The 54,184-nt window shown below is 70.3% G+C and carries 57 protein-coding genes (1 of these 57 only partly in view); 35 read left to right on the forward strand and 22 right to left on the reverse strand.

All coding sequences use genetic code 11. From position 1 onward, the window contains the following. Nucleotides 1-164: 164 nt before the first annotated feature. A complete protein-coding gene (locus QTI33_RS31240; RefSeq protein WP_286510454.1) occupies nt 165-596 on the forward strand; it encodes a serine/threonine protein kinase in 432 nt (143 codons plus the stop codon). 61 nt (nt 597-657) lie between these two features. On the opposite strand, the gene QTI33_RS31245 is transcribed toward QTI33_RS31240, so the two are convergent. From QTI33_RS31245 to QTI33_RS31295, 11 genes are all read right to left on the reverse strand, one after another. Further along, nucleotides 658-1,233, reverse strand: a complete 576-nt coding sequence (locus QTI33_RS31245; protein WP_286510455.1) for a Spy/CpxP family protein refolding chaperone — start codon at nt 1,231-1,233, stop codon at nt 658-660. A gap of 135 nt (nt 1,234-1,368) precedes the next feature. Next, a complete protein-coding gene (locus QTI33_RS31250; protein WP_286510456.1) occupies nt 1,369-2,274 on the reverse strand; it encodes a pirin family protein in 906 nt (301 codons plus the stop codon). Nucleotides 2,275-2,322: 48 nt separating this feature from the next. Then, complete coding sequence (locus tag QTI33_RS31255) at nt 2,323-3,057, reverse strand: aspartate/glutamate racemase family protein (RefSeq protein WP_286510457.1); 735 nt, start codon at nt 3,055-3,057, stop codon at nt 2,323-2,325. Between the two features lie 15 nt (nt 3,058-3,072). Beyond that, nucleotides 3,073-3,963, reverse strand: coding sequence for an ABC transporter permease (locus QTI33_RS31260; RefSeq protein WP_286510458.1), 891 nt, complete (start codon nt 3,961-3,963; stop codon nt 3,073-3,075). Between the two features lies 1 nt (nt 3,964). Next, on the reverse strand, nt 3,965-4,882 hold the full coding sequence (locus tag QTI33_RS31265) for an ABC transporter permease (protein ID WP_286510459.1): 918 nt from the start codon (nt 4,880-4,882) through the stop codon (nt 3,965-3,967). Nucleotides 4,883-4,926: 44 nt separating this feature from the next. Continuing rightward, nucleotides 4,927-6,198 carry an ABC transporter substrate-binding protein gene (locus QTI33_RS31270; protein ID WP_286510460.1) on the reverse strand — a complete coding sequence of 424 codons (1,272 nt, stop codon included), beginning with the start codon at nt 6,196-6,198 and terminating at the stop codon, nt 4,927-4,929. A gap of 53 nt (nt 6,199-6,251) precedes the next feature. Beyond that, nucleotides 6,252-7,364, reverse strand: a complete 1,113-nt coding sequence (locus tag QTI33_RS31275) for an ABC transporter ATP-binding protein (protein WP_286510461.1) — start codon at nt 7,362-7,364, stop codon at nt 6,252-6,254. 85 nt (nt 7,365-7,449) lie between these two features. Next, the gene (locus tag QTI33_RS31280; protein ID WP_286510462.1) at nt 7,450-8,730 is read right to left on the reverse strand and encodes a biosynthetic peptidoglycan transglycosylase; all 1,281 of its coding nucleotides are present in this window, start codon (nt 8,728-8,730) and stop codon (nt 7,450-7,452) included. 7 nt (nt 8,731-8,737) lie between these two features. Further along, nucleotides 8,738-9,310, reverse strand: a complete 573-nt coding sequence (gene xrtQb, locus QTI33_RS31285; RefSeq protein WP_286510463.1) for an exosortase Q subunit 2 — start codon at nt 9,308-9,310, stop codon at nt 8,738-8,740. Then, nucleotides 9,291-10,169: an exosortase Q gene (gene xrtQa / locus QTI33_RS31290; RefSeq protein ID WP_286510464.1), complete on the reverse strand. Its 879-nt coding sequence runs from the start codon at nt 10,167-10,169 to the stop codon at nt 9,291-9,293. The genes xrtQb and xrtQa overlap by 20 nt, the downstream gene beginning before the upstream one ends. 5 nt (nt 10,170-10,174) lie before the next feature. Then, nucleotides 10,175-12,244, reverse strand: coding sequence for a VIT and vWA domain-containing protein (locus tag QTI33_RS31295; protein WP_286510465.1), 2,070 nt, complete (start codon nt 12,242-12,244; stop codon nt 10,175-10,177). A gap of 205 nt (nt 12,245-12,449) precedes the next feature. Here QTI33_RS31295 and QTI33_RS31300 point away from each other — a divergent pair, with 205 nt between their 5' ends. Both QTI33_RS31300 and QTI33_RS31305 read left to right on the forward strand, forming a co-directional pair. Next, complete coding sequence (locus QTI33_RS31300; protein ID WP_286510466.1) at nt 12,450-14,819, forward strand: penicillin-binding protein 1A; 2,370 nt, start codon at nt 12,450-12,452, stop codon at nt 14,817-14,819. 24 nt (nt 14,820-14,843) lie between these two features. Further along, a complete protein-coding gene (locus QTI33_RS31305; RefSeq protein ID WP_286510467.1) occupies nt 14,844-15,449 on the forward strand; it encodes a hypothetical protein in 606 nt (201 codons plus the stop codon). On the opposite strand, the gene creC is transcribed toward QTI33_RS31305, so the two are convergent. Both creC and creB read right to left on the reverse strand, forming a co-directional pair. After that, nucleotides 15,443-16,882 carry a two-component system sensor histidine kinase CreC gene (creC, locus tag QTI33_RS31310; protein WP_286510468.1) on the reverse strand — a complete coding sequence of 480 codons (1,440 nt, stop codon included), beginning with the start codon at nt 16,880-16,882 and terminating at the stop codon, nt 15,443-15,445. The genes QTI33_RS31305 and creC overlap by 7 nt on opposite strands. After that, nucleotides 16,879-17,625, reverse strand: a complete 747-nt coding sequence (gene creB, locus QTI33_RS31315; protein WP_286510469.1) for a two-component system response regulator CreB — start codon at nt 17,623-17,625, stop codon at nt 16,879-16,881. The genes creC and creB overlap by 4 nt, the downstream gene beginning before the upstream one ends. Before the next feature lie 153 nt (nt 17,626-17,778). Between creB and QTI33_RS31320 the strand changes: the two genes are divergently transcribed. Continuing rightward, entirely contained in the window at nt 17,779-18,789 is a 1,011-nt protein-coding gene (locus QTI33_RS31320) for a cupin-like domain-containing protein (RefSeq protein ID WP_286510470.1), read from the forward strand. 43 nt (nt 18,790-18,832) lie between these two features. Here the strand turns inward: QTI33_RS31320 and QTI33_RS31325 are convergent, their stop codons facing one another. Continuing rightward, nucleotides 18,833-19,027, reverse strand: coding sequence for a heavy-metal-associated domain-containing protein (locus QTI33_RS31325; RefSeq protein ID WP_286510471.1), 195 nt, complete (start codon nt 19,025-19,027; stop codon nt 18,833-18,835). Nucleotides 19,028-19,147: 120 nt separating this feature from the next. On the opposite strand from QTI33_RS31325, the gene QTI33_RS31330 reads away from it, so the two are divergent. Together QTI33_RS31330 and QTI33_RS31335 are read left to right on the forward strand one after the other, a co-directional pair. Beyond that, entirely contained in the window at nt 19,148-19,837 is a 690-nt protein-coding gene (locus QTI33_RS31330) for a response regulator transcription factor (protein WP_286510472.1), read from the forward strand. Beyond that, complete coding sequence (locus QTI33_RS31335) at nt 19,834-21,225, forward strand: sensor histidine kinase (RefSeq protein ID WP_286510473.1); 1,392 nt, start codon at nt 19,834-19,836, stop codon at nt 21,223-21,225. Before QTI33_RS31330 ends, QTI33_RS31335 begins: the two co-directional genes overlap by 4 nt. Here the strand turns inward: QTI33_RS31335 and QTI33_RS31340 are convergent. Further along, nucleotides 21,207-22,310 carry an alkene reductase gene (locus QTI33_RS31340; RefSeq protein ID WP_286510474.1) on the reverse strand — a complete coding sequence of 368 codons (1,104 nt, stop codon included), beginning with the start codon at nt 22,308-22,310 and terminating at the stop codon, nt 21,207-21,209. The genes QTI33_RS31335 and QTI33_RS31340 overlap by 19 nt on opposite strands. Before the next feature lie 126 nt (nt 22,311-22,436). Between QTI33_RS31340 and QTI33_RS31345 the strand changes: the two genes are divergently transcribed. Next, the gene (locus QTI33_RS31345) at nt 22,437-23,648 is read left to right on the forward strand and encodes a YbfB/YjiJ family MFS transporter (protein ID WP_286510475.1); all 1,212 of its coding nucleotides are present in this window, start codon (nt 22,437-22,439) and stop codon (nt 23,646-23,648) included. A 12-nt stretch (nt 23,649-23,660) separates the two neighbouring features. Here QTI33_RS31345 and gstA read toward each other — a convergent pair whose 3' ends face one another. Next, nucleotides 23,661-24,269: a glutathione transferase GstA gene (gstA, locus tag QTI33_RS31350; protein WP_286510476.1), complete on the reverse strand. Its 609-nt coding sequence runs from the start codon at nt 24,267-24,269 to the stop codon at nt 23,661-23,663. 192 nt (nt 24,270-24,461) lie between these two features. On the opposite strand from gstA, the gene QTI33_RS31355 reads away from it, so the two are divergent. The 9 genes from QTI33_RS31355 to QTI33_RS31395 all read left to right on the forward strand — a co-directional run bounded on the left by QTI33_RS31355 (nt 24,462) and on the right by QTI33_RS31395 (nt 32,347). Further along, on the forward strand, nt 24,462-24,647 hold the full coding sequence (locus QTI33_RS31355) for a DUF1328 family protein (RefSeq protein WP_286510477.1): 186 nt from the start codon (nt 24,462-24,464) through the stop codon (nt 24,645-24,647). A 13-nt stretch (nt 24,648-24,660) separates the two neighbouring features. After that, nucleotides 24,661-25,569 (forward strand): transglutaminase-like domain-containing protein, encoded by a 909-nt coding sequence (locus QTI33_RS31360; RefSeq protein WP_286510478.1) that lies wholly within the window; start codon nt 24,661-24,663, stop codon nt 25,567-25,569. A 161-nt stretch (nt 25,570-25,730) separates the two neighbouring features. Then, nucleotides 25,731-27,680, forward strand: a complete 1,950-nt coding sequence (gene mnmG, locus QTI33_RS31365; RefSeq protein WP_286510479.1) for a tRNA uridine-5-carboxymethylaminomethyl(34) synthesis enzyme MnmG — start codon at nt 25,731-25,733, stop codon at nt 27,678-27,680. Next, nucleotides 27,677-28,315, forward strand: coding sequence for a 16S rRNA (guanine(527)-N(7))-methyltransferase RsmG (gene rsmG / locus QTI33_RS31370; protein WP_286510480.1), 639 nt, complete (start codon nt 27,677-27,679; stop codon nt 28,313-28,315). The genes mnmG and rsmG overlap by 4 nt, the downstream gene beginning before the upstream one ends. Before the next feature lie 60 nt (nt 28,316-28,375). After that, nucleotides 28,376-28,990, forward strand: coding sequence for a LysE family transporter (locus QTI33_RS31375; RefSeq protein WP_286510481.1), 615 nt, complete (start codon nt 28,376-28,378; stop codon nt 28,988-28,990). 1 nt (nt 28,991) lies between these two features. Further along, nucleotides 28,992-29,849, forward strand: a complete 858-nt coding sequence (locus QTI33_RS31380; RefSeq protein ID WP_286510482.1) for a ParA family protein — start codon at nt 28,992-28,994, stop codon at nt 29,847-29,849. After that, nucleotides 29,846-30,388 carry an RBBP9/YdeN family alpha/beta hydrolase gene (locus QTI33_RS31385; protein WP_286510483.1) on the forward strand — a complete coding sequence of 181 codons (543 nt, stop codon included), beginning with the start codon at nt 29,846-29,848 and terminating at the stop codon, nt 30,386-30,388. Before QTI33_RS31380 ends, QTI33_RS31385 begins: the two co-directional genes overlap by 4 nt. A gap of 5 nt (nt 30,389-30,393) precedes the next feature. Next, a complete protein-coding gene (locus QTI33_RS31390) occupies nt 30,394-31,335 on the forward strand; it encodes a ParB/RepB/Spo0J family partition protein (RefSeq protein ID WP_286510484.1) in 942 nt (313 codons plus the stop codon). Nucleotides 31,336-31,441: 106 nt separating this feature from the next. After that, a complete protein-coding gene (locus tag QTI33_RS31395) occupies nt 31,442-32,347 on the forward strand; it encodes a CsgG/HfaB family protein (RefSeq protein WP_286510485.1) in 906 nt (301 codons plus the stop codon). A 125-nt stretch (nt 32,348-32,472) separates the two neighbouring features. Here the strand turns inward: QTI33_RS31395 and QTI33_RS31400 are convergent, their stop codons facing one another. Further along, the gene (locus QTI33_RS31400; RefSeq protein WP_286510486.1) at nt 32,473-33,897 is read right to left on the reverse strand and encodes an FAD-binding oxidoreductase; all 1,425 of its coding nucleotides are present in this window, start codon (nt 33,895-33,897) and stop codon (nt 32,473-32,475) included. Between the two features lie 69 nt (nt 33,898-33,966). Here QTI33_RS31400 and QTI33_RS31405 point away from each other — a divergent pair, with 69 nt between their 5' ends. From QTI33_RS31405 to QTI33_RS31415, 3 genes are all read left to right on the forward strand, one after another. Then, on the forward strand, nt 33,967-34,542 hold the full coding sequence (locus QTI33_RS31405) for a cob(I)yrinic acid a,c-diamide adenosyltransferase (protein WP_286510487.1): 576 nt from the start codon (nt 33,967-33,969) through the stop codon (nt 34,540-34,542). A 28-nt stretch (nt 34,543-34,570) separates the two neighbouring features. Beyond that, on the forward strand, nt 34,571-34,885 hold the full coding sequence (locus tag QTI33_RS31410) for a hypothetical protein (RefSeq protein WP_286510488.1): 315 nt from the start codon (nt 34,571-34,573) through the stop codon (nt 34,883-34,885). Between the two features lie 134 nt (nt 34,886-35,019). Next, nucleotides 35,020-35,448: an RcnB family protein gene (locus tag QTI33_RS31415; protein ID WP_286510489.1), complete on the forward strand. Its 429-nt coding sequence runs from the start codon at nt 35,020-35,022 to the stop codon at nt 35,446-35,448. Between the two features lie 93 nt (nt 35,449-35,541). Here QTI33_RS31415 and QTI33_RS31420 read toward each other — a convergent pair whose 3' ends face one another. From QTI33_RS31420 to azu, 3 genes are all read right to left on the reverse strand, one after another. Further along, the gene (locus QTI33_RS31420) at nt 35,542-35,784 is read right to left on the reverse strand and encodes a hypothetical protein (RefSeq protein ID WP_286510490.1); all 243 of its coding nucleotides are present in this window, start codon (nt 35,782-35,784) and stop codon (nt 35,542-35,544) included. Between the two features lie 116 nt (nt 35,785-35,900). Continuing rightward, nucleotides 35,901-36,392 (reverse strand): phasin family protein, encoded by a 492-nt coding sequence (locus QTI33_RS31425; RefSeq protein WP_286510491.1) that lies wholly within the window; start codon nt 36,390-36,392, stop codon nt 35,901-35,903. Nucleotides 36,393-36,466: 74 nt separating this feature from the next. Continuing rightward, nucleotides 36,467-36,919 carry an azurin gene (azu, locus tag QTI33_RS31430; protein WP_286510492.1) on the reverse strand — a complete coding sequence of 151 codons (453 nt, stop codon included), beginning with the start codon at nt 36,917-36,919 and terminating at the stop codon, nt 36,467-36,469. A gap of 176 nt (nt 36,920-37,095) precedes the next feature. Here azu and QTI33_RS31435 point away from each other — a divergent pair, with 176 nt between their 5' ends. The 10 genes from QTI33_RS31435 to QTI33_RS31480 all read left to right on the forward strand — a co-directional run bounded on the left by QTI33_RS31435 (nt 37,096) and on the right by QTI33_RS31480 (nt 45,506). Beyond that, nucleotides 37,096-37,749 (forward strand): OmpW/AlkL family protein, encoded by a 654-nt coding sequence (locus QTI33_RS31435; RefSeq protein WP_444814917.1) that lies wholly within the window; start codon nt 37,096-37,098, stop codon nt 37,747-37,749. Nucleotides 37,750-37,817: 68 nt separating this feature from the next. Continuing rightward, the gene (locus QTI33_RS31440) at nt 37,818-40,127 is read left to right on the forward strand and encodes a heavy metal translocating P-type ATPase (protein WP_286510493.1); all 2,310 of its coding nucleotides are present in this window, start codon (nt 37,818-37,820) and stop codon (nt 40,125-40,127) included. Beyond that, entirely contained in the window at nt 40,127-40,264 is a 138-nt protein-coding gene (gene ccoS / locus QTI33_RS31445; protein ID WP_286372281.1) for a cbb3-type cytochrome oxidase assembly protein CcoS, read from the forward strand. Before QTI33_RS31440 ends, ccoS begins: the two co-directional genes overlap by 1 nt. A 66-nt stretch (nt 40,265-40,330) precedes the next feature. Then, nucleotides 40,331-41,770, forward strand: a complete 1,440-nt coding sequence (gene ccoN, locus QTI33_RS31450) for a cytochrome-c oxidase, cbb3-type subunit I (RefSeq protein ID WP_286510494.1) — start codon at nt 40,331-40,333, stop codon at nt 41,768-41,770. A 10-nt stretch (nt 41,771-41,780) separates the two neighbouring features. Next, nucleotides 41,781-42,404 carry a cytochrome-c oxidase, cbb3-type subunit II gene (gene ccoO, locus QTI33_RS31455; RefSeq protein ID WP_286510495.1) on the forward strand — a complete coding sequence of 208 codons (624 nt, stop codon included), beginning with the start codon at nt 41,781-41,783 and terminating at the stop codon, nt 42,402-42,404. 11 nt (nt 42,405-42,415) lie between these two features. Then, nucleotides 42,416-42,562, forward strand: coding sequence for a cbb3-type cytochrome oxidase subunit 3 (locus QTI33_RS31460; RefSeq protein ID WP_286510496.1), 147 nt, complete (start codon nt 42,416-42,418; stop codon nt 42,560-42,562). Further along, nucleotides 42,559-43,479: a cytochrome-c oxidase, cbb3-type subunit III gene (ccoP, locus tag QTI33_RS31465; RefSeq protein WP_286510497.1), complete on the forward strand. Its 921-nt coding sequence runs from the start codon at nt 42,559-42,561 to the stop codon at nt 43,477-43,479. The genes QTI33_RS31460 and ccoP overlap by 4 nt, the downstream gene beginning before the upstream one ends. A gap of 22 nt (nt 43,480-43,501) precedes the next feature. Then, nucleotides 43,502-44,947, forward strand: coding sequence for a cytochrome c oxidase accessory protein CcoG (ccoG, locus tag QTI33_RS31470; protein WP_444814918.1), 1,446 nt, complete (start codon nt 43,502-43,504; stop codon nt 44,945-44,947). Between the two features lie 25 nt (nt 44,948-44,972). Then, nucleotides 44,973-45,257, forward strand: a complete 285-nt coding sequence (locus tag QTI33_RS31475) for a FixH family protein (RefSeq protein WP_286510498.1) — start codon at nt 44,973-44,975, stop codon at nt 45,255-45,257. Between the two features lie 21 nt (nt 45,258-45,278). After that, the gene (locus tag QTI33_RS31480) at nt 45,279-45,506 is read left to right on the forward strand and encodes a hypothetical protein (RefSeq protein WP_353506366.1); all 228 of its coding nucleotides are present in this window, start codon (nt 45,279-45,281) and stop codon (nt 45,504-45,506) included. Here QTI33_RS31480 and fnr read toward each other — a convergent pair. Beyond that, nucleotides 45,487-46,203, reverse strand: coding sequence for a fumarate/nitrate reduction transcriptional regulator Fnr (gene fnr / locus QTI33_RS31485; RefSeq protein WP_286510500.1), 717 nt, complete (start codon nt 46,201-46,203; stop codon nt 45,487-45,489). The genes QTI33_RS31480 and fnr overlap by 20 nt on opposite strands. 124 nt (nt 46,204-46,327) lie before the next feature. On the opposite strand from fnr, the gene hemN reads away from it, so the two are divergent. Then, a complete protein-coding gene (hemN, locus tag QTI33_RS31490; protein WP_286510501.1) occupies nt 46,328-47,743 on the forward strand; it encodes an oxygen-independent coproporphyrinogen III oxidase in 1,416 nt (471 codons plus the stop codon). 34 nt (nt 47,744-47,777) lie between these two features. Further along, nucleotides 47,778-48,488, forward strand: coding sequence for a sulfite exporter TauE/SafE family protein (locus QTI33_RS31495; RefSeq protein WP_286510502.1), 711 nt, complete (start codon nt 47,778-47,780; stop codon nt 48,486-48,488). 16 nt (nt 48,489-48,504) lie between these two features. On the opposite strand, the gene QTI33_RS31500 is transcribed toward QTI33_RS31495, so the two are convergent. Beyond that, nucleotides 48,505-51,174 carry a bifunctional acetate--CoA ligase family protein/GNAT family N-acetyltransferase gene (locus tag QTI33_RS31500; RefSeq protein WP_286510503.1) on the reverse strand — a complete coding sequence of 890 codons (2,670 nt, stop codon included), beginning with the start codon at nt 51,172-51,174 and terminating at the stop codon, nt 48,505-48,507. Nucleotides 51,175-51,390: 216 nt separating this feature from the next. On the opposite strand from QTI33_RS31500, the gene QTI33_RS31505 reads away from it, so the two are divergent. The 4 genes from QTI33_RS31505 to QTI33_RS31520 form a co-directional block, all read left to right on the forward strand. Then, complete coding sequence (locus QTI33_RS31505; protein ID WP_286510504.1) at nt 51,391-52,014, forward strand: hemerythrin domain-containing protein; 624 nt, start codon at nt 51,391-51,393, stop codon at nt 52,012-52,014. A 65-nt stretch (nt 52,015-52,079) separates the two neighbouring features. Continuing rightward, nucleotides 52,080-52,523 (forward strand): universal stress protein, encoded by a 444-nt coding sequence (locus QTI33_RS31510; RefSeq protein ID WP_286510505.1) that lies wholly within the window; start codon nt 52,080-52,082, stop codon nt 52,521-52,523. 6 nt (nt 52,524-52,529) lie between these two features. Then, the gene (locus tag QTI33_RS31515; RefSeq protein ID WP_286510506.1) at nt 52,530-53,768 is read left to right on the forward strand and encodes an NAD(P)H-dependent flavin oxidoreductase; all 1,239 of its coding nucleotides are present in this window, start codon (nt 52,530-52,532) and stop codon (nt 53,766-53,768) included. Beyond that, nucleotides 53,765-54,184, forward strand: the 5' end (the start) of a protein-coding gene (locus QTI33_RS31520) for an adenosylcobalamin-dependent ribonucleoside-diphosphate reductase (RefSeq protein ID WP_286510507.1). It continues 1,983 nt past the right edge of the window; 420 of the gene's 2,403 nt are visible here — the first part of the coding sequence; its start codon is at nt 53,765-53,767; its stop codon lies off the right edge, out of view. Before QTI33_RS31515 ends, QTI33_RS31520 begins: the two co-directional genes overlap by 4 nt.

Here is a 54,184-nt window from a genome sequence, read left to right on the forward strand (position 1 = left end):
GAACGGACCACCTCCTTCGACGGCCTGCGCGCAAGGGGGCATGGCGCCTACAGGCAGCCCGGCCGCAGCCCCACATGCCGCCCGCCCCTGCCCTTCTACGGTGCGTTCAGAGCTTGAGGCAAAGGCTCGACTTGTTCAATGAACCCAGAGAGACAGGAGCCATCATGAAGCAACGCATCATCGCCACCACCGTCCTCGCCGGCCTGCTGGGCCTGGCGGGCCTTGCCCAGGCGCAGACCACGCCGGTGGTGCCGGCCCAGCCCGACCCCGCGGTGGCGGGCCAGGCCAGCACCAAGACCCCGGCGGGGGTCGCCAATCCGACCCAGCGGCCCGACGGCAGCAACCCGGCGTCGCGCGAGGTGGTGAAGTCGGAAGCCCGGATCCACAACCGCAGCAACGCCACCAACAACGTGCCGAAGGGCGAGGCCACGACCACCGTGAATCACCAGCCCAACGCGCTGCCTGCGCCGACCGGCGAGGTGTCGCGCACCGAAGTGAGCCAGACCGGCCGGAAGGTGAAGCCGCGTTTCGGCGAAAAGGGCGAGCGGCCTGAGGTGCCCACCAACCCGACCGACAAGACCGGCACGCCCAAGTAGGGAGCCGGACGAAAAAAGCCCCCGGCACGCGCGTGCCGGGGCTTTGCCGTGGCCGGCCGGATCAGCCCTTGGCCGGCGGCGGGGCCGGGTGGTGGTGGTGTCCGCCAGGGCCACCGGGGCCGCCCGCCCCGCGATGGCCGAAGCGCTGCATCGACTCGGCGTCGAAGGTCTTCTGCTGCTCCGGCGACAAGGCGGCGTAGAAGCTGCGCGTGGCAACGGCGCGCTTGGCGAACATCGCGCTGCGCTCGGCCTGGCGCGCCTGCATGCGGTCGAGGCGCTGCGGCGTGGTCAGCTTGGCGAACTCGGCGCGATCGGCACCCGGCTGGCCGGCCGGGCGGGCCGGGGGCTGCTGGGCGGTGGAGAAGCTGTTCCAGGCGCCTTCCTGGGCCGGCGTCAGCTTGAGCTTTTCCTTCAGCGCCGCCAGCCGCTGCGCCCGATGGGCCTGCATGCGCTCGAAGCGTTCGGCGCGGTTGGCCTCATGGCGCTGCGGCTTGGCCGGCGCCTGGGCCGCCGGCTGGGCGTTGGCGGCGGGCGCAGGGGGAGCCGTCAGCGGCGCCTGTGCGAAGGCACCGGACGACGCGAAGGTGGCCGAGGCCAGCAGACCGGCCCAGAGAAGGCTTTTGCGAGACGGGATCATGAGAGTGCTTCCTTTCGAAGAAGCCCGCCGCCGATGGGCAGCAGGTGAGAGGAAGTTTGGCGCCCCCATGTATCTCGATCGTGAGCCCGGGGTGAGGTCTGGTAAAGAAGCATGACCGGCCGTCGTGGCCGGTCGTCAGCCGAGCTTGCCGTGCTGGAAGTCGTGCACCGCCTGGGTGACCTGCTCGCGCGTGTTCATGACGAAGGGCCCGTACTGGGCGATCGGCTCGTGCAGCGGCTTGCCGGCGATCAACAGGGCGCGCGCCGGGCTGTGGTTGGAGGCCGGCGCCCGCAGCACCACGCCATCGCTGCCGGGCTCGTTGGCCAGGATCGCCATGCGCTTGGTCGGGATCTCGGCGCTGCCGATGTAGAGCGACTCGCGGAACACGTAGACCAGGGCGTTGCGGTCGTCCAGCAGCGGCTGGGCGAACTCGGCCCCCGGCGGCAGCGTGATGTCGAGGTAGAGCGGCTCGGTGTGTTCCCGCTGCACCGCGCCGTGGACGCCGTGGCTGGCGCCGGCGATGACGCGCACGTGGACGCCGGCCGGGGTGACGAACTCCGGAATCTCGGGGCTCTGGATGTCGCGGTACCAGGGCTCGCGCATCTTGTCCTTGGCCGGCAGGTTGAGCCACAGCTGGAAGCCTTCCATGAGGCCTTCCTCCTGCTCCGGCAGCTCGCTGTGCACCAGGCCGCGCCCGGCGGTCATCCATTGCACGCCGCCGTTCGACAGCAGCCCTTCATGGCCGGCGCTGTCGCGGTGGCGCATGCGCCCGGAGATCATGTAGGTCACGGTCTCGAAGCCGCGGTGCGGGTGGCTGGGAAAGCCGCCGATGTAGTCGCCCGGGTTGTCGCTGCCGAAGGCATCGAGCATCAGGTAGGGATCGAGCCGCTGCTGCAGCGGCTGGTGCAGCACGCGCGTGAGCTTGACGCCGTCGCCGTCGCTGGTCGAGACGCCGGCGACGATCTGGTCGATGCCGCGCGGCTGGGAGAGCGACAGGGGCTCGACCGCGGGGGACGGATGGGCGTGGGAGGTGGTGCTCATGCAGGCATGGTGGCACGGTCGCGCCGACCGCGCTGGCGGTGGGGCCTGTCAGCCCAGCGACTCGAGCTCCCAGGACACGTTCTGCCAGGCGACGCCGAAGCCCGGCGGCATGGCCGCCGGCTGGTGGCCGCTGCGGACGGCCTCGAGCGCCCACGCGCCGCCGGCGCTGACGCTGTCGATCAGCGGCACCGGCACCGAGGCGGCGAAATCGGCGGCCATGCCCGCCAGGCCCGCGCCGCCGAGGATCACGGCCTGGGCCTGGAAGCGCGTCGCAGCCTCGCGGCAGGCCTCGGCCAGCAGGCGGCGGGCGCCGACCGGGTCCTGGGCCAGCTGGGCGCCGCTCGGCGCCACCGTGTGGATGCCGGCCAGCGACGCCGCGAAGCCGAGCGAGGACGCCAGCCGGTCGAGCATCGGCCGCCAGCGTTCACCGCCGGTCACGATGGCGAAGCGGCCGTGCCGGGCGGCCGCGGCGAAGGCCGCCTCGGCCAGTCCGCCGACCGGCACGCCGGCGCCGTCGCGCAGGGCGAACAGGCCCGGGTCGCCGAAGCAGCCGATCAGGATCGCGTCGGGCCGCTCGCCATGCGCGTGCGCGCTGGCCCAGGCATCGAGCACCGCATGCTGCGCCACCGCGTAGGTGGCCTCGCTGGCGATGTACGGCGCGCCGAACCGTGCCGTGAGCGTTTGCACTTCGAGGGTCCCGTCCAGCTGCGTGCGCAGGTGCTGCTGGAGCAGGGCGCTCACCGAGGCCGAGGTGTTCGGGTTGATGACCAGCAGCCGCTTCATGGGGGACCGTGGGCGTCAGCGGCGCCGCGTGGAGCGCCGCCCCAGCAGCGCCGCCGACCCCAGCGCGATCGCCATCACCGCGAACGACACGACGGTGGTCACCGTGCCGAGCGCGTAGATCGATGGCGTGGTCACGGTCGAGGTCAGCGCCTGCAGTTCGAGCGGCAGCGTGTTGACGTCGCCGATGGCCTGCGAGGTGCGCGCGATCTCGTCCCAGCTCAGCGTGAAGCCGAACATGCCGATGCCGACCACCGACGGCCCGATCAGCGGCAGCACCACGTGCAGGAAGCTCTGCCAGGGCGTGGCGCCGAGGTCGCGTGCGGCTTCCTCGTAGGCCGGATTGAAGCGGTTGAAGACCGCGAACATGATCAGGAGGCCGAAGGGCAGCGTCCAGGTCAGGTGGGCACCGAGCGCGGAGGTGAGCAGTCCGAGCGCGGTGCCGTAGTTCTCGAGCAGGCCGTCGGCGCCGATCGCGCCGAGCGCGCCCTTGAGGCCGGTGTCGAGCAGGCGGAACTGCAGCCCGATGCCCAGCGAGACGATGATCGACGGCATGATCAGGCTCGCCACCGTGACGAAGAACAAGGCGTTGCCGCCCTTCAGGCGCTTGCGGAAGGCCAGTCCCGCGAGCACCGACAGCACCACGGTGAACCCCATCACGACGGCGCCGAGCATCAGCGAGCGGCCGAAGGCAGCGCCGATGTCGACCGTGCCCAGGCCTTCGGCAAGCTTGCGGAACCAGTGCAGCGAGACGCCGCGCAGCGGAAAGGTGAGGCCGCCCTCGGGGCCCTGGAAGCTCAGCACGAAGATGGTGATCATCGGGCCGTAGAGGAAGACCACGAACAGCGCGAAGACCAGGGCCAGGGGCCAGAAGCCGGCGCTGCGCTGTTCACCGATGCGTTGGCTCAATTCACAGCTCCTTGCGGATGTCGACCAGCCGGGTGAGGCCCCAGATGATCATCAGCACCACCGCCAGCAGGATCATCGCGTTGGCCGCCGCCAGCGGGAACTGCAGGTAGGAGGTCTGGACCTGGATGATCTTGCCGACCGAGGCGATCTGCTGGCCGCCCATCACGCCGATGGTGACGAAGTCGCCCATCACGATCGTGATGACGAAGATCGAGCCGATCAGGATGCCGGTGCGCGACAGCGGCACAATCACGTTCCAGAGCGTCTGCCAGCCCGAGGCGCCGGAGTCGTTGGCCGCTTCGAGCAGCGAGCGGTCGATGCGCATCATCGAGTTGAAGATCGGCACGATCATGAACATCGTGTAGAGGTGCACGAAGGCCAGCACCACCGAGAAATCCGAGAACAGCAGCCATTCGACCGGCGCGTCGACCAGGCCCATGCCCATGAGGCCCTGGTTCACCAGCCCGTTGCGGCCCAGCAGCGGCACCCACGAGATCATGCGGATCACGTTGGAGGTCCAGAACGGCACCGTGCACAGCACGAACAACAGCGTCTGCATGCCCGGCGAACGCACGTGGAAGGCCAGGAAGTAGGCCACCGAGAAGCCGATCAGCAAGGTGATGGCCCAGACCAGCAGGCAGAACTTGAGGGTGCTGAGGTAGGTCGACAAGGTGACGCAGAGGTCGCCGTTGTCGGTGAGGTGCGAACAGCCCTCGAAGATCGCGAAGTAGTTGCGCGGCGAGATCGCCGGAATCAGCTCGTACTCGTTGAAGTTCCACAGGCTGACCATCGCGATCAGCGCCAGCGGGATGAGGAAGAACAACAGGAACACCAGCGCGAACGGCGCCGCCTGCCACCAGGCCTTGAGGGTCCGGGTGGGTGAAGAGGCAGCTGCCGTTGCGCGCGTGACGTTGGACATGTTCTTGTTGTGTGGCCCCTTCGTGCCGAAGAGGCGTCGTGCGCTCAGGCGGCTACGAATTCATTCCACTTGCGGACCATGTACTCGTTCTCGTCCATGACCGCGTTCCAGCAGGCGATGCCGCCCATGCGCTCCTCGTAGCTGCCGCCGTCGCGCACCGCGCCGACCTTGGCGATGACGTCGCCCTGCGGGCTCTTGATGTCCTGCGTGGCGGGCTTGCCTTCCATCCAGTAGGCCCACTCGAAGGGCTCCATCTTGGCCTTGGCGGTTTCCAGCACGGCGCTGTAGTAGCCCTGGCGGTTCAGGTAGGCGCCGGCCCAGCCGTCGAGGAACCAGTTGATGAACTCGTAGGCGCCGTCGAGCTTCCTGCCCGACAGGGTGGCCGGCAGGCCGAAGCCCGAGGCCCAGGCGCGATAGCCTTCCTTGAGCGGCTGGAAGGTGCAGGCGATGCCCTTGCTGCGGACCGCGGTCACGGCCGGCGACCACATCGACTGGATCACCACCTCGCCCGAGGACATCAGGTTGACCGACTCGTTGAAGTCCTTCCACAAGGCCCGGAACTGCCCGGCCTTCTTCGCCTCGATCAAGGTCTTGATCGTCAGGTCGATCTCGGCCTTGGTCATGTTGCCCTTGTCGGCGTACTTGTGGATGCCCTTGGCCTCCACCACCATCGCCGCGTCCATGATGCCGATCGACGGGATGTTGAGGATCGCCGCCTTGCCCTTGAACTCCGGGTTCAGCAGCTCGGCCCAGGAGCCGATCGGACGCTTGATGAGGTCGGGCCGGATGCCCAGCGTGTCGGCGTTGTAGGTGGTCGGGATCAGCGACATGAACTGCGTCGGCGTCTTCGAGAACACCTTGCTCTTCTCGCCTTCGAGAAAGATCACCTTGATCGGCGCCGTGCCCTGGCTGCCGATCTTCTTGCCGGCGACCTCGCCCTTGGTGAACACGCTGGTGATCTTGTCGGCGTTCTTCACGCGCTTGGTGTCGATGCCCTTGAGGTTGCCGGTCGGCACGATCTTCTTCAGCGAGAAGTACTCGGTGTCGATCAGGTCGAAGCTGTTCGGCGCGGTGACGGCGCGCTTGGTGACGTCGTCGGTGGTGACGGCCACGTACTGGATCTCGATGCCGGTGTCGGCCTTGAACTTCTCGGCGATCGCCTTGTCCTGGTTGACGGCTGTGCCGAGGTAGCGCAGCACGATCTTCTCCTGCGCGTGGATGGCCGGGAAGACGCCCGCCGCGAGGATGCCCGCCGTGCCCTGCAGCAGCGTGCGGCGCTGCACGCCGGAGGTCGGGGTTTCGATTTTTTTGGACATGGGAGGTCTCCTGAGAGGCGGTGGTGAAGAAAAAGGGGGAGGGCGGGGCGCTGTCAGGCCGCCATCGCCGCCAGGGCCGCCATCGGCGCATGCCGCGGCGGCGACGTGCCGCCGCTGCGGGCTTCGGGGCGGGTGGCGCCAGGGCCCAGCGTGCGGGCGTCGGATTCGGCCCACGAGACGCGCACGCTTTCGCCGACCGCGTAGCCCCGGCCGGCGAAATCCTTCTCGGACAGCAGCACCGAGATGCCGCTGAACTCCGGCCGCACGCCAGTCAGGCGCAGGCCGAGCAGCACGTAGGTGCCCTGGTATTCGACGTCGGTGACATGCGCGGGGAGCCCCGGCTCGCCCGCCGCGCCGGTGGCCGGCGTGATCCGCGTGTGGTCGTTGCGCACCGCGACCATGCCCTCGTTCAGCGCGAAGACGTTGTGGCCGCCCATGAAGCGCGCCACGAACTCGCTCGCCGGGTGGTTGTAGACCTCGTGCGGTGAGCCGACCTGCTCGATCAGCCCATTGTTCATCACCACCATGGTGTCGGCCAGCGCCATCGCCTCTTCCTGCGAGTGCGTGACATGGATGAAGGTCAGGCCCAGCTCCTTCTGCCAGCGCCGCAGCTCGGCGCGCATCTGGATCCGCAGGAAGGGGTCGAGCGCCGACAGCGGCTCGTCGAGCAGCAGCACGCGCGGCTCGGTGATCAGGGCCCGCGCCAGCGCCACCCGCTGCTGCTGGCCGCCCGACAGCTCGCCCGGCTTGCGTTCGGCCAGGTGGCCCATCGCGACCCGCTCGAGCAAGTTGCCGGCGCGCTTGTGGCGCTCGCTCCTGGAGACGCCCTTCATCTTCAGGCTGAAGGCGACGTTGTCGAGCGCCGACAGGTGCGGAAACAGCGCGAAGCTCTGGAACATCATTGCCGTGCCACGCGCCGCGGCCGGCAGGTTGGTGATGTTGCGGTTGTCCAGCAGGATGTCGCCGCCGGAGGCCGATTCGTGGCCGGCGACCATCCGCAGCGTGGTGCTCTTGCCGCAGCCCGAGGGGCCGAGCAGGCAACAGTAGCTGCCGCTGGCGATCCGCAGGTCGATCTGGTCGACGGCGGGCGGCGTGCCGGCGGCGTAGCGCTTGCTCAGCGCGACGATTTCAACGGCTGCGGGCGGGGGGGCGGTGACAGCATCCATTGGGGATGCCATCGCAAGACATGTGCCAGCGAGGAAGCGGGCTGCGGGCCCCTCGGTGCGCCGACTTGGTGCGGGGCCGGCTGCGTCAAGGTGGTGCGAAGCGGGCCGTGGCGACGCTGCGCAGCAGGGCATCGCGCTGCGGCTTGCTGATGCCGCGCACGCCATCGGCCACCCATTTGGCCCGGTCGAGGTTGATGTTGCCCTCCTGCTGCCACTTGCGCACGGCCAGGGCCGGGTTGTTGAGCATGGCCGCCAGCCAGACCGCCTGCGCCGGCTCGAGGTTGCGCGCCGGGCGCTTGAAATAGGTGCGTGCCGCGGCATCGGCGCCGCAAATCCGCGCGCCCCAGGGGGCGTTGTCGAGGTAGAGCTGGAGGATCCGCGCCTTGCCCAGGGTCTGCTCCATCTCGACCGCATACAGCAGCTCGCGCAGCTTGCGGTCGGCGCTCTGCTCGCCACCGGTCACGAGGATCTTGGCCAGCTGCTGGCTCAGGGTGCTGCCGCCGCGTTCGGCCTTGGAGGCCTTCTGGTTGACCTCCAGCGAGGCCGCCAGCTCGGTCATGTCGTAGCCCGGATGGGTGAAGAAGCGCTGGTCCTCGGCCGCGATCACCGCGCGCGCCAGCCAGCTGTCGTTGCCGAGCCGGCTCGGCGCGCCGCAGCTGGTGCGCGCATTGGCGATCGTCTCGGTGCCCAGCCCGTCGACCGTGAAGTCGGCGATGCGCGGCTGCACCGCGAAGGTGCCGGCGGGCAGGCCGAGCTGGGCGCCCAGCGCCAGCGTGCCGCCGATGCGGGCGCGCTGCAGTTCGGCCAGCTCGGGTGCCAGCACGCTGTACCAGCGTGCGATCGGCGTCTCGGGGACCTGGATGTCGATGTGCAAGGCCTGCTGCGTCAGCCGGCCGGACCAGCGTCCGCGCAGGATGCCGTCGTCGCTGCGGCCGCCGACCGCCAGCGGCCGGGCCGGCGGCGCGACTTCGAGGATGCCGCCCAGCGTGCCGGCGTCGCGGCGCACCGTGGCGCGCAGGCTGTCGAGCCGGATCGGCGCGCTGCCCAGGGCCGGCACCGTGGCGCTGCAGGGCGCGCAGTCGAGTTCCAGGGTTTCGCTCGCGGCGTTCCAGCCGAAGCGCACCGGCCCGTGGGCGGTCTCCAGCGTGCGGCCGGCCAGCCAGGGGGCGAACCAGGAGGAGGTGGCCAGCCGGATCGCGGTCGGGACGCCGACGTCGATCGCCACCGGGCCGGCCTGGAAGCGGGCCGGCCATTCGTCGCGGCCGGGCGCCAGCGCCAGCTTCAGGATCAGGAACACCGCGACCGCCGCCGTCAGAACCAGGGCCAGGGTCGCGAAAAGCAGGTAAACCAGCGCTTTCTTCAGCAAATCACTCTCACTCGATCGGTTTCGCCAGGGTGACGGCTTGCCAGGGACCGTGCGAGCGGCCACTGGCCGCCGCCCAGTACCAGGCTGAAGTGTCGGTGAAAGCGCCGCCCCCGGCGTCGACGATACGCTCGCAGACCCGGATTTTTTGCCCGCCGGCGCGCTCGGCGACGAAACAACGCCACAGTCGTTCGTGCAGGTCGCGCTCCAGCCGCGCCTGGGCGATGCCGTAGCCCAGCGCGCGGTAGCAGTCGGCGGCCGGATGCAGCATGCGCGTCGGCGCGTTCACCTGGCGCAGCACCAGCACCTGCCGGCCGTCGGTCAGGCGCGCCATGCTGCCCGGGAAGCGCTCGGCGAAGCGGTGTTCGACCTCGCTCAGGGCCAGCGGGCGCAGCGGCGCGCCGTCCCATTCGTTCGGCCATTCGTGGAAGGCCGAGGCGGCCGCGGCCGGCGCCGCCCGGTGCAGCGCCGCGCTGCCCGACCAGGCCAGGCAGAGCAGCATGGCGAGGCCGAACAGGGCCTTGTGCAGCATGCGGTGCACGAAGCGGTTGGCGAAGCAGCGCTCAAGCACGGCGATGGCCATGGCGGTCTCCTCGGGAATGGCTCATGACCCGGGCGATGCCGGCGCAGACCGTCGCCAGCAAGGCCAGGCCGAAGGCGTCGTGCAGCCAGGGCGGCGGTGCATGGCCGGCCGCCTCCAGGGCCACCAGCAGGCTGTTGCGCACGATGCTGCCGGCCAGCACCAGCAGGCCGACCGCCGGCAGCCGGGCCAGGAAGGCGCGGTTGTCGCGCAGCACCCAGAGCGCGACCACGCAGGCCGTGAAATAGCCGAACCAGGCCATCTGCACGCCCGAGCAGGGCGCGTCGACGATCACCAGCCGCCCATCGATCCACAGGCTGCTGCCTTCGCGCGCCACTTCGAAGCCCGGCGCCAGCAGCCAGCGACTGGCCTCGGCCGTGACGACGCGCAGCGGGTAGCCCGCATAGAACTGCAGCGAAGACAGCAGCGGCAGCGCCAGCACCGCCAGCCCGGCGACCGGCCCCGCGGGCACCTCGCGCGGCAGGAAGGCCAGCAGCGCGCAGGCCAGCGCGCCCATGGCCAGCAGTGCGGCGGCCAGCGACGGCAGCGGCGGCCACCCGCCGATGCCGGTGCGGCCCAGGGTGGCGGCCAGGGTCGCCAGGGCCGCCAGCGCCAGCCAGCCGAGGCGTGGCGCCGCGCGCAGCCCGTGCCGCAGCGTGAACACCAGCAGCGCCAGCGCCGCGACCGCCAGCAGGCCGAGCGGGTCGTCGGAGCGGTCCAGCATGCGCCGGCCCATCCAGGCCCAGGTGGGTGCCAGCGCGGCCGCCTGCAGCGCGAGCCAGGCCAGGGCCGGCAGGCGGTCGAGCTGGATGCCGGCCTCGAACAGGCGGGGGTGGCGGGTGGCGAGGGCGTCGAGGGTCATGGTTCTCACGAGGTCAACCGCCGGCTGTCATTGCGGCGCGCCCGACGCCGGAGCATCGCCAGCATCGACAGCACCACCGCGATCGCGCCCAGCGTCTCGGGCTCGGGCGTGCTCGGCACCTCGGCGCCCAGGCTCTGGCCGAGCGCGCTCTCGGCTACACCCTGAGGCAAGGGCTGCGGCTGGTCGACGCCGGCGGCGTTCTGCGGCGCCGGGTTGCGCACCACCCGGTCGATCGCGATGAAGCTGGTGTACTGGGTGAGCAGGCTGTAGCGCAGGCCGAGATCGGTGATGCGCTGGCGCAGCGCGTCGCCGCCTTCCAGCGCTTCCTGGTCGGTCAGGCCGGCGATGCGATGCCGCGCCCACAGGCTGCGCAATGCGGCCGCATCGCGGCGCGCCTGCGGGTCGATCTTCAGTTCCTGCCGGTAGGGGCCTTCGGCGCCGCGGCCCTCCACCACGAGCCGGCCGCGGGCCTCGCCGCGCCACTTGCCGAACAGGATCACCGGGCGCTCGCCGAGCACGTCGGGCAGCACCGCCGGCTCGACGTCGTAGACGTCGAGGCCCTCGAAGCGCGCCTTCACCTGCGTCAGCACCGGCGACTCGACCATGCGGCGGAAGCGCGCGGCCTGCTCGGGCGCCTGGACCGGGTCGGTGATCACGAAGGGCTCGCCCATGCCGGCGCGCGCCAGGCCTTCCATCAGGTGGCGGTTGACCGAAGAGCCGATGCCGAAGGCGAACAGGTTGGCGCGGCCCAGGTTCTTGCGCACCAGTTCGAAGGCCTCGCGCTCGACCGTGACATAGCCGTCGGTGACCACCACCAGCGTGCGCGAGACGCCCTCGGCCTTCGGCTCGGCATAGGCGCGCTGCAGCGCCGGGATCAGCTCGGTGCTGCCGCTGCCGCCGTAGTTCTGGATCGTCGCCAGGGCCTGCGCGATGTTGGCGCGGGTGGCCGGCACCGAGTGCGGCGACAGCATGCGGTTGCTGCCCGAGAACAGCAGCACGTTGAAGGTGTCGCTGGGCCGCAGGCCGCCGATCAGGCGCTCCAGCATGGCCTTCGCGGTGTCGAGCGGAAAGCCGTGCATCGAGCCCGAGATGTCGACCACGAAGATGTAGTCGCGCGGCGAGATGGCGTTCGCGGCCACCGACTTCGGCGGCTCGACCATGGCGAGGAAGAAGTTCTCGGCGCCGTCGCCCTGGCCCTGGTAGAGCATCAGCCCGGACTGGACCCGATCGCCGGCGAGCCGGTAGTCGAGCACGAAGTCGCGGTTGTCGGCAGGGCCGCTGCCGGGCGCCAGCGTGACGTCGGCATGGGCGTCGCCATCGCGCCGTGCGAGCGCGATCGCGTGGGTCTGCGAGCGCACCTCCTGCAGCGCCATCGGCATGTCGAGCGCGACCCTGAGCCTGAAGGCGGTGCCCGGCGCGACCGCCGCGCGCAGCGTGGGCTGCGCCACCCAGCGGGCCTGCGCGTTCTCCGACTGCGGGCTGTTGTAGCGCGGCCCGACCACGGTCGGATAGACGAACTGGTAGTTGCCGCCCTGCGGCACCAGCAGCTCGGTGTAGCGCAGCGTCACCCGGACCTCGTCGCCCGGCAGGATGTTGGCGACGTTCATCTGGAACACGTTGGGCAGGTGCTGCTCGAGCAGCGCGGCGGTCTTGCCCTCCTTCTTCGCTGCGTCGTAGTCGATGCGCGCCTGTGCCTTCTCGCGGATCTGCGCCGTGATCAGGCGCTCGCCGATGCGCATCTGGAGCGCACCGACCGCGGCCCGGGTCGAGCCCGGGAACACGTAGCGCGCCTCGATCGCCCGCTGGCCTTCGTTGCGGTAGGTCTGCGTGACCGTGACGTCGGCGATCACGCCGGAGATCTTGACGTCCACCTCGGTCCCCTTGAGCGGCAGGCGGTCGAGCTCGGGGTCGTCGCTCTTGACGAAGAAATAGGGGCTCTCGGTCCTGGCGCGCGGGCCCGGCGCTTCTTCCTGTGCATGCAGCGGCCGCACGCTCAGCGCGAGGAAGCTGGCGACGGCCAGTGTCAGGGTGACGAGCCAGAGCCGTCGGCCGGGGCGGTTGAGGGGGGCGTCCATGGTGTTTTTCCTTCTCCTTCTCGTGCGAACTTGCACGGGAGCCACTGTCCGGAGCGAGCGAGAAGCCAGTTGGAAGGCTTTTCGAAGTCCGGCAGCGTGAAAACAGCCTTGTGTGAAGCCTGTGTGAAGTCCTGCGAACAGGGCCTTCACACGGGCATCGCCCGGATGGGGAACCATCGCGGCCTGTTCCTGCTCCCTCCCTGCCATGACTTCTCCGTCCGAAACCCCCTCCCGCGCACCCGGCTGGCGCCGTCCGGTCGCCTGGATCGCCGCGCTGTCGGCCGGCTCCGTGCTGGTGCTGGCGATCGCCGGCGGCATCGCGGTGGCCACCATCTACCCGCGGCTGCCCGACATCTCCGAGCTGTCGGACTACCAGCCCAAGCAGCCGCTGCGGGTCTATGCGGCCGACGGCGCGCTGATCGGCGAGTTCGGCGAGGAGCGGCGCAACCTGACGCCCTTCGCGCAGATTCCGCAGGTCATGAAGGACGCGGTGCTGGCGGTCGAGGACGCGCGCTTCTATGAACACGGCGGGGTCGACTACAAGGGCTTCGCGCGCGCCGCGCTGGCCAGCCTGCAGGGCGGCCGCAAGCAGGGCGCCTCGACCATCACGATGCAGGTCGCGCGCAACGTCTACCTGAGCTCGGAGCGCACCGTGCAGCGCAAGACCTGGGAGATCCTGCTGGCCATGCGCATGGAGCGCCAGCTCAGCAAGGACCAGATCCTGGAGATCTACCTGAACCAGATCTACCTGGGCAACCGCGCCTACGGCTTCGCGGCCGCCGCCGAGACCTATTTCGGCAAGCCGCTGGCGGACATCACGGTGGCCGAGGCCGCCATGCTCGCCGGCCTGCCGAAGGCGCCGGGCACCAACAACCCGGTGGCGAATCCGCGCCGCGCGCGGGCCCGCCAGCTCTACGTGATCGACCGCATGCAGGAAACCGGCTTCATCGACGCCGCGCAGGCCGATGCGGCGCGGCGCGAACCGCTGCAGCTGCGCGACGCCGCGGACCCGTCGCGGCTGCATGCCGAGTACGTGGCCGAGACCGTGCGCCAGATGATGCATGCGCAGTACGGCGACAGCATCTACACCAGCGGGCTCAAGGTGACGACCTCGCTGGTCGCGGCCGAGCAGCAGGCGGCCTACCGGTCGCTGCGCCGCGGCATCATGGACTACGAGCGGCGCCAGCCCTACCGCGGGCCCGAGGCCTTCGTCGAGCTGCCGGACGACCCGAAGGCGCTCGACGACGCGGTCGACGACGCGCTGGCGGAGCACCCGGACAACGGCGACCTGGTGGCCGCCGTGGTGCTGCAGGCGAGCGCCAGGGAGGTCCGCGCGGTGCGCGCCAACGGCGAGACGCTGCAGATCGGCGGCGAAGGGCTCCGGCCCGCGCAGTCCGGGCTGGCGGAGAAGGCGGCGCGCAACATCCGGATCCGGCCGGGCGCGGTGATCCGCGTGGCCCGCACGCCGAAGAACGCCTGGGAGATCACGCAACTGCCCGAGGTCGAGGGCGCCTTCGTGGCGCTGGACCCGCGCAGCGGCGCGATCCAGGCCCTGGTGGGCGGCTTCGACTACGGCAAGAACAAGTTCAACCACGTGACCCAGGCCTGGCGCCAGCCGGGCTCGAGCTTCAAGCCCTTCATCTATTCGGCCGCGCTCGAGAAGGGCTTCACGCCGGCCACGGTGGTCAACGATGCGCCGCTGCTCTTCGAAGCCGGTGCCGGCGGCAACGCCTGGGAGCCGAAGAACTACGACGGCGGCTACGACGGCCCGATCACGCTGCGGCGCGCGCTGCAGCAGTCGAAGAACCTGGTCACGCTGCGCGTCATGCAGTCGATCGGTGCCGGCTATGCGCAGGACTGGGTCACGCGCTTCGGTTTCGAGCGCGAGAAGCAGCCGGCCAACCTGCCGATGGCGCTGGGCGCCGGCTCGGTGACGCCGATGCAGATGGCGGCCGGCTATGCGGTGTTTGCCAACGGCGGCTTTCGCGTCAACCCCTACCTGGTGACGCGGGTCACCGACGCCCGCGGCAAGGTCCTGATGGAGACCGAGCCGCCGGTGCTCGACGAGGCCCGGCGCGCGATCCCCGAGCGCAATGCGTTCATGATGGATTCGCTGCTGCAGAGCGTGGTGAAGGGCGGCACCGCGTCGCGCGCCTACCAGGCGATCCGGCGCGACGACCTGTACGGCAAGACCGGCACCACCAACGATTCCTTCGACACCTGGTTCGCCGGCTTCCAGCCGACCCGCGTGGGCATCGCCTGGGTCGGCTACGACACCCCGCGCCAGCTCGGCGTGCGCGGCGAGACCGGCGGCAGCCTGAGCCTGCCGATCTGGACCGGCTACATGCAGGCGGCGCTCAAGGGCGTGCCGGTGGCCGCGCTGAAGGCGCCCGACGGCGTGCTGCAGGTCGATGGCGAGTGGTACTTCGACGACTACGCGCCGGGGCACGGGGTGGCCAGCCTGGGCCTCGATCCGGCGCTGGCGCCGTTGCCGGCCGAGGACCTGGCGCCCGCGCAGGTGGCGCCCCCGGCGCCGCCGGCCGAGCGCAACCGCATCCTCGACTTCTTCCGGTAGCGCCGCCCCCTACACTCGGGGCCGATGGAAACTCTCACCCTGGTGACGCTGATCGCCATCGGCGCCTACCTCGTCAATTCGCAGCAGCAGCGCCGGCGCATCGCGCTGCTGGGCAGCCACCTCGGCCACTACCAGATCGAGAAGCTGATGGAGAACCTCACCGAAGGCTACCTGCGCTGCCTCGGCGAGGACGATGCCGAGCGCCGGGCGCAGATCTGGGGCCTGCTCGACAGCACCGAGGCCAAGCTGTCGGCCCAGTTCGACAGCTTCGCGGCCGAATTCGCGCAGGTCGGCGAGAAGGAGGCGCGGGTCAGCAAGCTGCCGCTGTCGCTGCCCTTCGTGCAGCAGCTGTTGCCGGCCGCGACCTTCGACCTGCGCGAGGCCTTCGCGCTCCATGCCCGCGGCATCGCCGGCGTGATGCGCAACGAAGCGCAGCGCTCGCCGAAGGCCAAGGCCTACATGATGTCGGCCGAGCTGTTCCTGATGCAGCACAGCTGCCACTGGTACTGCAAGTCGAAGGCGGTGGCCTCGGCGCGGCTGATGGCGCGCCACAAGACCTCCCACGCGCAGGTGCTCGACGCCGTGAGCCCCGAGACCCGCAAGGCCTACGCGGCGCTCACCGGTCAGTGAACCGACAGCAGCGGCAGCGTGAGCGTCGCCAGCGCGCCGCCGCGCGGCGCGTTCGCGAGCTCGACCCGGCCGCGATGCAGGGCCGCGATCTCCTTCACGAAGGCGAGTCCGAGCCCGGTGCTCTTCTTCTGGCTGTGGGGCCGGGCGAGGGAATAGAACTTCTCGAAGACCTTGTCCTTCGCATAGTCCGGGATGCCCGGACCGCGGTCGCGCACGCTGACGGTGGCCCGGCGCGAACTGGCCTCCAGCGCCAGCAGCACCTCGGCGCCCGCGGGCGAGAAGTCGATCGCGTTGTCGAGCAGGTTGCTGATCGCGCGGCGCAGCAGGAAGGGGTCGCCTTCGACGCGGGCCTCGGCATGAATCGCGACCTGGACCCGCACCTCGCGCCGCGCGGCCGCCGCCTGGGCCCCGGCGGCCACTTCCCGCAGGAGCGGCGCGAGCGCGACCGGCTCGCTGCGGTCCAGCGCGCGCCGGGTCTCGAGCGCGGTGAGCTCCATCATGCGGTCGACGATCTCCTGGATGCGCTGGGTCTCGTGCGCGATGTTGCCCAGGAAGCGCTCGCGCTCGGCCTGCGGCATCGACGGCTCCTGGATCAGCTCGGCGGCGCCCCGGATGGCCGACAGCGGGCTCTTGATCTCGTGCGTGAAGGTCTGCACGTAGTCGGCCACGTAGTTGCGGCCGGTGAAGGCGTCGCGCATCTCGCCCAGGCCGCTGCGCAGCGTGTCGGCGGCCCGCCGCAGCATGCGCCCCAGGCTCAGGCTGCGCTGGGCGCGCAGCCAGCCGACGTAGTCCGAGATCAATCCGAAGGGACGCACCAGCCAGACCGAGATGATGATGGCGCCCACCAGCAGGGCCAGCGCCGAGCCGACGCCGACCCACAGCGTGCGGGCCCGTGCGTCCTCGACGAACTGGCCGAAGCTCTGCACCGGCTTGCCGACGCTCACCACGCCGACGATCTCGTTGCCCCAGCGCACCGGCGCGCCGACGTACATCACCGAGCTCAGCGGATCGCCGGCGATGTCGCGCGTGGTGCGCGCGCCGTAGGTGCCGGCCAGCGAGCGGCTGACGTCGCTCCAGCGCGAGAAGTCGGCGCCCAGGTTGCGGCCCTGCGAATCGAACAGCACGCGGCCGTTGCGGTCGGTCACGTACATCCGCAGCTCCACGTGGCGCTTGTGCAGGTTGTAGATCTGGGCCGAGAACTGGCGCGCATAGACCGAACGGAACAGGGGCTCGAGCCGCGCGGTGTTGATCGCCCCGGCGATCACGTCCTGCTCGACCAGGCTGGCCATCAGCTGCGAGGCCTCGACCAGCGACTCTTCCGCCGACTCGCGGTAGCGCGGGTCGATGTCGATCACCACGCGGTAGAGCAGGAAGGCGATGCCCGCCGTGTAGATCAGCAGGATGCCGATGAAGATTCTCGTGCGGCTTGTCACGCGGACGCAGGCAGGTCTTCGTTCAACGCATAGCCGGTGCCGCGCAGGGTGCGGATCGGGTCGACCTCGGGCGCGATTGCCTTCAGCTTGGCGCGCAGGGTCTTGACGTGCGCATCCACGGTGCGATCGAAGCTGTCGCTGGCCTCGTCCCAGACCAGCCGCAGCAGGTCGTCCCGGGTGTAGACCCGCCCGGGCCGCTGCACCAGCAGCCGCAGCACGCCGTACTCGTAGCGCGAGAGCTCCAGCAGGCGGCCGTAGTAGCGGATCTGCATGCGTTCGAGGTCGAGCGCGAACGGCGTGACGGGTGCCGCTGGGGCGGGGACCGGCGTCGGGGGAGCGGCTGCCGGTGCGCCTTGGGCGCCACGGCCGCTGCGGCGCAGGATGGTCCGCACCCGCGCCACCAGCTCGCGCGGCGAAAAGGGCTTGGCGATGTAGTCGTCGGCGCCGAGCTCGAGGCCGACCACGCGGTCGATCTCGTCGCTGCGGGCGGTCAGGAACAGCATCGGCACCTGCGCCCCGCCGGGCAGGGCCTGCAGCCGCTTGAACAGTTCGAAGCCGTTCATGTCGGGCAGTCCGACGTCGAGGATCGCCAGCGCCGGCGGCTCGGCCGTGAACTGGACGATGGCCTGCGCCGCGGTGGCACACCAGACCGGCACGAAGCCGTCGGTGCGCAGCACGTACTGCAGGGTGTCGGCAATGCCGGACTCGTCTTCGGCGATCAGGATCCGCGGGTTGGAAAGCATGCGGCGATGGTAGCCAGCCGAGGCGCCGGCGCGGCGCGGGCCTCTGAAGTTTGGCCGTATGACCAACGAACACTATGCAACCGCGCTCACTTTTTGTAGTATGTAAGTATGCAAGTACAAAATCTCACAGATTCTGCTGCTGCTGCTCCTCCGGTGGCTGCCGGTCGCGAGCGCACGGCCGCGCCCTGGCTGCCGATCGAACGGGCGGATGGCAATTCGCTGAGTTACGACGACTTTCTCGCCCGCTACATGCACGCGAACCGGCCAGTCGTGATCTCGAATGTCGGCAAGGGCTGGGCGGCCATGCGCACCTGGACGCCGGAATACTTCAAGCAGCGCTTCGGCAGCAAGCCGGTCGCCATCGGCTACGAGCGGAACATGCCCTTCGACCGCTTCATCGACGAGGTGATCGCTTCCAGTGCGGAGAACCCCGGGCCCTACATGTACCGGTCGTTCCTGCACGAGGTGCTGCCGGAACTGCTGCCGGACGTGGTGCCGCAGAACAAGTTCGCCTTCCCGCGCCGCTTCTCGAGCCCGTTGATGCCGGAGAAATGGCGCCGCCCGGACGGCTACCTGAAACTGCTGATCGGCGGTGTCGGCAGCAAGTTCCCGGTGATGCATTTCGACGGCGAGAACGCCCACGCCCAGATCACCCAGATCTATGGCGACAAGGAATTCGTGGTTTTCCCGCCCACCGACACGCCCTATTTGTATCCGCGGGTGGCGTTCCCCAATCATTCGACCGTCGACGACCCGGTGATGCAGAACCGCGAGCGCTTCCCGTTGCTGGCGAAGGCGACGCTCTACCGGACCGTGCTCAAGCCCGGGGACATGATCTTCGTGCCGGCGCGCTGGTGGCACGCCGCGCGGGCGCTGTCGACCTCGATCTCGGTCTGCACCAACATGCTGGACCCGTCGAACTGGCAGGGCTTCCAGGACGAGGTGGCCGCCGAAGAGGCGAAGAAGTCGCCGGAAGCCGGCGCCCGGCTGGGTGACCAGTTGGCGCGCGTCGACCGGATCCTGACCCGGCTCGAGCGCTTCCAGAAGGATTCGCCCGCCCTGGCGCGGGCCCTGGTGCTGCCGGCCAAGCTGGCACCGCTGACGGCCGAGGCCGCGCCGGACCCGTCCCGGCGGCAGCTGCGGATCCGCATTCCGACCTCCTGAGCGGTCCCGGCCCGTGCCAAGGGGCCGGGAGACGGCCGCCGGGCTACTGCGCCCGGTAGCCGGCGTTCTCGATCGCGACGATGATGTCCTGCCGGGGGTGCTGGCTGACGACGTCGACATGCCCCGTCTCGAGGTCGACCGTGACCTGCGCGCTGGGGTCGATCGTCTGGACCGCGTTCTGCACCACGCCGGCGCAGTGGCCGCAACTCATGCCCGTGACCTGGAACTTCTGGCTCATCGTGATGGCTCCTTCATGTGGTTGAAGGGCGAGTTTGAACCTTTCCCCCATGTCAATGTCCAGTGAGGGGGCGCTTCCTGCGGTACAAACAGCAAGTTTTTTTCACTTCACTTCCCACCCATGCGAATCCTTCTGGTCGAAGACGATGAGGTCCTGCGCGGCGTGATGCTGCGCAGCCTGGGTGACGCGGGCCACCGCGTCGACGTGGCGGCCAACGTCGAGGATGCCGACCACCTGTGGCGGGTGCAGACCTTCGATGCCGTGCTGCTCGACCTGAACCTGCCGGCGACCGCCAGTCCGACCAGCGGCCTCGCGAGCGGCCTGGCCGCCCTGCGCCAGGCGCGCGCCCGCGGCGACCGCACGCCGGTGCTGGTGCTGACCGCCCGCGACCGCACCGACGAACGCATCGCCGGCCTGGACGCCGGTGCCGACGACTACCTCGGCAAACCCTTCGACCTGGCCGAGGTCGAAGCCCGGCTGCGGGCGCTGGTGCGCCGGGCCCAGGGCACCGAGGACATCGCGCTGCTCGGGCAGCTGCGGCTCGACCGGCGGGCGCGCCGCTTCGCCGTCGGCGGGGTGCCGCTGGACCTGCCGGCGCGCGAGTTCGAGGTGCTGTGGGAGCTGATGAGCCCGCCCGGTCGCACGGTCAGCAAGCGCGAGCTGTCCGACAAGCTCTCGACCTTCGACGAGTCCCTCGGCGACAACGCGCTCGAGGCCTTCATCTCGCGGCTGCGCAAGAAACTGGTCGCCAGCGGTGCCGCCATTCGCACGCTGCGCGGCATCGGCTACCTGATGGAAGCCGAGACGTGAGCGGCGGCGCGACGGCCGCGCCCTCGCTCACCGCGCGGGTGCTGCGTCGCGTGCTGCTGCCGCTGGGCCTGACATGGCTGCTGGGCACCGCGGTGGCGCTGGTCGTCGCCAGCTATTTCGCCGAGCAGGCCTTCGACCGCGCGATGCTGGACGACGCCTATTCGGTGTCGGCCAACGTGCGGGCCGGCGAGCGCGGCGTCGAGCTCCTGCTGTCGCCGCGCGAGATGAACAACCTGCTGTTCGACCAGTCGGAGACGGTCCACTTCGCGGTGCTGCGGCCCGACGGTTCGCTGCTGGCCGGCGACGCCGGCCTGCGGGCGCCGGCGCCGCAGGACGGCGTGCGCCACCGCTTCTCGCGCATCGACTACCAGGGCCAGGCGCTGCGGGCGGTGGTGCTGAACCAGGAGGAGCCGCTCGCCTACCGCGTCGTCATCGCGCAGACCACGCGGGGGCGCGCGTCGCTGGTCGAGAAGCTGCTGGCGTATTCGCTGGCGCCGCAACTGGTGCTGCTGGCGCTGCTGGCGACCTGGATCTGGCGCGGCATCGACCGCGAACTGCATCCGCTGGGCGACCTGCGGCGCACGCTGGAGCGCCGCGACGCCCATGACCTGGCGCCGGTGCCGGTGGCGCGCAGTTCGCGCGAGCTCGAGCAGCTCGGCGACACCCTCAACGCATTGTTCGAGCGCCTGGCACGCAGCGCCTCCGCGCAGCGCGAGTTCGCGGGCAACGTGGCGCACGAGCTGCGCACGCCGCTGGCGGGCATTCGCGCGCTGGCCGACTACGGCCTGGCCCAGCGCGATCCGGCGGCCTGGCGCGAACAGCTGCAGCAGATCCTCGCCAGCCAGGTGCGGGCCAGCCACCTGGTCGACCAGCTGCTGGCGCTGGCGCTGGCGGACGAGGGCCATACCCGGCTGCAGCGCGAGCCCCTGCGGCTGGACCGGCTGGGGCAGCAGGCGGTGCTGCGGCACCTGGCGCGCGCCGATGCCCAGGGCGTCGATCTCGGCGGGCTCGGGCTCGAGGAAGCGGTCACGGTGGCTGCCAATGCAGCGCTGGTCGAGGGCATCCTCGACAACCTGATCGACAACGCGCTGCGCTACGGCGGCCGCACCATCACCGTGGAACTGGCGGGCCGCACGCTGAGCGTGGTCGACGACGGCCCGGGCATCGCGCCCGAGGCCCAGCCCGACCTGCTGCAGCGCTGGGCGCAGGGGCCGGCCGGCCAGAAGCTCGGAGAGGGCGCCGGGCTGGGCCTGGCGATCGTGGCCCGCTACGCGAAGCTGCTCGGCGCCGAGCTGCGCTTCGCGCGGGCCTCGGACGAAGGCGGCCTGCGCGTCAGCGTGGCTTTCGCCGCCGACGCGCAGCCGGCCGTTCAGGCCAGGGCCGGGTAGTCGGTGTAGCCGGCCTCGCCGCCGCCGTAGAAGGTGTTCTTGTCCCACGGATTGAGCGGCGCGCCTTCGCGCAGGCGGCGCACCAGGTCCGGGTTCGAGATGAAGGGCCGGCCGAAGGCGACCAGGTCATCGCCTTCCTTGAGCGCCTCTTCCGCCAGCGGCTTGTCGTAGCCGTTGTTGACCATCCAGGCGCCCTTGCCGCCGGCCGCACGGTAGGCGGCTTTCAGCGCCTCGTAGTCGAAGGGCCGGTCGTCCAGCTCGCGCGGGCCGCCGGTGGCGCCCTCGATCACGTGGATGTAGGCCAGGCCGAGCGGTGCCAGCTGGCGCACCACGTAGTCGAACAGCGGCTGCGGGTCGGCGTCGTGGACGTCGTTGGCCGGCGTCACCGGCGACAGGCGGATGCCGGTGCGGCCGCCGCCCACCGCGTCGACCACCGCGCGCGTGGCCTCCAGCAGCAGGCGGGCGCGGTTGGGGATGCTGCCGCCGTAGTCGTCGCTGCGCTTGTTGCTGCCGGTCTTCAGGAACTGGTCGAGCAGGTAGCCGTTGGCGCCGTGGATCTCGACGCCGTCGAAGCCGGCGGTCTCGACCGCGTTGCGCGCCGCGACGGCGTAGGCGTGGACGATGCCGGGGAGCTCGGCCGCATCGAGTGCCCGCGGCTCGGAGGTCTCGACGAAGGTCGGCACGCCGTCCTTGATCAGCACGGTCTTGGTCTTGGCGGTGATCGCCGAGGGGGCGACCGGCTGGCCGTTGTCGGGCTGCAGCTCGGTGTGCGAGACGCGCCCGACGTGCCACAGCTGGACCACGATCTTGCCGCCCTCGGCGTGCACCGCGTCGGTCACCTGCTTCCAGGCGTCGAGCTGGTCGGTGCCGTAGAGGCCCGGCACGTCGGCATAGCCCTGGCCCTGCTGGCTGATGGCGGTGGCTTCGGTGATCAGCAGGCCGGCGGAGGCGCGCTGCGCATAGTAGGTGGCGGTGATGTCGCGCGGCACGGCATTGGGTGCCCGGTTGCGCGTCAGCGGCGCCATCACGATGCGGTTGCCGAGTGCCAGGTCGCCGGCCTGGACGGGATCAAAAAGGGAGGACATGAACGGAGTGCCTGTTGTTAGGGATGAGGGAGGAAGAACGCGCAAGGGTAAACCCCGCATCGCAACCCTGCTGTCGCACGGTTGTCCGGTTGGTGCTAGGCCCTGCCGCAGAATGGGCGGATCCGCATGCCTTCGCCGCCCGCCTCGCTCACGCCCGCCCAAGCCCTCCGTCTCGCACTGGCGCTGTCGCTGGGGGCGGCCGTCTCGCTCGGCATCACGCGCTTCTCGTATGGCCTGCTGCTGCCGCCGATGCGCGCGGACCTGGGATGGAGCTATGCCCTGGCCGGCGGCATGAACACCGCCAATGCCGCCGGCTACCTGCTGGGCGCGCTGCTGACGCCGGCGCTGATGCAGCGCTTCGGCGCGGTGCGGCTGCTGGTCGGCGGCGCGGTGGCGGCCAGCCTCTTCATGGCGGCCAGCGGCTTCTTCGTGTCGGCGCAGGCGCTGCTGCTGCAGCGCCTGCTGGCCGGCCTGGCCAGCGCCTGGGTGTTCGTCTCGGGCGGCCTGCTGGCGGCCCGGCTCGGCAGCGCCCAGCCGTCGCGCGCGGGGCTGCTGCTGGGGCTCTACTACGGCGGCACCGGCTTCGGCATCACGCTGTCGGCGCTGCTGGTGCCCGCGGTGCTGGAGGCCGTGGCCGGGGTTGCGCATGGCTGGGCCTGGGCCTGGTGGGCGCTGGCGCTGGCCAGCGGCGCGGCCACCGCGGTGCTGGCGCTCGCGGTGCGCGCGTTGCCGGGGGAGGGCGCCGCCGCCGCGGCTGCGACACCGGCCCCCGTCGCGGGTCGGCCGGCCTGGCCGGTCCGGCGCTTCGGCTGGGCGCTGGCGGGCTATGCGCTGTTCGGTGCCGGCTACATCGGCTACATGACTTTCGTCATCGCGCTGCTGCGCGAGCAGGGCGCGAGCCCCGGCGACGTCACGCTGTTCTACGCCCTGCTGGGCGTCGCCTGCGTGGCATCGGCGCGCTTGTGGGCCGGCCTGCTCGACCGCTTCCGCGGCGGCGGCCCGCAGGCGCTGCTGAATGCGCTGCTCGGCGTGGCGACCGTGCTGCCGGTGCTCAGTCCGGCGTGGCCCCTCACCTTGGCCTCGGGCCTGATGTTCGGTGCCGTCTTCCTGTCGGTGGTGGCGTCGACCACGGCGCTGGTGCGGCACAACCTGCCGGCCGCGCAATGGGCGGCCGGCATCAGCGCGTTCACGATCGTCTTCGCGCTCGGCCAGATCGTCGGCCCGACCGTGACCGGCTGGATCTCCGACGGTCGCGGCGGCCTCGCCGGCGGCCTGGTCGCGTCGGCCCTCACGCTGTGGGCGGGCGCCTTGCTCGCCTGGCGTCAACGGCCGGCTTGAAGCTCCAACAGATTACTTCAGGAGGCCTTCTGCCTTCAACGCATCCTGGACCGCCGGGCGGGCAGCCACCCGGGCGTGCCAGGCGTTGAGCTTCGCCAGGTCGGCGATGTCGACGCCGGTGGGCTTGGCCCAGTTGGTGACCGCGAACAGGTAGCCGTCGGCGACGCTGAAAGTGTCGCCCATCAGGTAGTCCTTCTCGGCCAGCTGGCTGTCGAGCCATTCGTAGCGCGAGCGCAGCTTGGTCTTGGAGATGGTCTTGCCTTCTTCCGGCATGCCCGCATTGAACAGCGGCGAGAAGCTCTTGTGGATCTCGGTGCCGATGAAGGTCAGCCATTCCTGCAGCCGGTAGCGCGGCATCGTGCCGTTGGCCGGCGCCAGGTTCTTGGTCGGCGCCAGGTCGGCGATGTACTGCAGGATGGCCGGGCCTTCGCGCAGGCGCGTACCGTCGTCGAGTTCGAGCATCGGCACGTAGCCCAGCGGGTTGATGCCGTAGTAGTCGGTGCCATCCTGCAGCTTGTGGCTCTTGGTGCTGGCGAGCACCGGTTCGAAGGCGAGGCCCGCTTCGCGCAGGGCGATGTGGGGCGACAGCGAGCAGGCGCCCGGCGAGTAGTACAGCTTCATTCGAAAAACTCCTGTGAAAAGGCGAAATGCGTTCTGGACGCGTTCTTGACGACGCGACAGCGATGCTAGCGGTTTCACGGCGCGCGTTTTTGTCCTACGGTGCCTTGGGCGCCGCGACTATGGGGCCGCCGCTCGCGTGTTCCTAAGCTTGCGGGCACCGCGACGGGCGTCCGTCGTGCAAGGAGTCCACTCATGTTGAAGTACGCCATCGTCTTTGCCGTCATCTCGTTGATTGCCGGTGCCCTGGGGTTCGGCGGCGTCGCTGCCGGCGCGGCCGGCATCGCCAAGGTGCTGTTCGGGCTGTTCCTGGTGCTCGCGGTCGTCTTCCTCGTGCTGGCCGCCCTCGGCGTGGGCGCGGTGAAGAAGGCGCTGGACTGAGCGCCCCAACGCCATGCACTTCTCGCACATCGACGCGCTGCTCGAATACGAGGTCGCCGCCCCTTCGCACCTGCTGCTCAACATCGAGGCCGCCCGGTGCGGCGCGCAGGCGCTGCTGAGCGAGGACCTGGTGATCGAGCCCGCGGTGCCGCTGCAGGCCTTCTGCGACGAGGGCAGCGGCAACCGCTTCGTGCGCTTCGATGCCGCGCCCGGACCGCTCAGGATCCGCTACAAGGCCCATGTGCAGCGCGCCTGGGCGGAGGTGCCGACCGACCTGGCGGAAGTGCCGGTCAACGAGGTGCCGAACGAGATCCTCCACTACCTGATGCCCAGCCGCTATTGCGAGTCGGACCTGATGTCGCGCTGCGCGCTCCAGCTGTTCGGCGACCTGGCACCCGGCATCGGGCGGGTGCAGGCGATCGTGGACTGGATCCACGACAGCATCACCTACGAGCCGGGCAGCAGCGACTCGACCACCACGGCGCGCGAGGTCTTCGTCGAGCGCGCCGGGGTCTGCCGCGACTTCGCGCACCTCGGCATCACCTTCTGCCGGGCGCTCAACATCCCGGCCCGGCTGGTGGTGGGCTACGTCTGGTTCGACGAGCCGCCGCAGGACTTCCATGCCGTGTTCGAAGCCTGGCTGGGCGGGCAATGGGTGCTCTTCGATGCCACGCGGATGGCGCCGGTCGACCGCCTGGTGCGCGTCGGCACAGGCCGCGACGCCAAGGACGTGGCCTTCTGCACCCTCTTCGGCCAAGTGGCCATGACGGGCAAGACGCTGAGCGTGCGCGAACTGCAGGACGAGCGCCAGGGCGCCCCCGCCGAGCCGCGCCCCAGCGGCCAGATCGTGGGCATCGAGAAGCCGGTGGCGATCCCGCCGCAGGAGCTGGTGTCGGCGCACGAGGTCAGCGCCCTCGACTAAGTGCGAGATGCTATCAAAATGATAGCATCAAGACCAATGCCGATGGCCCACGGGCGCGAGGCATGGACCAGGTCGCCTTGTCCTCACGGCAGCACGGAAGCGCGTCGGCGATTAAAATCACGGCCCCTTCCCGAGCGCGCACGCGTGGTGCGCCCCATCCCATGCTGTACCCCGAAGAATTCGATGTGATCGTCGTCGGCGGCGGCCATGCCGGCACCGAAGCCGCGCTGGCCTCCGCCCGCATGGGCGCTCGCACCTTGCTGCTGACCCACAACATCGAGACCCTGGGTCAGATGAGCTGCAACCCGTCGATCGGCGGCATCGGCAAGGGCCATCTGGTGAAGGAGGTCGACGCGCTCGGCGGCGCGATGGGGATCGCGACGGACGAGGGCGGGATCCAGTTCCGGATCCTCAATTCGAGCAAGGGGCCGGCGGTGCGGGCCACGCGGGCGCAGGCCGACCGCATCCTGTACAAGGCGGCGATCCGCCGCCGGCTCGAGAACCAGCCGAACCTGTCGCTGTTCCAGCAGGCGGTCGACGACCTCATGATCGAGGGCGACCGCGTGGTGGGCGCCATCACGCAGGTGGGCATCGCCTTCCGGGCGCGGGCGGTGGTGCTCACGGCCGGCACCTTCCTGGACGGGCGCATCCATGTCGGCCTCGACAACTACCAGGCCGGCCGGGCCGGGGACCCGCCGGCGGTCAGCCTGTCGGCCCGGCTCAAGGAACTCAAGCTGCCCCAAGGGCGCCTGAAGACCGGGACCCCGCCGCGGCTCGATGGCCGGACCATCGATTTCTCGAAGTGCACGGAACAGCCCGGCGACGGAATGCCGGGCGGCGCCGGCCCGATGCCGGTGTTCAGCTTCATGGGCCGGGCCGAGATGCATCCACAGCAGGTGCCGTGCTGGATCACGAACACCAATGCCCGCACCCACGACATCATCCGCTCGGGCTTCGATCGCAGCCCCATGTTCACAGGCAAGATCGACGGCATCGGCCCGCGCTACTGCCCGAGCGTGGAGGACAAGATCAATCGCTTTGCCGACAAGGAGAGCCACCAGATCTTCCTCGAGCCCGAAGGACTGACCACCCACGAGGTCTATCCCAACGGGATCTCGACCAGCCTGCCGTTCGACATCCAGTACCAGCTGGTGCGCTCGATGGCCGGCCTGGAGAACGCGCACATCCTGCGGCCGGGCTACGCCATCGAATACGACTACTTCGATCCGCGTGAGCTCAAGAGCAATTTCGAGACGCGGGCGATCCAGGGCCTGTTCTTCGCCGGTCAGATCAACGGCACCACCGGCTACGAAGAAGCGGCGGCGCAAGGGCTGTTCGCCGGCATCAACGCGGCGCTGCAATGCCGGGGCGAAGCCGCCTGGCTGCCGCGGCGCGACGAGGCCTACCTCGGCGTGCTGGTCGACGACCTGATCAACAAGGGCGTGACCGAGCCGTACCGCATGTTCACGAGCCGGGCGGAGTTCCGTTTGCAGCTGCGCGAGGACAACGCCGACATGCGCCTGACCGAGGCGGGCCGCAAGCTGGGCCTGGTCGACGATGCCCGCTGGGACGCCTTCTCGCGCAAGCGCGACGTTGTTTCACGTGAAACAGAGCGGCTGCGCTCGATCTGGGTCAACCCGCGCAACCTTCCGGCCGCCGAGTCTGAGCGGGTGCTGGGCAAGGCGATCGACCACGAGTACAACCTGGGTGACCTGCTGCGCCGGCCGAATGTCAGCTACGCCTCGCTGATGTCGCTGGACGGCGGAAAATACGGCGCGCCCGAGGCTCCCGGTGCGGTCGAGATCGAGCAGATCGAGATTGCCGCCAAGTATTCCGGCTACATCGACCGCCAGCACGACGAAGTCGAGCGCGCCGCCCATTTCGAGAAGCTTCAGCTGCCCGCGACCTTCGACTACAGCCAGGTCAAGGCGCTGAGCTTCGAAGTCCGGCAGAAGCTGGCCAAGCACCGGCCCGAGACGCTGGGCATGGCCTCGCGCATCTCCGGCGTGACGCCCGCCGCCATCTCGCTGCTGATGATCCATCTCCGAAAGGGTGGGCACCAGGCGTTCGCCCGCGATCCGGTCGAAGCAGAATCCCCGGCCGCCGAATGAGCCAAGAGCAACTGCTGCGCGAAGGCTCGGCCGCGCTGGGCCTGGCCCTGACCGACATCCAATGCGAACGCCTGCTGGCCTACGGCGCCCTGATCCTCAAGTGGAACAAGGTCTACAACCTGACCGCGCTGCGCGACCCGGCGACGGTGCTCACGCACCATCTGCTCGACAGCCTATCGGTGGTCACGCCGCTGCGGCGCGAGTGTCCAGAAGCCGCGAGTTTGCTGGACGTTGGCGCCGGTGCGGGCCTGCCCGGCGTGGTGATCGCCATCCTGCGCGACGACATCCAGGTCACCTGCCTCGATGCGGTGTCCAAGAAGGCGGCCTTCGTCCAGCAGGTGGCGTCGGAGCTGCGCTTGAAGAACCTGCGCGGGTTGCACGCCCGCGTGGAGGCGCTCCAGGGCAGCTATGCGCTGATCAGCTCGCGCGCCTTCGCCTCGCTGGCGGACTTCGTCTCGGGCTCGCAACATCTGCTGGCGCCACAAGGCAAGTGGATGGCCATGAAGGGCAGGGCGCCCGACGACGAAATCGCCCAGCTCCCGGCCGGCTCCGAGGTGTTTCACGTGGAACAACTCACGGTTCCGGGGCTGGACGCCGAGCGTTGCATCGTCTGGATGCGAAAACCCGGCGCCTGACCGGCGCTGCGCGCGTCGACCTCGCTTAGACTCGACGCACTCCCCATTGAGGTACTTTCCATGTTCGGCATCGCTGATTACGGCGCGTTCGTCGCGGCCATCGTTCTTTTTCTCGCGATTCCCGGGCCTGGCAACCTCGCACTGATCACTTCGACCGGCAAAGGGGGCATCCGCGGCGGCCTGGCCGCCACTTTCGGGGTGATCGCGGGCGACCAAGTGCTGATGTGGGCCGCCGTGGCCGGCGTCGCCGCCTTGCTGACCGCCTACCCGGCCGCCTTCAGCGCCGTCCAATGGCTGGGCGCCGCCTACCTGGCCTGGCTGGGCCTCAAGATGATCCGGGCCAAGCCCGGCGCGGCCCCGATCCTGAACATCCGGCCGCGCCAGTACTTCCAGCAGGCCGTGACCATCACCTTGCTCAATCCCAAGGCCATCGTGTTCTACATGGCCTTCTTCCCGCTCTTCATCGATCCCAGCCAGCATCAGGGCCTCGCCACTTTCGGCGCCATGGCCGCCACGATCGCCTTCCTGACCTTCATGTACGGCCTGATCGTGACCTTGCTGACCTATTTCCTGGCCGAGCGCCTGCGCGCCAACCCCAAGGTTTCGGGCGCGCTGGGCAAGCTGGCCGGTGTGTTCCTGATCGCCTTCGGCTTCAAACTGGCGATCTCCCGCTGACATGGCCAAGATTTTCTGCATCGCGAACCAGAAGGGCGGCGTCGGGAAGACCACGACCACGGTGAATCTGGCGGCCGGCCTGGCCAAGGTCGGGCAGCGGGTCCTGATGATCGATCTCGACCCCCAGGGCAACGCCACCATGGGCTCGGGCATCGACAAGCGCCAGCTGGAGACCACGGTGTACGACGTCCTGCTCGAATCGGCGTCGGTCGCCGAGGCGCGGGTGCGATCCGAGGCCTGCGGCTACGACATCCTTGGCGCCAACCGCGAACTGGCCGGTGCCGAAGTGGAGATGGTCGCCCTCGACCGGCGCGAGAAGCGCCTGCGCACCGCCCTGGCCGCGGTCGGCGCCGAATACGACTACATCCTGATCGATTGCCCGCCCAGCCTGAGCCTGCTCACGCTCAACGGACTGTGTGCCGCGCACGGCGTCATCGTGCCGATGCAGTGCGAGTACTTCGCGCTGGAGGGGCTGACCGACCTGGTCAACACGATCAAGCAGGTGCACGCCAACCTCAACAAGAACCTGCAGATCATCGGCTTGCTGCGCGTGATGTTCGACCCCCGCATCACCCTGCAGCAGCAGGTGAGCGAGCAGCTGAAAGCCCACTTCGGCGACAAGGTGTTCGACACCGTGATCCCGCGCAACGTGCGCCTGGCCGAAGCGCCGAGCTATGGCTTGCCGGGCGTGGTGTTCGATCCGCCGGCCAAGGGCAGCCTCGCCTTCGTCGCCTTTGCCCAGGAACTGGTGGACAAGATGCCGCCAGCCAGCGCGCTGGTGCCGGAATCCGCCAGCCCGCCCGTGCCCGCCCCGATGGATGCGCCGCCGGTGGCGGTCCAACTGCCGGACAGCCTTTGACCGCCCCGAAGATCCTGCTGCTGCCCGGCTGGCAGAACAGCGACGAAGCGCACTGGCAGAGCCGCTGGGAAGCGCTTCATGGCGACCACCGGGTCGAGCAGCACGACTGGATGCGGCCGCTGCGCGGCGACTGGTGCGCCCGGCTCGACGAAGAGGTGCTGGCCGCCGCCGGCCCGGTCGTGCTGGTCGCGCACAGCCTGGGCTGCATCCTGGTGGCCGCCTGGGCCGCGCACTCGGGCCACACGGCCAAGGTGCGGGCGGCGCTGCTGGTGGCGCCCGGCGACCTGGAACGCGACGACCTGCGCCAGATGATCCCGGGCTGGGCGCCGATCGTGCGCCGGCCGCTGCCATTTCCTTCGCTGATGATCGCCGGCCAGGACGACCCGTACTGCGACGCCGCCCATTCGCGCCAGATGGCGCGTGACTGGGGCGCCCGCTTCATCGATGCCGGCGCCCGCGGCCACCTCAATGGGGAATCCGGGCTGGGCGACTGGCCCGAAGGCCGCGCACTGCTGAACGAACTACTGAAAGACGAATGACCTCCATGGCCACCAAAAAACCAAAGGGCCTCGGCCGCGGGCTCGAGGCCCTGCTGGGCCCGACCTTCAACGGCCCGGACACCGCGGTCAACGACGACTCGGTGGCGCCGAACCCGACTACCCTGCAGCTCGACCAGATGGTGCCGGGTGTCTACCAGCCGCGCACGCGGATGGACGAGGGCGCGCTCTACGAGCTGGCCGAAAGCATCAAGGCGCAGGGCATCATGCAGCCGATCCTGGTGCGCCGGCTCGACAGCGACGCGGCGCGCGAGAAGAAGGCCGAGTTCGAGATCATCGCTGGCGAGCGGCGTTTCCGTGCCGCCGGCCTGGCCGGCCTGGAAAGCGTGCCGGTGCTGGTGCGCGACGTGCCCGATGAGGCCGCCGCCGCCATGTCGCTGATCGAGAACATCCAGCGCGAAGACCTCAATCCGCTCGAAGAAGCGCAGGGCTTGCAAAGGCTGGTGCAAGAGTTTGGGCTTACTCACGAGTCCGCGGCCCAGGCCGTGGGGCGCTCGCGCAGCGCGGCCAGCAACCTGCTGCGCCTGCTCAACCTGGCCGAGCCCGCCCAGGCCATGCTGATGGCTGGCGACATCGACATGGGCCATGCCCGCGCGCTGCTGTCGCTCGACAAGGGCACGCAGATCACCGCCGCCAACCAGATCGCGGCCAAGAAGATGTCGGTGCGCGAGGCCGAGGCGCTGGTCAAGAAACTGGCGGCCGAGTTCAGCCTCACGCCCTCGCCGCGGCGCGGCAGCGCCGAGAAGTCGCGCGACCTGCTGCGGGTCGAGGAGGAACTGGCCGACCTGCTGGCGGCCGAGGTCGAAGTCCGCATCAAGAAGCGCACCCGGCGCGGCGGCAAGGTGGAGGAGAGCGGCGAACTGGCGATCCACTTCGGCTCGCTCGACGCGCTCAACGGCCTCATCGACCGCATCCGCCAAACGGCCTAGTTCGCCGTCCGGCGTCCCTTGCTTCTGGTTGAATTGATTTCAACCAGTTACCCGCCCTATGCTCCCGCTACAACTTTTAAATCAAAAGTTCTAAGAGGGGAATCACATGGGACAACTCGGAAAGCCATGGGCCGCCATGGCCGCGGCTGCGATGCTGCTCGCGGGCTGCGAAACCACCGACATGCAGATGGGCAGCCAGAGCGCCAAGACGGTGGCCACCGGCAGCGCCGCGGGCAGTGCCAGCGCCAACACCAGCGGCGCGCTCGAGAAGTGCGCCTCGCCGCTGGGCACGGTGTCGCTGGTCGAGAACCAGTCGGCCGGCTGGTACACCATCCTGCGCAACGAATACAAGCTGCCGCCCACCTCCAACCTGCTGCGGCTGCTGATCCAGCAGTCGAACTGCTTCGTGGTGGTCGAGCGCGGGGCGGCCGGCATGAACGCCATGTCGCGCGAGCGCCAGTTGTCGCAATCCGGCGAGATGCGCCAGGGCAGCAACTTCGGCGCCGGCCAGATGGTCGCCTCCGACTACGGCATGTCGCCCGAGATCGTCTTCAGCAACCAGAACGCGGGCGGCATGGGCGGTGCGCTGGGCGGCCTGGTCGGCGGGCGCTACAGCGGCGTGCTGTCGGCGGTCGGCGGCAGCATGCAGACCAAGGAAGCCAGCGCGATGCTGACCCTGATCGACAACCGCTCGGGGGTGCAGGTCGCGGCCTCGGAGGGCAGCGCCTCGAAGACCGACTTCGGCGCCTTCGGCTCGGTCTTCGGCGGCAGCGCCGGCGGCGCGCTGGGCGGTTACACCAACACGGCCCAGGGCAAGGTGATCAGCGCCGCCTTCATGGACGCGTTCAACCAGATGGTCATCTCGCTGCGCAACTACAAGGCGCAGACGGTGCAGGGCCAGGGCCTGGGCGGCGGCGGCCGGCTGGGCGTGGACGGCGCGGCACCGCCGTCGCAGACCTCGGCGCCGCAACCGGCACCGGCTCGCCGCGGCAGCAGCAACACGCAAAAATAGGGCAACGCTCAGGGTGCGAAAAACCCGGCCGCTCTGGCGAGTGGCCGGGTTTTTTTCATGGCGCTTGATCAGTTGAGGACAGAGCAAAAACTGCTGCGCAGTTTGTTGGTCTGTCCCACAAGGTCTCACAACTGAAAAATCTTGCCCGGATTCATGATGTTCTTCGGGTCGAGCGCGCGCTTGATGGTGCGCATCATGTCGATCGCGCCCGCGCCCGCCTCGGTCACCAGGAAGTCCATCTTGTGCAGGCCGACGCCGTGCTCGCCGGTGCAGGTGCCCTCGAGCGCCAGGGCGCGCGAGACCAGCGCATGGTTGAGCTTCTCGGCGGTCACGCGCTCCTCGGGCAGGTTGGGATCGAGCAAATAGCCGAAGTGGAAGTTGCCGTCGCCGACATGGCCGACCAGGAAGTAGGGGATGCCGCTGGCATCGGCTTCGGCCACCGATTCGAGCAGGCAGTCGGCCAGCCGGGAGATCGGCACGCAGGTGTCGGTGGAGATCACGCGGCAGCCGGGGCGCGACTGCACCGCCGCGAAGTAGCTGTTGTGGCGCGCGGTCCAGAGCCGGGTGCGCTCCTCGGGCGTGCTGGCCCATTCGAAGGCCTTGCCGCCATGGCCGCTGGCCAGTTCCTGCACCGTCTCGGCCTGCTCCTTGACGCCGGCCGGCGAGCCGTGGAACTCCATCAGCAGCATCGGCTCCTCGCGCAGGCCGAGCTTGGCGTAGGCGTTGACCATGCGCACCGTGTTGACGTCGATCAGCTCGACCCGCGCGATCGGCACGCCCAGCTGGATGATCTCGATGGTGGTGCGCACCGCCGCCTCGATGCTCGGGAACGAGCAGATCGCGGCCGATACCGCCTCGGGCAGCGGATAGATGCGCAAGGTGACTTCGGTGATCACGCCGAGCGTGCCTTCGCTGCCGACGATCAGCCGGGTCAGGTCGTAGCCGGCCGAGGACTTCTTGGCCCGGGTCCCGGTGCGGATCACCTCGCCGCTGGCCGTGACCACCTCGAGCGCCAGCACGTTCTCGCGCATGGTGCCGTAGCGGACCGCGTTGGTGCCGCTGGCGCGGGTGGCCGCCATGCCGCCGATCGAGGCATCGGCGCCCGGGTCGATCGGGAAGAAGAGGCCGGTGCTCTTGATCTCGTCGTTGAGCTGCTTGCGCGTGACGCCGGGCTGCACGGTCACCGTGAGGTCGTCGGCGTTGATCGACAGCACGCGGTTCATGCGGCTGACGTCGATGCTGATGCCGCCCTGGACCGCCAGCAGATGGCCTTCGAGCGAGGAGCCGACGCCGAAGGGAATGACCGGCACGCTGTGCGCGCTGGCCAGCGCGACCGCATCGGCCACGTCCTGCGTGCTCTCGGCGAAGACCACCGCCGAGGGCGGCGGGGCGTCAAAGGAGGATTCGTCGCGGCCGTGCTGGGTGCGCACCGCCAGCGCGGTCGAGCAGCGCTCGCCGAAGCGGGTCTTCAGCGACTCGATCAGGGCGTCGGGCACCGCGCGCAGCGCGATCTCGGGCGTGAGATGGGAGGGGGCGGTGGGCGCATTCATCGGGGCGGTCTCCTGAAGGGTCTAACATTCTACGAACCGCTTCCTCAACCCGCAGCAGAGACCACACCCATGGGCAACCGCCTGACACAGATCGCGACGCGCACCGGCGACGACGGCAGCACCGGCCTCGGCGACAACACCCGCGTCCCCAAGGACCACCTGCGCGTGCACGCGATGGGCGACGTCGACGAGCTCAATTCGCAGATCGGCGTGCTGCTGTGCGAGCCGATGCCGGCCGCGGTGCGCGAACTGCTGGTCGACGTGCAGCACCAACTGTTCAACCTCGGCGGCGAACTGTCGATGCCGGGCTACACGCTGCTCAAGGCCGAGGCCCTGCTGCAGCTCGACAACGCGCTGGCCGAGCACAACGCGGCGCTGCCGCGGCTGGCCGAATTCATCCTGCCCGCCGGCACCCGCGCCGCTTCGCTGGCCCATGTCTGCCGCACCGTGGCCCGGCGCGCCGAGCGCGCGGTGGTGGCGCTGGGCGCGCAGCAGGAGGTCAACGCCGCGCTGCGCCACTATCTCAACCGCCTGAGCGACCTGCTGTTCGTGCTCGCGCGGGTGCTCAACCGCGTCGATGGCGGCGACGACGTCTACTGGAAGAGCGAACGCATGGCGCGGGCCGCGGCCGAGCCCCAGGATTGAATTCGAGACGCCCAAGGAGATCGAGCCCATGTCCCCGACGAGCAAACCCCGCCCACGCGTCGCAGCCGCGGCGCTGGCCCTGCTGGGTGCCATCGCGCTGCTGCCGCTGTCCGCACAAGGCGCCGAGAGCAAGGTGCTGAACGGCATCGAGCGCGGCAGCGACGCCGCCGGCCGCGGCATCGAGCGCGGCGCCCATGCGACCCGGCAAGGCGTCGACCACACGGCCGAGCGCGCCAGCGCGCCGGTGCGCCGCTGGGGCGAGGCCCTGGGCCGCAAGATCACGCCCGCCGGCAGCCGCAAGCCGGCCGCGCCGGCGGTCGGACCGCAAGGCACTGCGCCCTGAAACGGCGCCGCCGCCGGTGCACGCGGCCCGGCGCGGCTTTACCTTGCTTCACGTGGCGCGTACATGCGGCGCGCATGCGCGACACCTTCGGCTTCCACACTGGACTCCTCATCAACGCAGAAGGAGTTCCGACAATGATCAAGTCAAAGAGCATGGCCGCTGCCGCCGCAGCGCTCGCGATGTGCATGGCGGGAAGCGCCTTCGCGCAGGATCGCCGCTTCGATCGCGGACCCGACCGCGATGACCGGGCACAGTCCGGCCATCACGCCGACGCCCGTCCCGACTACCGCCCGGGTCCCCACTACCGCCCCGATCCCCGAAGCGCCTACCGCCCGGGTCCGGCCCGATTCGACCATCGCGCCTATCCGAATCCGCACGCCGAATGGCGCCGCGGCGGGCGCGTGCCGAACGAATACCGCGGCCGCCAGTACGTCGTCAACGACTGGCGCGGGCACCGCCTGCAGCCGCCGCCGCGCGGCTACCAGTGGATGGGAGTGGGTGGCGACTTCGTGCTGGCCGCCGCGGCGACCGGGCTGATCGCCCAGATCGTCATCGGCCAGTGAGACGGTCAGGCCGGCGCCGGGCCGCCCCAAGGCGGCCTGCGGCCCCCTCGGGGGGCAGCGACCCACACGAAGTGGGGGAGCGTGGGGGCTACATCAGGCGGTCGGCGTGAGCTGGGCGCAGACATTGCGCCCGGTGATCGTGAGCCGCAGCCCGCCGCCGTGCCATTCGAGCCAGTTGAGTCGCACGTAGGCATCGATGTCGTTGTCGTCGATCCGGTCTGCCTGGTGGTTCTGCAGATGATCGACCGTGGCGGGCAGGGCCTGCCGCAGCCGCTCGCGCGCTGCGGCCTCGCTGGCGGCCCGTTCCGAAATGCGCGTCTGAGAATTCGATGCCATGCTGGTTCGTTCCAATCGCTGAGGAATCGCACCAATGTACGCTTCCTGCGGCGCCAGTCACGGACCTATTTCTCGATATTGCGCAGGACAAACGCGGATCAAGCCGCCAAGGCCTGCTATTTCTTCGGTTGCAGCAGCTTGCTGACCTCGTCGACGTTGGTGCGGATGCGCTCGCGCACCACCTCGAAGGCGTCGGCCTGCGACCTGGCCGCCATTTCGGACAGCTCGCGGATGTCGTCCAGCGCCTGCTTGAAGGCCGCCTTGCCCATGGCGTCGAGCTTGGCGAAGCCCTCGCGCGGGTCCTTGCCCGACAGTCCCTTCATGGTGCCCTGCCATTCCTCGATCGAGGTCTTGAGCATCTCGGTCTGGCGCTGCACCACGGCCTGCAGTCCCTCGTAGGACTTCTCGTTGGCCTTGACCAGCGCCTGGAGGTCCTTGCGCCCGCTCTCGACGATCGCCCCCGCGGCACCCGCCAGCGGCAGGTTCTGCAGTCGCTCGGCCATGCCCTTGAGCGGCTTGACGAAGGCTTCCTGGACGTCGGCCGGCGTGGGGATGCCGGCCGGACGCGTCTTCTTCGCGGCGGTGGTGCTCGACTTGCTGGTGGCCATGTGCGGTGTCTCCAGATTTGAAGGTTGGGGTCGCCACGATACGCCCAGAAGGGCGTTTCATGAAAGCCCTTCGCTCACTTGACCAGCTTGAGCGTGCCCTTCATGAGCGCCGAATGGCCGGGGAAGGAGCAGAAGTAGGTGTAGCTGCCGTCGGCGGCCAGCTTGGCCGGAGCGAAGCTCACGCTGTCGCTCTCGCCGCCGCCGACGATCTTCGTGTGGGCCACGACGCGGGCGTCGCCGGCCTTGACGTAGTCCTTGGCCGCGCCGGCGGCGATGCCGTCGTTGGCGACCGCCTGCACGTCGGCGGTCTTCACCAGCACCCAGTTGTGGCCCATGGCCTGCTTGGGCATCTTGCCGCTGTGCTTGAGCTTGACCGTGAACTCCTTGCAGGACTGGCTGACCTCGATGGCGGGCTTGTTGAACTGCATCGCGTCGTTGCCTTCGATCTCGACCGTGCAGTCGGCGGCGAGGGCGGGGACGCAGGCGAAGGCCAGCACGGCGAGGGCGGCGAGACGGTAGCGAAGCATGAGCAAAGGTTCTCCAGAAAAAAATGGCGCGCGCGAGGGTGCGCGTCGACCGCCCGATTGTGATGACTCGCCGCCAAGGTCCCGTGACCTGGATCAAGGACGCGCCAGGAGCGCTTGCCGACACTCCCTGGCGAGCCGGTCACGTCGACCGGCCGTCACTGCAAAAGAAAGAAACCATGGGAAGTCTCCTCACGCGCGCCATCGTCGGCGCGTCCCTCGGCGTCATGTGCAGCCTGCCCGCAGCGGCCCAGGAGGCACAGGGCAACTGGCTGATCCGCGCCCGCGCCGTGCGCCTCGACATGGCCGACAAGTCCGACCCGATTCCCGCGCTGGCGGTCCCGCGCGACGCGATCACGGTCAACGACAAGACCATTCCCGAAGTCGACATCAGCTACTTCTTCACGCCCCACATCGCCGCCGAGCTGGTGCTGACCGTGCCGCAGAAGCAGACCGTGACGGTCGAGCAGAGCGCGCTGGGCGGCCCGGTCGACATCGGCACCTTCAAGCACCTGCCGCCCACCCTGATGCTGCAATACCACTTCCTGCCCGAGGCGACGGTCCGTCCCTATGTCGGCGCCGGCCTGAACTACACGCGCATCAGCTCGGTCAAGCTGGCGGTGCCCACGGTGGGGCCCCTCCAGCTCGACAACAGCAGCTTCGGCCTCGCCCTGGGCGCCGGCGTCGACATCGCGATCGCCAAGAACGTGTTCCTGAATTTCGACGTCAAGAAGGTGCAGATCAGCGCCGACGTGACCCAGTGGGGCCAGAAGCTGTCGACCGTGAAGCTCGACCCCTGGCTGTTCGGCGTCGGGGTCGGCTACCGCTTCTAGACAGGGCCGCGGCGCCGGCCTTTGATCCAGGTCAAGTCGCGCCGCGCCATGCCCGCTAGCCTCGGGGCATGGAAGCCGTGCTCTCCCTCGCCCCTGGCTTGCCTGCCGCTGCGCCGCCGGCCTGGGCGCTGCTCGACGATCCGGCGGAATGGCCGGGCTTCGGGCGGGCGCTCGCGCCGGGCGATGCCGCGGCACGCTGGGAGTCGCAGGTCGTGGTCGAGGGCATGCACTGCGCGGCCTGCGCGTTCACGGTCGAGGCGGCGCTGATGCAGGTGCCGGGCGTGGTCTCGGCCGAGGTCAATGCGGCCAGCCGGCGCGCCCGGGTGGTCTGGTCGGCCGCCAAGGTCAAGCCTTCGCGCTGGTTCGAGGCCTCCGCCGCCGCCGGCTACCGGCTGGTGCCGGCCGGCGACATGCTGGCGAGCGCGCGCCGCGCGCGCGAATCGCGGGTCGCGCTCTGGCGCTGGCTGGTGGCCGGCTTCTGCATGATGCAGGTCATGATGTATGCCTACCCGGCCTACATCGCCCGCCCCGGCGACATGTCGGCCGATGCCGCCCAGCTGCTGCGCTGGGCTTCGTGGGTGCTCACGCTGCCGGTCGTGCTGTTCTCCTGCACCCCCTTCTTCCGCAGCGCCTGGCGCGACCTGAGGCAGCGCCGCATCGGCATGGACCTGCCGGTGGCGCTCGGCATGGCGATCACCTTCGTCGTCAGCAGCGCGGCCACCTTCGATCCCGAAGGGCCGCTGGGCCACGAACTCTATTTCGATTCGCTGACCATGTTCGTGTTCTTCCTGCTGACCGGGCGCTGGCTCGAGTCGCGGCTGCGCGACCGCACCGCCGGAGCGCTTGACGCCCTGATGAACCGGCTGCCCGACAGCGTGCTGCGGCGCCGCGCCGATGGCGAGTTCGAGCGCGTCGCGGTGCGGCGGCTGGCGCTCGGCGACCTGCTGCGCGTGCTGCCCGGCGAGGCCTTCCCGGCCGATGGCCGGGTGGTCGCGGGCGACACCGCGGCCGACGAGGCGCTGATCACCGGCGAGTCGCGGCCGGTCGCGCGTCCCTGCGGTGCCCGGGTGCTGGCCGGCAGCCACAACGTCGGCGCGGTGGTCGAGGTGCGGGTCGAGGCGCTCGGGCCCGACACCCGCTTCGCCCAGATCGTCGCGTTGATGGAGAACGCCTCGCTGCAGAAGCCGCGGCTCGCCCGCCTGGCCGATCGCGCGGCGCGCCCCTTCCTGCTCGCGGTGCTGGCGGCGGCGGCCGGGGCCGCCGCGTACTGGTGGCAGGTGGACCCGGGCAAGGCCTTGATGGTCGCGGTGGCGGTGCTGATCGTGACCTGTCCCTGCGCGCTGTCGCTGGCCACCCCGGCGGCGATGCTGGCGAGCGCCGGCACCTTGGCGCGCGGCGGCGTGCTGGTGCGCAACCTGCAGGCGCTGGAGTCGCTGGCCGCGGTCGACACCGTGGTGTTCGACAAGACCGGCACGCTGACCCGCGACACGCCGCGACTCGACCGGGTCTACTGCCGCCAGGGCATGCGGCCGGGCGATGCGGTGGCCCTGGCGGCCGCGCTGGCGGCGCAGTCGCTGCACCCGGCCTCGCGCGCGCTGGTGCAGGCCTGGAACGACCAGCACCGGGTGGCGCCGGACTGGGTGCCGGTGCAGCTCGCCGAGCATGCCGGCGCCGGCCTGGAGGGCACGCTGAGCCGCGGCGGCGGCAGCGCCGGGCGGCGTCTGCGCCTCGGCTCGGCCGCCTTCTGCGGCGTCGCGCCGCTGGCCGTGCAGGCGGCGCAGGTCCATCTGAGCGACGACCAGGGCTGGGTCGCGAGCTTCGTGCTGGCGGAGGACCTGCGCGAGGACGCCGCGGCCACGGTGTCGGCGCTGGACGCGCAGGGCCAGGCCGTGTGGCTGCTGTCGGGCGACAGCGGCGCCGCGGCGCGCGAGGTGGCGCAGCGCGCCGGCATCGCGTTGGTGCTCGGCGACTGCACGCCCGAGGACAAGCTGGCCCGCCTGAAGGACCTGCAGGCCCAGGGCCGCGCGGTCGCGATGGTGGGCGACGGACTCAACGACGGGCCGGTGCTCGCCCATGCCCATGCCTCCTTCGCATTCGGCCGCGCGGTGCCGCTGGCGCGCGCCAACGCCGACTTCGTGGTCCTCGGGGCGTCGCTCGACGTCATTCCCGGCGCCATCTTGCAGGCGCGGCGCACCCTGCGCGTGGTGCGGCAGAACCTCTGGTGGGCGGCCGGCTACAACGCGGTCTGCGTGCCGCTGGCGATCGCCGGCTGGCTGCCGCCGTGGCTGGCGGGGCTGGGCATGGCCGCCAGCTCGCTGGCGGTGGTGCTGAACGCGGCGCGGCTGGCCGGCCGGCCGCTGCGCGCAGGAGCGGCCTGATGGACATCCTGTTCCTGCTGATCCCGTTCTCGGTGGTGCTGGTGCTGTTCATCCTCGCCGGCCTCTGGTGGGCGGTGGACCGTGGCCAATTCGACGACGTCGAGGGCGAAGGCGAGCGCATTCTGCGCAACGATTGATTTGCATCAAGCCGGCCGCAAGTCGGCGCCGGGACACTGGGCCAGTCACATAAAAAAGGCTCTGCGATGCATGCTCCGAATTCTTCCGCGCCGGTCTACAGCGACACGGTGGTGCGGCAATTCGCTCTCATGTCCGTCGTCTGGGGGGTGGTGGGCATGCTGGTCGGGGTGGTCATCGCCTCGCAGCTGGCCTGGCCCGATCTCAACTTCGGCATCCCCTGGCTCAGCTACGGGCGGCTGCGTCCGCTGCACACCAACGCGGTGATCTTCGCCTTCGGCGGCTGCGCGCTCATGGCCACCAGCTTCCACGTCGTGCAGCGCACCTGCCAGGTCCGGCTGTTCGCGCCGGCGCTGGCCTCGTTCGTGTTCTGGGGCTGGCAGGCGGTGATCGTGGCGGCCGCCATCAGCCTGCCGCTGGGCTACACCAGCGGCAAGGAATACGCCGAGCTCGAATGGCCGATCGACATCCTGATTGCGGTCGTCTGGGTGGCCTACGCGATCGTCTTCTTCGGCACCATCGGCGTGCGCCGCGTGCGCCACATCTACGTCGCCAACTGGTTCTACGGCGCCTTCATCATCGCGGTGGCGCTGCTGCACATCGTCAACAGCGCGGCCATCCCGGCCGGCGCGATGAAGAGCTACTCGGCCTACGCCGGCGTGCAGGACGCGATGGTGCAGTGGTGGTACGGCCACAACGCGGTCGGCTTCTTCCTGACCGCCGGCTTCCTCGGGATGATGTATTACTACGTGCCGAAGCAGGCCGGCCGCCCGGTGTATTCGTACCGGCTGTCGATCGTCCACTTCTGGGCCCTGATCTTCACCTACATGTGGGCCGGCCCGCACCACCTGCACTACACGGCGCTGCCCGACTGGACCCAGTCGATCGGCATGGTGTTCTCGCTGATCCTGCTGGCGCCGAGCTGGGGCGGCATGATCAACGGCGTGATGACGCTCTCGGGCGCCTGGCACAAGCTGCGCACCGACCCGATCCTGCGCTTCCTGATCGTCTCGCTGTCGTTCTACGGCATGTCGACCTTCGAGGGCCCGATGATGTCGATCAAGACCGTCAACGCGCTCTCGCACTACACCGACTGGACCGTCGGCCACGTGCACTCCGGCGCGCTCGGCTGGGTCGGCCTGATCTCGATGGGCTCGCTGTACTACCTGATCCCGCGCATGTACGGCCGCACCGAGATGTTCAGCGTCAAGGCGATCGAGCTGCACTTCTGGATGTCGACCATCGGCATCGTGCTCTATATCGCCGCGATGTGGATCGCCGGCGTGATGCAGGGCCTGATGTGGCGCGCCATCAACGCCGACGGCACGCTCACCTACACCTTCGTCGAAAGCGTGAAGGCCACCTATCCCTACTACGTGGTGCGCGTGCTCGGCGGCCTGCTGTACCTGGGCGGCATGCTGGTGATGGCCTGGAACGTCTGGATGACGGTGATCTCGGGCTTCAGCAAGCCCTCGCCGATCCCCCAGCCCGCCATGGCCCACGCCTGAGGACACCCCCATGAGTTCGAACATTCCCCCGGGCTTCTCGCACCAGAAGATTGAGACCAACAACTTCCTGATGATCGTGCTGATCCTGCTGGTGATCGCGGTCGGCGGCCTGGTCGAGATCGTGCCGCTGTTCTTCCAGAAGTCGACCACCGAGGCGGTGCAGGGCGTCGAGCCGCTGACGCCGCTGCAGCTCGCGGGCCGCGACATCTACGTGCGCGAGGGCTGCTATAACTGCCACTCGCAGATGATCCGGCCGTTCCGCGCCGAGACGCTGCGCTACGGCCACTACTCCGTGGCCGGCGAGTTCGTCTACGACCATCCGTTCCAGTGGGGCAGCAAGCGCACCGGCCCCGACCTGCACCGGGTGGGCGGCAAGTACAGCGACGAGTGGCACCGCATCCACCTCAACAACCCGCGCGACGTGGTGCCGGAGTCGAACATGCCTGCCTACGCCTGGCTCGAGAAGGCGCCGCTCGACGGCGCCCAGTCGGCCGCCCACATGACGGCGCTGCGCCGGGTCGGCGTGCCCTACACCGACGAGCAGATCGCGGCCGCGCCGGCCGAGGTCAAGGGCAAGACCGAGATGGACGCTGTCGTCGCCTATCTGCAGTCGCTCGGCCTGGCACTCAAGTAAGGACAACTGCGATGGACAACATCACCACCCTGCGAATCGCCGCCACGCTGGTCTCGTTCGCGACCTTCATCGGCATCCTGGCCTGGGCCTATTCGCGCCGCAATGCGCAGGCCTTCGAAGAGGCGGCCCGCCTGCCGTTCGAGGAGGACCCGTCGTGAGCGACTTCGTCAACGACTTCTGGTCGCACTTCGTCACCGCGATCGCCCTCGGCGGCATCCTGGCCTGCGCGCTGCTGCTGTGGCTGACGGCCCGCTTCCGCGGCCCGGCGAGCGCCGACAACACCACCGGCCATGTCTGGGACGAGGACCTGCGCGAAATGAACAACCCGATGCCGCGCTGGTGGATGGGCCTGTTCGTGATCACCATCGTGTTCGGCATCGGCTACCTGGTGGTGTTCCCGGGGCTCGGCAGCTACCGCGGCACGCTGGCCTGGAGCACCCAGGGCGAGTACCAGAAGGCGATGGACCAGGCCGATGCCGAGCTGGCCCCGGTCTACGCCGCCTACACGGCGCAGCCGGTCGAGAAGCTCGCCACCGATGCCGGCGCCATGGCCGTCGGCGGGCGCCTGTTCCTCAACAACTGCGCCCAGTGCCACGGTTCGGATGCGCGCGGCAGCAAGGGCTTCCCGAACCTCACCGACGGCGACTGGCTGCACGGCGGAACGCCCGAGAAGATCCACGAGACCATTGCCCTCGGCCGCACCGGCGTGATGGCGCCGATGGCCGAGGCGGTCGGATCGGCCGAGGACGTGAAGAACCTCGCCAACTACGTGCTGAGCCTGTCGGACAGCCCGCACGATTCGGTGCGCGCCGGACTCGGCAAGAGCAAGTTCACGGCCTGCGCGGCCTGCCACGGCATCGGGGGTGTCGGCAACACCGCGGTCGGTGCACCGAACCTGGCCGACAAGATCTGGCTGCACGGCTACGGCCAGGAGGCGATCATCGCGATGATCAACGGCGGCAAGATGAACCAGATGCCGGCGCAGCAGGGCCGCCTGACCGAGGCGCAGATCCACGTGCTGACTGCCTTCGTCTGGGGCCTGTCCAACAAGTCGGCCGCCGTGGCGGGGCAGTGAGGCCGCCCGGCCGAGTCGTCCCATGAGCGCTTCCATGACCGAGCCGACGCCGCCCAAGCCGCGCACCGTGATCCCGATCGCGGCGGCCGACGAGGACGTCGGGCTCTACGCGGCCCACAAGAAGATCTATCCGCGCAGCGTCAGCGGCTATTTCGCCCGCTGGCGCTGGGCCCTGGTGTTCGCGACCCAGTTGGTGTTCTACGGCCTGCCCTGGCTCGAGTGGGGCCAGCGCCAGGCGGTGCTGTTCGACCTCGGCGCGCGGCGCTTCTTCCTGTTCGGGCTGGTGCTCTATCCGCAGGACCTGATCTACCTCACCGGGCTGCTGGTGGTCTCGGCGCTGTCGCTGTTCCTGTTCACCGCGGTGGCGGGCCGCCTGTGGTGCGGCTACGCCTGCCCGCAGACGGTCTACACCGAGATCTTCATGTGGGTCGAGGAGAAGATCGAAGGCAGCCGCATCGCGCGGATGCGGCTCGACAGCGGCGCCTTCTCGGCCGAGAAGCTGGTCAAGAAGTGGTTCAAGCACGTGGTCTGGATCTCGATCGGCCTGTGGACCGGCTTCACCTTCGTCGGCTACTTCACGCCGATCCGCGAGCTGGGCATGGAATTCCTGCAGACCCGGATGGGCTCCTGGGAGGTCTTCTGGGTGCTGTTCTACGGCTTCGCCACCTACGGCAACGCCGGCTTCATGCGCGAGCAGGTGTGCAAGTACATGTGCCCCTATGCGCGCTTCCAGAGCGCGATGTTCGACCGCGACACGCTGATCGTGAGCTACGACACGGCACGCGGCGAACCGCGCGGCCTGCCCGCCAAGGGCCGCGCGGCCGCTGCCGCGTCGACGCTCGGCCATTGCATCGACTGCAAGCTGTGCGTGCAGGTGTGCCCGACCGGCATCGACATCCGCCAGGGCCTGCAGTACGAATGCATCGGCTGCGGCCTGTGCGTCGACGCCTGCAACATCGTGATGGACAAGATGGCGACCCCGCGCGGCCTGATCCGCTACGCCACGCAGAACGGCATGGCCGGGCGCTGGACGCCGCGCCAGGTGCTGCGCCGCGTGCTGCGGCCGCGGGTGCTGGTCTACACCGGGGTGCTCGCGGCGCTGTGCATCGGCCTGCTGGCGAGCCTGGTGACGCGCACGCCGCTGAAGGTCGATGTGGTGCGCGACCGCGCCTCGCTGGCCCGCATCGTCGAGGGCGGCCAGCTCGAGAACGTCTACCGCCTGCAGATCATGAACGCCACCGAGCAGGTGCAGCGCTACCGGATCGAGGCCAGCGGCCTCGAGGGGCTGCACGTGTCCTCGGAGCCCGTGGTCGAGGTCGCGCCGGCGCAGTCGCGCTGGGTCGCGGTGCGGCTGCAGCTGCCCTACGGCGCGGCGCCGGCCGGCTCCCACAAGGTGTATTTCGACGTCCGTGCCGAAGGCGGCCAGGGCAGCGTGTCCGAGAAGGCCGTGTTCCTGGTCCCGCGATGAATCCCAAGCCCCAAGGAGACGAGAGATGAGCGACAAGCGCAGCAGCAACGAGGCGACCCTTCCCTGTCCACCCTGGTGGCGCTTCGGGCTGGTGTGGATGGTGATCGGCGGGCCGGGCCTGGTGGTGATCGCCAGTTTCGCCACGCTGTGGCTGGCCCTGCGCACGCCCGACCCGGTGGTCGACGAGGACTACTACCGCAAGGGCGTGGAGATCAACCGCACGCTGGCCGACAAGAAGCTGATGCCGGCGGTGGCCGGGCGCAACCACGCGGCCACCCCGAGCGCCGACGTGCCGGCGCCGAGGCGCTGAGCCATGCGGGCGCGGCGCTGGATGTGGATACTCTGGCCGGCCTTCCTGCTGGCCTGCGCGCTCGAGGTGCTGGTGTTCGCCATGGTCGACCCGGGCGACCTGCACTGGAGAGGCGAGGCGCTGGGCGCCTCGCGCCAGGCGGTGTACACGGCCGGGTTCTTTGCCTTCTGGCTGCTGGCCACGGGCGCCAGCGCGCTGACGCTGCTGCTGGCCCGGCCGGCCGACGAGCTCAACAGCCCGGCGGATTGACGATGCGGCGCAGCGCCTCGGGGTCGAGGATGCGCACGTTGCGCTGCTCGACCTCGACCATGCCGTCGGCCGCGAACTTCGACAGCGTCCGGCTCACCGTCTCGAGCTTGAGGCCGAGGTAGCTGCCGATCTCCTCGCGGGTCATGCGCAGCACCAGCTCGGAGCGCGAGAAGCCGCGCGCATGCAGCCGCTGCACCAGGTTCAGCAGGAAGGCCGCCAGCCGCTCCTCGGCCCGCATGCTGCCGAGCAGCAGCATCACGCCGTGCTCGCGGACGATCTCGCGGCTCATGATCTGGTGCACGTGGCGCTGCAGCGCCGTCACCTCGCGCGACAGCTCCTCGATGCGTTCGAAGGGCATCACGCAGACCTCGGAGTCTTCGAGGGCGACGGCGTCGCAGGTGTGCTGGTCGTTGACGATGCCGTCGAGGCCGATGATCTCGCCGGCCATCTGGAAGCCCGTGACCTGGTCGCGGCCGTCCTCGCTGGTGACCCGGGTCTTGAAGACCCCGGTGCGGATCGCATAGAGCGAGGTGAAGGGTTCGCCGTTGCGAAACAGCGTCTCGCGCCGCTTGACCTTGCGCCGCGTGGCGACCAGGTCGTCGATGCGCTGCAGCTCCCCGGGCGCCAGTCCGACCGGCATGCACAGCTCGCGCAGGTTGCAGTTCGAACAGGCGACCTTGATATTTTCGGGCTTCATTGATGCAGTCGAGGTCATGCGGTGATTGTCCGTTGCGGGGTGGGCCGGATGCTTGATGCAGGTCAAGGTTTGCGGATCGCGACAGCGGCATAGTGACACACCAAAGCCCATGCCTGCGTCCGCGATGCCCCTCGTCTCCGCTCCAGTCCTCACGCCGCCTCTCCAGGTGCCCGCGCCGTCCGTGCTGCGGCGCTTCGACTGCACGGGGCCGCGCTACACCTCCTACCCGACCGCGGACCGCTTCGTCGACGCCTTCACGGCCGAGGACTATGCGCAGGCGCTCGAACAGCGCGGCCGGACCGGCGCCAGCGCGCGGGCGCTGTCGCTTTACGTCCACATCCCGTTCTGCGAATCGCTCTGCTACTACTGCGCCTGCAACAAGATCGTGACCCGCCACAAGGGCAAGGGACGCGACTACCTGGGCTACCTGGCGCGCGAGGTCGCGCTGCAGGTCGAGCGGCTCGGCCGGGGCGCCCTGGTGCGCCAGCTGCACCTCGGCGGCGGCACGCCGACCTTCCTCGACGACGACGGCCTGCGCGCGCTGATGGCCATGCTGCGCGCGGCCTTCACGCTGTCGCCGGACGGCGAGCATTCGATCGAGATCGACCCGCGCACCGTCGACCGCCAGCGCCTCGTGACCCTGGCCGCGCTGGGCTTCAACCGGCTGAGCTTCGGCGTCCAGGATTTCGACCCCGACGTGCAGAAGGCGGTGCACCGGATCCAGCCGGCCGAGCAGGTGTTCGACCTGGTGGGGACGGCCCGCGGCCTGGGCTTCGATTCGGTCAACGTCGACCTCATCTACGGGCTGCCGCGCCAGAGCGCCTCCTCCTTCGACCGCACGCTGGCGCAGGTCTGCGCGCTGCGGCCCGACCGCATCGCGCTCTATGCCTATGCCCACCTGCCCGAGCGCTTCAAGGCCCAGCGCCGGATCGCGACCGAGGCGCTGCCCGACGCCGCGGCCAAGGTCGAGATGCTGTCGCGCTCGATCGCCGCGCTGACCGAGGCCGGCTACGTCTACATCGGCATGGACCATTTCGCGCTGCCCGACGACGCGCTGGCGGTGGCCAAGCGGCAGGGTCGGCTGCACCGCAACTTCCAGGGCTACAGCACGCAGCCGGACTGCGACCTGGTGGCGTTGGGCGTGTCGGCGATCGGCCGGGTCGGCGCCACCTACAGCCAGAACGCCAAGACGCTCGAGGAGTACTACGACCTGCTCGACCAGGGCCGGCTGCCGGTGGTGCGCGGCCTGGCGCTGACCCGCGACGACGTGCTGCGGCGCACGGTGATCATGGCCATCATGTGCCAGGGCCGGGTCGACTTCGAGACCATCGGCTCGGCCCACCTGGTCGACTTCGCGCGCTGCTTCGCGGCCGAGCTCGAAGCGCTGGCGCCGCTCGCGGCGCAGGGGCTGGTGGTGCTGAGCGACCGCCACCTGGAGGTCACGCCGCTGGGCTGGTTCTTCGTGCGTGCCATCGCCATGGTGTTCGACCGCTACCTCCAGGCCGACCGCAACCGCACGCGCTTCTCGCGCATCGTGTGACGAGCCCCCACGCTCCCCCGCGCCGGCCTGATCGATGCAGTCCGCCCTGCTCGCCACCGCGTTCGTGATGGGGCTGGCCGGCGGGCCGCACTGCGTCGCCATGTGCGGCGCGGCCTGCGCCGGCGTGATCCGCATCGTGCGGGCGCCGGCGGGCGGCGTCGCCGCGCTGCCGGCCCCGGCCCGCGCGCTGCCGGCGGGCGCCTTGTTCCACGTGGGGCGGGTGGCCGGCTATGCGGCCGCCGGGGCGGTGGCGGCCGCGGCCGTCCAGGGCCTGGCGCTGGCGGGCCAGCAGGTGAGCGCGCTGCGCCCGGCCTGGCTGCTGCTGCATGTCTTCGTCTTCGCCTGGGGCGTGCTGCTCGCCGCCTCGGGCCGGCAGCCCGCCTGGGCGCACCGCTTCGGACGCTGGGCCTCGGCGCGGCTGCAGCCCATGACCCGCAGCCCCTTCGGCGTGCTGGCGGCCGGCGCGCTCTGGGTCGCGCTGCCCTGCGGCCTGCTGTATTCGGCGCTGATGCTGGCGGCGCTGGGCAACGGCGTGCTCGAAGGCGCGGCCGTCATGGCGCTGTTCGCGGCCGGCAGCGCCGTGTCGCTGCTGCTGGCGCCCTGGCTCTGGCAGCGCCTGCGCTCGGGCGCCGGCATCCTGTCGCAGCAGTGGGGCACGCGGCTGGCGGGCGCGATGCTCGCGGGCGTGGCGCTGCAGGCGCTCTGGCTCGACCTGTCGCACCAGATCGAAGCCTGGTGCCGCTGAGGGCCGCTGGCGCCGCTCAGGCCGGCGGCGCCAGGTTCATCGCCACGTGCAACACGTCGGAGGATTCCTCCAGGCTGCGCTCGCGCTCGAAGCCCAGCGCCCGCGACAGCTTCAGCATGCGGGTGTTCTCGCGCAGGATCATGCCGACCAGGCGCCGGGTGCCGCGGCTGCGGGCGTGCGCGATCAGTTGCTCGAACAGCATCCGGCCGAGGCCGCCGCCCTTGAGGTCGGAGCGCACCACCAGCGCGAACTCGGCCTCGATGTTGTCGGGGTCGCAGATGGTGCGCGCCACGCCCAGCGTCTCGGGCCGGCCGTCCGCCCCGGGGGCTTCGGCGATGAAGGCCATCTCGCGGTCGTAGTCGATCTGGGCCAGCCGGGCCAGCTCGCTGCGCGGCAGTTCGCTGCGGGCCTGGAACAGCCGCATGCGCACGTCCTCGGGGCTGAGCCGTTCCAGGAAGCGCAGGTGCTGGTTCTCGTCCTCCGGGCGGATCGGCCGGATCGTGATCGGGCGGCCGTTCCAGTCCGCCTCGCGGACCCACTGCCTGGGATAGGGCCGGATCGCGAAATTGGCGGCGCCGGCCACCCGCCCGCCCGCGACCCGCAGCCGGGCGTCGAGCGCCAGCGCGCCGTGCTCGTCGACCCACAGCGGATTGATGTCGAGCTCGGCCAGCTGCGGCAGGTCGGCCAGCATCTGCGACACCGCGATCAGCACGTCGTGCAGCGCGTCGAGATCGGCCGGCGGGTGGTCGCGGTAGCCGGCCAGCAGCCGCGCGATGCGGGTGCGCGAGACCAGCTCGCGCGCCAGGCTGCGGTTGAGCGGCGGCAGCGCGACCGCGACATCGGCCGTCACCTCGACCGCGATGCCGCCGCCCCCGCACAGGATGACCGGGCCGAAGACTGCGTCGATGCTGGCGCCGACGATCACCTCCTGCGCGTGCGGGCGGCGCACCATCGGCTGCACGGTGAAGCCGTCGATGCGGGCCCCGGGCTGCAGGCTGGCGAGCGCCTGCCGCATCTCGCCCACGGCCTGTTCGAGCGCGGCCGGGTCGCGCAGGTCCAGCCTGACGCCGCCGACGTCGGTCTTGTGGGCGACGTCGCGCGACACGATCTTGAGCACCACCGGATAGCCGAGCTCGCGGGCCGCCTCATGCAGACCTTCGCCCGAGGCCGGAATCATCAGCGTGCGCACCACCGGCACGCCGTAGGCCTGCAGCACCGCCTTGGCCTCGTGTTCGCCCAGCCATTCGCGGCCGTCGGCGGCGGCGGCCTCCAGCAGCCGCTGCGCCGCCGGCACGTCGGGGGCCGGGTTCTCGCTGGCGCTGGGCGCCTCCATCAGCAGGGCCTGGTTGTGGCGGTAGGTCTGCAGCATGCCGAAGGCGCGCACGGCGTCCTCGGGCGTCGGGTAGTCTGGAATGCCGGCCGCCTCGAACAGCGCGCGGGCCGGCGCCATGTCGGCATCGCCGAGCCAGCAGCCCATCACCCGCGGGTCGTTGGCGCGCACCAGCGGCGCGCAGGCGCGTGCGATCGCGTCGCTGCGCTCGGCCACGGTCGGGGCGTGGACCAACAGCACGGCGCCGCTCGCCGGGTCGGCCAGCAGCGCCGACAGCGCCGCGGCATAGCGCGCCGCCGGCGCGTCGCCGAGGATGTCGATCGGGTTGGCGCAGGAAGCCTCCGGCGGCAACGTCTGGTCGAGCTGTTCGAGCAGGGCGGCGCCCGGCTCGGCCAGCCGGATGCCGGCGCGGGCGGCGGCGTCGGCCGCCATCACGCCGGCGCCGCCGCCGTTGCCCAGGATGGTCAGCGTCTCGCTGCAGTTGAGGCGGAAGCGGGCCAGCGTCGCGGCCGCCATGAAAAGCTCCTGCAGCGTGTCCACCCGCAGCATGCCGGCGCGGCGGATGGCCGCGTCATGAACGATGTCGGAGCCGGCCAGGGCGCCGGAGTGCGAGGCGGCGGCCCGCAGGCCCTGGCCCGCGCGGCCGGCCTTGACGACGATCACCGGCTTGTTGCGCGCCGCGGCGCGCGCGGCCGACATGAACTTGCGCGGCGAGGCGATCGATTCGACGTAGAGCAGGATGGCGCGGGTGCGCCCGTCGCTCGCGAAGCGGTCGAGCAGGTCGCCGGCATCGACGTCGCAGTGCTCGCCCAGCGCCACCAGGTGCGACAGGCCGACGCCGCGGCTGGCGGCCCAGTCCAGCATCGCGCCGGCCACTGCGCCGGACTGGGAGATGAAGGCCAGCTCGCCCGGCGGCGCCGCGACATGGGCCAGGCCGGCATGGAGGCCGATGTGCGGGCTCAGCACGCCGAGCGAGCCCGGACCCAGCAGGCGCAGCAGGTGCGGCCGGGCGGCGTCGAGCGCGGCCTGCTGCTGGGCGGCGCTCAAGCCGGTGCTGACGATCACCGCGGCCCGGCCACCGGCCGCCCCGAGTTCGGCCACCAGGCGCGCCACCGTGTGCGCCGGCGTGCAGATCAGCGCCAGGTCGGGTGCGGCGGGCAGGTCGGCGACGCGCGCGAACACGGGCAGGCCGTCCAGCCGCGCATGCTTGGGGTTCACCGGGTAGATCGGGCCGACGAAGCCGCCGTCGCGCAGGTGCTGCCAGACGCGGGTGCCGATCGCGCCGGGCCGGTGCGAGGCACCGAGCACGGCCACGGAGCGCGGCAACAACAGTCGGTCGAGGTGGCGGATGCTCACTAGATAACCTCCATGCTTCGCATTGCGGTGCGAGGCCCCTTCGGAGCGGCCGGGCGGGGGCTCGCGGGGCCACTGGGAATGAACCGGGGCCCGCATCATGCGCGCACCCTCCACGCCCCTGTCAATGTTCGGCGCCCGACACGACGTCTCCTTGATCTGGGGCAAGGCCGTGCGGCATCGGCCGTGCAAAGCTGGAACCCCACTCCGGAGACACGCATGACAACGCACACCACCACCCGCATCATCCGGGACGAGCACGCGGCCCTCTCGGCCATGCTGCGCTCCATCCTGCTGCTGCTCGATGCCCACCGAAGGCAGCAGAGCACGCCCGACTTCTCGGCCTTGCGCGCGATGCTGTTCTACGTCGACCAGTTTCCCGAGCAGCGGCACCACCGTCACGAGACCGAGCTGCTCTTTCCCAAGCTGCGCGCCCGCACGCCGCTGGCGCGCGAACTGCTCGACCACCTGGACCGCGACCACGCGTTCGGCGAGCGCAACATCCGCGAAGTCGAACATGCGCTGCTGGTCTACGAGATGCTCGGCGAGGCGCACCGCGAGCCCTTCGAGCGGGCGATCGCGCGCTACACCGACTTCTACCTGGCCCACATGGCGCAGGAGGAGAAGGAGATCCTGCCGCTGGCAGAGCGCGTGCTGACCGAGGAGGACTGGCGCGACCTCGACGCCGCCTTCGGCGCCCATCGCGATCCCTTCACCGGCCACGAGCCCGACGACACCTACCGCGCGCTCTACACCCGCATCGTCAATGCGGTGCCGGCACCGATCGGCCTCGGCCCTGCGCTGGGCACCGGCAGCACGCAGCGCCACGCGATGCAAGCTTGATCCCGGTCAATCCGCGCGCCGCGCGGCTGGCCGAGACTGGAGGCCTTCCAACGGAGACCTCCATCATGTTCAAGAAAATCCTGGTCGCCACCGACGGCTCGCCCTTGTCCGACAAGGCGGTCGAGAACGCCATCGAACTGGCGCGGCAGCACGGCGCCGAGCTGGTCGTCTTCACCGTGGCGCGCCGGCTGCCCAAGAGCTACATGGACGGCTCGTCGGTGCGCGAATCGGTCGAGAACGAGAGCCTCGACAAGCAGCGCCTCGCCAACGCGCAGGCCCTGGTGGCCGCGATCGGCGAGCGGGCCGGCGCGCGCGGCGTGTCCTGCCATCCGCTGGTGGCCCATTCGAACCAGGTCGCCGAATCGATCATCGCCGCCGCCCAGAAGCAGGCCTGCGACCTGATCGTGATGGCCTCGCACGGCCGCAAGGGCCTGGGCCGGCTGCTGATCGGCAGCGAGACCCAGCACGTGCTGACCCATTCCGCCCTGCCGGTGCTGGTGCTGCGATAGCGCCGGATGAGCCAGGACACTGATCAAGCGCAGGCCGCGGCCGGGCGCCTCGCGGCGCTGGCCAGTGCCTCCGGCCTGCGCCGCTGGACGCTGGCGGGCCGCGAGCTGCTGCCGGTGGTGCAGGGCGGCATGGGCGTCGGCGTGTCGGCCGGCCGGCTGGCCGGCACCGTGGCCGGCCTGGGCGGCATCGGCACCGTGTCGTCGGTCGACCTGCGGCGCCTGCACCCGGACCTGTGGGCGCAGACCGCGAACATCGAGGCCGAGCCCGATGCCGCTGCGCGCATCGACGCCGCCAACCTCGAGGCGCTGGGCCGCGAGATCGCGAAGGCCCGGCAGCTCGCCGGCGGCCGCGGCCTGGTCGCCGTCAACGTCATGAAGGCGCTGACCGCCTACGAGGCGCAGGTGCGGCATGCGATGGCCTGCGGCGCCGATGCGCTGGTGGTCGGTGCCGGGCTGCCGCTGGACCTGCCGGACCTGGCGCGCGAGCATCCCGGCGTGGCGCTGATCCCGATCCTGTCGGACGCCCGCGGCGTGCAGCTGGTGGTGCGCAAGTGGGAGAAGAAGGGCCGCCTGCCCGATGCCATCGTGATCGAGCATCCGCGGCTGGCGGGCGGCCATCTGGGCGCCGCCAAGGTCGGCGACCTGAGCGACCCGCGCTTCGAGTTCGACGTCGTGCTGCCGCAGGTGCAGGCCTTCTTCAAGACCGCGGGCATCGAGGGCCGCATTCCGCTGATCGCGGCCGGCGGCGTCGAGCGCCTGGACGACATCCGCCGGCTGCAGTCGCTCGGCGCCTCGGCGGTGCAGCTCGGCACCGCCTTCGCGGTGACCACCGAATGCGATGCCGACCCGGCCTTCAAGCGCGTGCTGGCCGACGCCGGGCCCGAGGACCTGGTCGAGTTCACCAGCGTCGCCGGCCTGCCGGCGCGCGCGGTGCGCACGCCCTGGCTCGACAAGTACCTGCGGCTGGAACCCCGGCTGATGGCCAAGAGCCACCGCGAGACCGCCTGCACCATGCGTTTCGACTGCCTGGCCCATTGCGGGCTGCGCGACGGCACGCCGGGCTGGGGCAAGTTCTGCATCGACAAGATGCTGGGCCACGCGCTGGCGGGCCGCACCGCACAGGGGCTGTTCTTCCGCGGCGCCGGCCGGCTGCCCTTCGGCCGCGAGATCCGGCCGGTGCTGGAGCTGATGCAGTGGCTGCTGGGCGGCCTGCGTGCGCAGCCCGAACTGGGAGCCGCCGCATGAAGCGCGACGACGGCGTCACCGGCCAGCCGCCGATGCAGGCCATCAGCCTCGACGTGCTGGCGCAGAAGTACCTGAAGGGCGACGAGCGCAGCGCCGACGACCTGTTCGTGCGCGTCGCGGCGGCGCTGGCCTCGGTCGAGGCCGAAGGCGAGCGGGCGGCATGGCAGGCGCGCTTCCTCGACAACCTGCGGGCCGGGGCGATCGGCGCCGGCCGGATCATGAGCGCGGCCGGCACCGGGCTCGACGCCACGCTGATCAACTGCTTCGTGCAGCCGGTGGGCGACTGCATCCAGGGCCACGACGCGGGCGGCCATGCCGGCATCTACGAAGCCCTGCGCGAAGCGGCCGAGACCATGCGCCGCGGCGGCGGGGTCGGCTACGACTTCTCGCGCATCCGGCCGCGCGGCGCCGAGGTG

It is taken from the genome of Variovorax davisae (assembly GCF_030316845.1).
Taxonomy (GTDB): Bacteria; Pseudomonadota; Gammaproteobacteria; order Burkholderiales; family Burkholderiaceae_C; genus Variovorax; species Variovorax davisae.

What these genes read in the sequence shown, in the direction of transcription:
- QTI33_RS31390 (WP_286510484.1), top strand. Translation starts at nt 30,394, where the DNA reads ATGGCCACCAAAAAACCAAAGGGCCTCGGCCGCGGGCTCGAGGCCCTG.
- QTI33_RS31265 (WP_286510459.1), bottom strand. Translation starts at nt 4,882, where the DNA reads ATGTCCAACGTCACGCGCGCAACGGCAGCTGCCTCTTCACCCACCCGG.
- creB (WP_286510469.1), bottom strand. Translation starts at nt 17,625, where the DNA reads ATGCTTTCCAACCCGCGGATCCTGATCGCCGAAGACGAGTCCGGCATT.
- hemN (WP_286510501.1), top strand. Translation starts at nt 46,328, where the DNA reads ATGCCCCTCGTCTCCGCTCCAGTCCTCACGCCGCCTCTCCAGGTGCCC.
- QTI33_RS31480 (WP_353506366.1), top strand. Translation starts at nt 45,279, where the DNA reads ATGTGGATACTCTGGCCGGCCTTCCTGCTGGCCTGCGCGCTCGAGGTG.
- QTI33_RS31460 (WP_286510496.1), top strand. Translation starts at nt 42,416, where the DNA reads ATGGACAACATCACCACCCTGCGAATCGCCGCCACGCTGGTCTCGTTC.
- QTI33_RS31375 (WP_286510481.1), top strand. Translation starts at nt 28,376, where the DNA reads ATGTTCGGCATCGCTGATTACGGCGCGTTCGTCGCGGCCATCGTTCTT.
- rsmG (WP_286510480.1), top strand. Translation starts at nt 27,677, where the DNA reads ATGAGCCAAGAGCAACTGCTGCGCGAAGGCTCGGCCGCGCTGGGCCTG.
- azu (WP_286510492.1), bottom strand. Translation starts at nt 36,919, where the DNA reads ATGCTTCGCTACCGTCTCGCCGCCCTCGCCGTGCTGGCCTTCGCCTGC.
- QTI33_RS31415 (WP_286510489.1), top strand. Translation starts at nt 35,020, where the DNA reads ATGATCAAGTCAAAGAGCATGGCCGCTGCCGCCGCAGCGCTCGCGATG.
- QTI33_RS31420 (WP_286510490.1), bottom strand. Translation starts at nt 35,784, where the DNA reads ATGGCATCGAATTCTCAGACGCGCATTTCGGAACGGGCCGCCAGCGAG.
- QTI33_RS31510 (WP_286510505.1), top strand. Translation starts at nt 52,080, where the DNA reads ATGTTCAAGAAAATCCTGGTCGCCACCGACGGCTCGCCCTTGTCCGAC.
- QTI33_RS31305 (WP_286510467.1), top strand. Translation starts at nt 14,844, where the DNA reads ATGGAAACTCTCACCCTGGTGACGCTGATCGCCATCGGCGCCTACCTC.
- QTI33_RS31400 (WP_286510486.1), bottom strand. Translation starts at nt 33,897, where the DNA reads ATGAATGCGCCCACCGCCCCCTCCCATCTCACGCCCGAGATCGCGCTG.
- ccoG (WP_444814918.1), top strand. Translation starts at nt 43,502, where the DNA reads ATGAGCGCTTCCATGACCGAGCCGACGCCGCCCAAGCCGCGCACCGTG.
- QTI33_RS31395 (WP_286510485.1), top strand. Translation starts at nt 31,442, where the DNA reads ATGGGACAACTCGGAAAGCCATGGGCCGCCATGGCCGCGGCTGCGATG.
- QTI33_RS31270 (WP_286510460.1), bottom strand. Translation starts at nt 6,198, where the DNA reads ATGTCCAAAAAAATCGAAACCCCGACCTCCGGCGTGCAGCGCCGCACG.
- QTI33_RS31300 (WP_286510466.1), top strand. Translation starts at nt 12,450, where the DNA reads ATGACTTCTCCGTCCGAAACCCCCTCCCGCGCACCCGGCTGGCGCCGT.
- mnmG (WP_286510479.1), top strand. Translation starts at nt 25,731, where the DNA reads ATGCTGTACCCCGAAGAATTCGATGTGATCGTCGTCGGCGGCGGCCAT.
- QTI33_RS31405 (WP_286510487.1), top strand. Translation starts at nt 33,967, where the DNA reads ATGGGCAACCGCCTGACACAGATCGCGACGCGCACCGGCGACGACGGC.
- xrtQb (WP_286510463.1), bottom strand. Translation starts at nt 9,310, where the DNA reads ATGGCCATCGCCGTGCTTGAGCGCTGCTTCGCCAACCGCTTCGTGCAC.
- QTI33_RS31475 (WP_286510498.1), top strand. Translation starts at nt 44,973, where the DNA reads ATGAGCGACAAGCGCAGCAGCAACGAGGCGACCCTTCCCTGTCCACCC.
- QTI33_RS31355 (WP_286510477.1), top strand. Translation starts at nt 24,462, where the DNA reads ATGTTGAAGTACGCCATCGTCTTTGCCGTCATCTCGTTGATTGCCGGT.
- ccoN (WP_286510494.1), top strand. Translation starts at nt 40,331, where the DNA reads ATGCATGCTCCGAATTCTTCCGCGCCGGTCTACAGCGACACGGTGGTG.
- QTI33_RS31440 (WP_286510493.1), top strand. Translation starts at nt 37,818, where the DNA reads ATGGAAGCCGTGCTCTCCCTCGCCCCTGGCTTGCCTGCCGCTGCGCCG.
- QTI33_RS31240 (WP_286510454.1), top strand. Translation starts at nt 165, where the DNA reads ATGAAGCAACGCATCATCGCCACCACCGTCCTCGCCGGCCTGCTGGGC.
- QTI33_RS31340 (WP_286510474.1), bottom strand. Translation starts at nt 22,310, where the DNA reads ATGTCCTCCCTTTTTGATCCCGTCCAGGCCGGCGACCTGGCACTCGGC.
- QTI33_RS31495 (WP_286510502.1), top strand. Translation starts at nt 47,778, where the DNA reads ATGCAGTCCGCCCTGCTCGCCACCGCGTTCGTGATGGGGCTGGCCGGC.
- fnr (WP_286510500.1), bottom strand. Translation starts at nt 46,203, where the DNA reads ATGAAGCCCGAAAATATCAAGGTCGCCTGTTCGAACTGCAACCTGCGC.
- QTI33_RS31425 (WP_286510491.1), bottom strand. Translation starts at nt 36,392, where the DNA reads ATGGCCACCAGCAAGTCGAGCACCACCGCCGCGAAGAAGACGCGTCCG.
- QTI33_RS31410 (WP_286510488.1), top strand. Translation starts at nt 34,571, where the DNA reads ATGTCCCCGACGAGCAAACCCCGCCCACGCGTCGCAGCCGCGGCGCTG.
- QTI33_RS31435 (WP_444814917.1), top strand. Translation starts at nt 37,096, where the DNA reads ATGGGAAGTCTCCTCACGCGCGCCATCGTCGGCGCGTCCCTCGGCGTC.
- QTI33_RS31250 (WP_286510456.1), bottom strand. Translation starts at nt 2,274, where the DNA reads ATGAGCACCACCTCCCACGCCCATCCGTCCCCCGCGGTCGAGCCCCTG.
- QTI33_RS31360 (WP_286510478.1), top strand. Translation starts at nt 24,661, where the DNA reads ATGCACTTCTCGCACATCGACGCGCTGCTCGAATACGAGGTCGCCGCC.
- QTI33_RS31515 (WP_286510506.1), top strand. Translation starts at nt 52,530, where the DNA reads ATGAGCCAGGACACTGATCAAGCGCAGGCCGCGGCCGGGCGCCTCGCG.
- ccoO (WP_286510495.1), top strand. Translation starts at nt 41,781, where the DNA reads ATGAGTTCGAACATTCCCCCGGGCTTCTCGCACCAGAAGATTGAGACC.
- QTI33_RS31255 (WP_286510457.1), bottom strand. Translation starts at nt 3,057, where the DNA reads ATGAAGCGGCTGCTGGTCATCAACCCGAACACCTCGGCCTCGGTGAGC.
- QTI33_RS31245 (WP_286510455.1), bottom strand. Translation starts at nt 1,233, where the DNA reads ATGATCCCGTCTCGCAAAAGCCTTCTCTGGGCCGGTCTGCTGGCCTCG.
- QTI33_RS31345 (WP_286510475.1), top strand. Translation starts at nt 22,437, where the DNA reads ATGCCTTCGCCGCCCGCCTCGCTCACGCCCGCCCAAGCCCTCCGTCTC.
- QTI33_RS31505 (WP_286510504.1), top strand. Translation starts at nt 51,391, where the DNA reads ATGACAACGCACACCACCACCCGCATCATCCGGGACGAGCACGCGGCC.
- QTI33_RS31330 (WP_286510472.1), top strand. Translation starts at nt 19,148, where the DNA reads ATGCGAATCCTTCTGGTCGAAGACGATGAGGTCCTGCGCGGCGTGATG.
- QTI33_RS31325 (WP_286510471.1), bottom strand. Translation starts at nt 19,027, where the DNA reads ATGAGCCAGAAGTTCCAGGTCACGGGCATGAGTTGCGGCCACTGCGCC.
- gstA (WP_286510476.1), bottom strand. Translation starts at nt 24,269, where the DNA reads ATGAAGCTGTACTACTCGCCGGGCGCCTGCTCGCTGTCGCCCCACATC.
- QTI33_RS31295 (WP_286510465.1), bottom strand. Translation starts at nt 12,244, where the DNA reads ATGGACGCCCCCCTCAACCGCCCCGGCCGACGGCTCTGGCTCGTCACC.
- xrtQa (WP_286510464.1), bottom strand. Translation starts at nt 10,169, where the DNA reads ATGACCCTCGACGCCCTCGCCACCCGCCACCCCCGCCTGTTCGAGGCC.
- ccoS (WP_286372281.1), top strand. Translation starts at nt 40,127, where the DNA reads ATGGACATCCTGTTCCTGCTGATCCCGTTCTCGGTGGTGCTGGTGCTG.
- QTI33_RS31275 (WP_286510461.1), bottom strand. Translation starts at nt 7,364, where the DNA reads ATGGATGCTGTCACCGCCCCCCCGCCCGCAGCCGTTGAAATCGTCGCG.
- QTI33_RS31380 (WP_286510482.1), top strand. Translation starts at nt 28,992, where the DNA reads ATGGCCAAGATTTTCTGCATCGCGAACCAGAAGGGCGGCGTCGGGAAG.